At 70.2% G+C, this 53749-nt stretch carries 59 protein-coding genes and 1 pseudogene (1 of these 60 cut by a window edge); 30 read left to right on the top strand and 30 right to left on the bottom strand.

Going from position 1 to position 53749, the window contains the following annotated elements; genetic code table 11:
* From dnaB to BM355_RS14720, 3 genes and pseudogenes are all read left to right on the top strand, one after another.
* On the top strand, positions 1–139 hold the final stretch of the coding sequence (dnaB, locus tag BM355_RS12185) for a replicative DNA helicase (RefSeq protein ID WP_091699012.1). 1238 nt of this gene lie to the left of the window's left edge; only the last 139 of its 1377 coding nucleotides appear in the window; its start codon lies off the left edge, out of view; its stop codon occupies positions 137–139.
* A gap of 113 nt (positions 140–252) precedes the next feature.
* Positions 253–501 carry a ribbon-helix-helix protein, CopG family gene (locus tag BM355_RS12180; RefSeq protein ID WP_091699009.1) on the top strand — a complete coding sequence of 83 codons (249 nt, stop codon included), beginning with the start codon at positions 253–255 and terminating at the stop codon, positions 499–501.
* A pseudogene (locus tag BM355_RS14720) lies at positions 498–740 on the top strand (toxin). The gene BM355_RS12180 and the pseudogene BM355_RS14720 overlap by 4 nt, the downstream one beginning before the upstream one ends.
* A gap of 104 nt (positions 741–844) precedes the next feature.
* Here BM355_RS14720 and BM355_RS12170 read toward each other — a convergent pair.
* The 5 genes from BM355_RS12170 to BM355_RS12150 all read right to left on the bottom strand — a co-directional run bounded on the left by BM355_RS12170 (position 845) and on the right by BM355_RS12150 (position 5532).
* Positions 845–1324 carry a nucleoside deaminase gene (locus tag BM355_RS12170; protein ID WP_091699005.1) on the bottom strand — a complete coding sequence of 160 codons (480 nt, stop codon included), beginning with the start codon at positions 1322–1324 and terminating at the stop codon, positions 845–847.
* A gap of 26 nt (positions 1325–1350) precedes the next feature.
* Positions 1351–1713: a HepT-like ribonuclease domain-containing protein gene (locus tag BM355_RS12165; protein ID WP_091699003.1), complete on the bottom strand. Its 363-nt coding sequence runs from the start codon at positions 1711–1713 to the stop codon at positions 1351–1353.
* Positions 1710–2153 (bottom strand): helix-turn-helix domain-containing protein, encoded by a 444-nt coding sequence (locus BM355_RS12160; protein ID WP_091699001.1) that lies wholly within the window; start codon positions 2151–2153, stop codon positions 1710–1712. Before BM355_RS12160 ends, BM355_RS12165 begins: the two co-directional genes overlap by 4 nt.
* A 69-nt stretch (positions 2154–2222) precedes the next feature.
* Complete coding sequence (locus tag BM355_RS12155) at positions 2223–3413, bottom strand: YbfB/YjiJ family MFS transporter (RefSeq protein ID WP_091699000.1); 1191 nt, start codon at positions 3411–3413, stop codon at positions 2223–2225.
* 127 nt (positions 3414–3540) lie between these two features.
* Positions 3541–5532, bottom strand: a complete 1992-nt coding sequence (locus tag BM355_RS12150) for an N-6 DNA methylase (protein WP_091698997.1) — start codon at positions 5530–5532, stop codon at positions 3541–3543.
* Positions 5533–5714: 182 nt separating this feature from the next.
* On the opposite strand from BM355_RS12150, the gene BM355_RS12145 reads away from it, so the two are divergent.
* Positions 5715–7103: a DUF2254 domain-containing protein gene (locus BM355_RS12145; RefSeq protein WP_091698994.1), complete on the top strand. Its 1389-nt coding sequence runs from the start codon at positions 5715–5717 to the stop codon at positions 7101–7103.
* Positions 7104–7269: 166 nt separating this feature from the next.
* On the opposite strand, the gene BM355_RS14830 is transcribed toward BM355_RS12145, so the two are convergent.
* Entirely contained in the window at positions 7270–7401 is a 132-nt protein-coding gene (locus BM355_RS14830) for a hypothetical protein (RefSeq protein WP_281247580.1), read from the bottom strand.
* Between the two features lie 10 nt (positions 7402–7411).
* On the opposite strand from BM355_RS14830, the gene BM355_RS12140 reads away from it, so the two are divergent.
* From BM355_RS12140 to BM355_RS12130, 3 genes are all read left to right on the top strand, one after another.
* Entirely contained in the window at positions 7412–7879 is a 468-nt protein-coding gene (locus BM355_RS12140; RefSeq protein ID WP_091698991.1) for a hypothetical protein, read from the top strand.
* A 38-nt stretch (positions 7880–7917) separates the two neighbouring features.
* Entirely contained in the window at positions 7918–8331 is a 414-nt protein-coding gene (locus BM355_RS12135) for a DoxX family protein (protein ID WP_091698989.1), read from the top strand.
* 92 nt (positions 8332–8423) lie between these two features.
* The gene (locus tag BM355_RS12130) at positions 8424–9320 is read left to right on the top strand and encodes a MerR family transcriptional regulator (RefSeq protein ID WP_091698986.1); all 897 of its coding nucleotides are present in this window, start codon (positions 8424–8426) and stop codon (positions 9318–9320) included.
* Between the two features lies 1 nt (position 9321).
* Here BM355_RS12130 and BM355_RS12125 read toward each other — a convergent pair whose 3' ends face one another.
* Positions 9322–9681 (bottom strand): hypothetical protein, encoded by a 360-nt coding sequence (locus tag BM355_RS12125; protein ID WP_143109496.1) that lies wholly within the window; start codon positions 9679–9681, stop codon positions 9322–9324.
* Between the two features lie 101 nt (positions 9682–9782).
* Here BM355_RS12125 and BM355_RS12120 point away from each other — a divergent pair, with 101 nt between their 5' ends.
* From BM355_RS12120 to BM355_RS12110, 3 genes are all read left to right on the top strand, one after another.
* On the top strand, positions 9783–10184 hold the full coding sequence (locus BM355_RS12120) for a cupin domain-containing protein (RefSeq protein ID WP_091698982.1): 402 nt from the start codon (positions 9783–9785) through the stop codon (positions 10182–10184).
* Between the two features lie 122 nt (positions 10185–10306).
* Complete coding sequence (locus BM355_RS12115) at positions 10307–12109, top strand: ABC-F family ATP-binding cassette domain-containing protein (RefSeq protein ID WP_091698980.1); 1803 nt, start codon at positions 10307–10309, stop codon at positions 12107–12109.
* Positions 12110–12117: 8 nt separating this feature from the next.
* Complete coding sequence (locus tag BM355_RS12110; protein ID WP_245760801.1) at positions 12118–13059, top strand: NADP-dependent oxidoreductase; 942 nt, start codon at positions 12118–12120, stop codon at positions 13057–13059.
* A gap of 92 nt (positions 13060–13151) precedes the next feature.
* On the opposite strand, the gene BM355_RS12105 is transcribed toward BM355_RS12110, so the two are convergent.
* Positions 13152–14825 (bottom strand): FAD-binding dehydrogenase, encoded by a 1674-nt coding sequence (locus tag BM355_RS12105; protein ID WP_177227951.1) that lies wholly within the window; start codon positions 14823–14825, stop codon positions 13152–13154.
* A 353-nt stretch (positions 14826–15178) separates the two neighbouring features.
* Between BM355_RS12105 and BM355_RS12100 the strand changes: the two genes are divergently transcribed.
* Complete coding sequence (locus tag BM355_RS12100) at positions 15179–15952, top strand: C40 family peptidase (RefSeq protein ID WP_091698978.1); 774 nt, start codon at positions 15179–15181, stop codon at positions 15950–15952.
* A gap of 149 nt (positions 15953–16101) precedes the next feature.
* On the opposite strand, the gene BM355_RS12095 is transcribed toward BM355_RS12100, so the two are convergent.
* The 3 genes from BM355_RS12095 to BM355_RS12085 form a co-directional block, all read right to left on the bottom strand.
* A complete protein-coding gene (locus tag BM355_RS12095) occupies positions 16102–17373 on the bottom strand; it encodes an NAD(P)/FAD-dependent oxidoreductase (protein ID WP_091698976.1) in 1272 nt (423 codons plus the stop codon).
* 130 nt (positions 17374–17503) lie between these two features.
* On the bottom strand, positions 17504–18727 hold the full coding sequence (locus tag BM355_RS12090; protein WP_091698974.1) for an acyl-CoA dehydrogenase family protein: 1224 nt from the start codon (positions 18725–18727) through the stop codon (positions 17504–17506).
* Positions 18724–19986, bottom strand: coding sequence for a CaiB/BaiF CoA transferase family protein (locus BM355_RS12085; protein ID WP_091698972.1), 1263 nt, complete (start codon positions 19984–19986; stop codon positions 18724–18726). Before BM355_RS12085 ends, BM355_RS12090 begins: the two co-directional genes overlap by 4 nt.
* A gap of 113 nt (positions 19987–20099) precedes the next feature.
* On the opposite strand from BM355_RS12085, the gene BM355_RS12080 reads away from it, so the two are divergent.
* From BM355_RS12080 to BM355_RS12065, 4 genes are read left to right on the top strand one after another with little or no spacing between them, the layout of a single operon-like run.
* Positions 20100–21044, top strand: coding sequence for a LysR substrate-binding domain-containing protein (locus BM355_RS12080; protein WP_091698970.1), 945 nt, complete (start codon positions 20100–20102; stop codon positions 21042–21044).
* On the top strand, positions 21041–21763 hold the full coding sequence (locus BM355_RS12075; protein WP_091698968.1) for a lysoplasmalogenase family protein: 723 nt from the start codon (positions 21041–21043) through the stop codon (positions 21761–21763). The genes BM355_RS12080 and BM355_RS12075 overlap by 4 nt, the downstream gene beginning before the upstream one ends.
* Positions 21764–21799: 36 nt before the next feature.
* On the top strand, positions 21800–22363 hold the full coding sequence (locus BM355_RS12070) for a YbhB/YbcL family Raf kinase inhibitor-like protein (protein WP_218154343.1): 564 nt from the start codon (positions 21800–21802) through the stop codon (positions 22361–22363).
* On the top strand, positions 22360–23217 hold the full coding sequence (locus tag BM355_RS12065; RefSeq protein WP_245760800.1) for a mechanosensitive ion channel family protein: 858 nt from the start codon (positions 22360–22362) through the stop codon (positions 23215–23217). Before BM355_RS12070 ends, BM355_RS12065 begins: the two co-directional genes overlap by 4 nt.
* Here BM355_RS12065 and BM355_RS12060 read toward each other — a convergent pair.
* Entirely contained in the window at positions 23202–23495 is a 294-nt protein-coding gene (locus tag BM355_RS12060; protein ID WP_091698963.1) for a DUF3253 domain-containing protein, read from the bottom strand. The genes BM355_RS12065 and BM355_RS12060 overlap by 16 nt on opposite strands.
* 63 nt (positions 23496–23558) lie before the next feature.
* Here BM355_RS12060 and BM355_RS12055 point away from each other — a divergent pair, with 63 nt between their 5' ends.
* Entirely contained in the window at positions 23559–23933 is a 375-nt protein-coding gene (locus BM355_RS12055) for a TfoX/Sxy family protein (protein ID WP_218154342.1), read from the top strand.
* A gap of 34 nt (positions 23934–23967) precedes the next feature.
* Positions 23968–24528 carry a TIGR03086 family metal-binding protein gene (locus BM355_RS12050; RefSeq protein WP_091698961.1) on the top strand — a complete coding sequence of 187 codons (561 nt, stop codon included), beginning with the start codon at positions 23968–23970 and terminating at the stop codon, positions 24526–24528.
* A 21-nt stretch (positions 24529–24549) separates the two neighbouring features.
* Here the strand turns inward: BM355_RS12050 and BM355_RS12045 are convergent, their stop codons facing one another.
* The gene (locus BM355_RS12045; protein ID WP_245760799.1) at positions 24550–25164 is read right to left on the bottom strand and encodes a GNAT family N-acetyltransferase; all 615 of its coding nucleotides are present in this window, start codon (positions 25162–25164) and stop codon (positions 24550–24552) included.
* The gene (locus BM355_RS12040; protein ID WP_091698959.1) at positions 25161–25727 is read right to left on the bottom strand and encodes an NADPH-dependent FMN reductase; all 567 of its coding nucleotides are present in this window, start codon (positions 25725–25727) and stop codon (positions 25161–25163) included. Before BM355_RS12040 ends, BM355_RS12045 begins: the two co-directional genes overlap by 4 nt.
* An 83-nt stretch (positions 25728–25810) precedes the next feature.
* Between BM355_RS12040 and BM355_RS12035 the strand changes: the two genes are divergently transcribed.
* Positions 25811–26548, top strand: a complete 738-nt coding sequence (locus tag BM355_RS12035) for a Pr6Pr family membrane protein (RefSeq protein ID WP_091698957.1) — start codon at positions 25811–25813, stop codon at positions 26546–26548.
* A gap of 77 nt (positions 26549–26625) precedes the next feature.
* Here the strand turns inward: BM355_RS12035 and BM355_RS12030 are convergent, their stop codons facing one another.
* Entirely contained in the window at positions 26626–28017 is a 1392-nt protein-coding gene (locus BM355_RS12030) for a carboxylesterase family protein (RefSeq protein ID WP_245760798.1), read from the bottom strand.
* A 370-nt stretch (positions 28018–28387) separates the two neighbouring features.
* Between BM355_RS12030 and BM355_RS12025 the strand changes: the two genes are divergently transcribed.
* Entirely contained in the window at positions 28388–29575 is a 1188-nt protein-coding gene (locus tag BM355_RS12025; RefSeq protein ID WP_091698955.1) for a glycosyltransferase, read from the top strand.
* Positions 29572–30660, top strand: a complete 1089-nt coding sequence (locus tag BM355_RS12020; RefSeq protein WP_091698953.1) for a glycosyl transferase — start codon at positions 29572–29574, stop codon at positions 30658–30660. Before BM355_RS12025 ends, BM355_RS12020 begins: the two co-directional genes overlap by 4 nt.
* A gap of 8 nt (positions 30661–30668) precedes the next feature.
* On the opposite strand, the gene BM355_RS12015 is transcribed toward BM355_RS12020, so the two are convergent.
* Complete coding sequence (locus BM355_RS12015) at positions 30669–31265, bottom strand: TetR/AcrR family transcriptional regulator (protein WP_091698951.1); 597 nt, start codon at positions 31263–31265, stop codon at positions 30669–30671.
* Between the two features lie 83 nt (positions 31266–31348).
* On the opposite strand from BM355_RS12015, the gene BM355_RS12010 reads away from it, so the two are divergent.
* Entirely contained in the window at positions 31349–31696 is a 348-nt protein-coding gene (locus BM355_RS12010) for a hypothetical protein (protein WP_091698949.1), read from the top strand.
* A 79-nt stretch (positions 31697–31775) separates the two neighbouring features.
* Here the strand turns inward: BM355_RS12010 and BM355_RS12005 are convergent, their stop codons facing one another.
* From BM355_RS12005 to BM355_RS14710, 5 genes are all read right to left on the bottom strand, one after another.
* Complete coding sequence (locus tag BM355_RS12005; protein ID WP_091698947.1) at positions 31776–32864, bottom strand: alcohol dehydrogenase; 1089 nt, start codon at positions 32862–32864, stop codon at positions 31776–31778.
* Between the two features lie 49 nt (positions 32865–32913).
* Positions 32914–34284: an NAD-dependent succinate-semialdehyde dehydrogenase gene (locus tag BM355_RS12000; RefSeq protein ID WP_091698944.1), complete on the bottom strand. Its 1371-nt coding sequence runs from the start codon at positions 34282–34284 to the stop codon at positions 32914–32916.
* Positions 34285–34318: 34 nt separating this feature from the next.
* On the bottom strand, positions 34319–35659 hold the full coding sequence (locus BM355_RS11995) for an MFS transporter (protein ID WP_091698942.1): 1341 nt from the start codon (positions 35657–35659) through the stop codon (positions 34319–34321).
* A 155-nt stretch (positions 35660–35814) separates the two neighbouring features.
* Entirely contained in the window at positions 35815–36663 is an 849-nt protein-coding gene (locus tag BM355_RS14715; RefSeq protein ID WP_245760797.1) for a glycosyltransferase family 2 protein, read from the bottom strand.
* 92 nt (positions 36664–36755) lie between these two features.
* A complete protein-coding gene (locus BM355_RS14710) occupies positions 36756–38054 on the bottom strand; it encodes a glycosyltransferase family protein (protein WP_245760796.1) in 1299 nt (432 codons plus the stop codon).
* A 45-nt stretch (positions 38055–38099) separates the two neighbouring features.
* On the opposite strand from BM355_RS14710, the gene BM355_RS11985 reads away from it, so the two are divergent.
* From BM355_RS11985 to BM355_RS11975, 3 genes are read left to right on the top strand one after another with little or no spacing between them, the layout of a single operon-like run.
* Complete coding sequence (locus BM355_RS11985) at positions 38100–39152, top strand: WcbI family polysaccharide biosynthesis putative acetyltransferase (RefSeq protein ID WP_091698939.1); 1053 nt, start codon at positions 38100–38102, stop codon at positions 39150–39152.
* Positions 39149–40357, top strand: coding sequence for a glycosyltransferase family protein (locus tag BM355_RS11980; RefSeq protein ID WP_245760795.1), 1209 nt, complete (start codon positions 39149–39151; stop codon positions 40355–40357). Before BM355_RS11985 ends, BM355_RS11980 begins: the two co-directional genes overlap by 4 nt.
* Positions 40354–41931 carry a glycosyltransferase gene (locus BM355_RS11975; RefSeq protein WP_091698937.1) on the top strand — a complete coding sequence of 526 codons (1578 nt, stop codon included), beginning with the start codon at positions 40354–40356 and terminating at the stop codon, positions 41929–41931. The genes BM355_RS11980 and BM355_RS11975 overlap by 4 nt, the downstream gene beginning before the upstream one ends.
* Positions 41932–42013: 82 nt before the next feature.
* On the opposite strand, the gene BM355_RS11970 is transcribed toward BM355_RS11975, so the two are convergent.
* From BM355_RS11970 to BM355_RS11950, 5 genes are all read right to left on the bottom strand, one after another.
* Positions 42014–42511: a PIN domain-containing protein gene (locus BM355_RS11970; RefSeq protein WP_245760794.1), complete on the bottom strand. Its 498-nt coding sequence runs from the start codon at positions 42509–42511 to the stop codon at positions 42014–42016.
* Between the two features lie 18 nt (positions 42512–42529).
* Positions 42530–43048: a helix-turn-helix domain-containing protein gene (locus BM355_RS11965; protein ID WP_091698934.1), complete on the bottom strand. Its 519-nt coding sequence runs from the start codon at positions 43046–43048 to the stop codon at positions 42530–42532.
* A gap of 190 nt (positions 43049–43238) precedes the next feature.
* Positions 43239–43781, bottom strand: coding sequence for a TenA family protein (locus tag BM355_RS11960; protein ID WP_245760793.1), 543 nt, complete (start codon positions 43779–43781; stop codon positions 43239–43241).
* A gap of 135 nt (positions 43782–43916) precedes the next feature.
* Positions 43917–44282, bottom strand: a complete 366-nt coding sequence (locus BM355_RS11955; RefSeq protein WP_091698932.1) for a YciI family protein — start codon at positions 44280–44282, stop codon at positions 43917–43919.
* Positions 44283–44323: 41 nt separating this feature from the next.
* Positions 44324–44992: an SDR family oxidoreductase gene (locus tag BM355_RS11950; RefSeq protein WP_091698930.1), complete on the bottom strand. Its 669-nt coding sequence runs from the start codon at positions 44990–44992 to the stop codon at positions 44324–44326.
* Between the two features lie 91 nt (positions 44993–45083).
* Here BM355_RS11950 and BM355_RS11945 point away from each other — a divergent pair, with 91 nt between their 5' ends.
* Positions 45084–45725, top strand: coding sequence for a CueP family metal-binding protein (locus tag BM355_RS11945; protein WP_177227950.1), 642 nt, complete (start codon positions 45084–45086; stop codon positions 45723–45725).
* Between the two features lie 794 nt (positions 45726–46519).
* Here BM355_RS11945 and BM355_RS11940 read toward each other — a convergent pair.
* The 3 genes from BM355_RS11940 to cmtR (BM355_RS11930) form a co-directional block, all read right to left on the bottom strand.
* Positions 46520–47125 (bottom strand): cadmium resistance transporter, encoded by a 606-nt coding sequence (locus BM355_RS11940; protein ID WP_068398372.1) that lies wholly within the window; start codon positions 47123–47125, stop codon positions 46520–46522.
* Positions 47126–47191: 66 nt separating this feature from the next.
* A complete protein-coding gene (locus BM355_RS11935) occupies positions 47192–49096 on the bottom strand; it encodes a heavy metal translocating P-type ATPase (protein ID WP_068398428.1) in 1905 nt (634 codons plus the stop codon).
* A complete protein-coding gene (gene cmtR, locus BM355_RS11930; protein ID WP_091699111.1) occupies positions 49093–49452 on the bottom strand; it encodes a Cd(II)/Pb(II)-sensing metalloregulatory transcriptional regulator CmtR in 360 nt (119 codons plus the stop codon). The genes BM355_RS11935 and cmtR (BM355_RS11930) overlap by 4 nt, the downstream gene beginning before the upstream one ends.
* A gap of 86 nt (positions 49453–49538) precedes the next feature.
* Here cmtR (BM355_RS11930) and BM355_RS11925 point away from each other — a divergent pair, with 86 nt between their 5' ends.
* The 3 genes from BM355_RS11925 (at position 49539) to BM355_RS14370 (ending at position 51029) form a co-directional block, all read left to right on the top strand.
* Complete coding sequence (locus BM355_RS11925; RefSeq protein ID WP_036334148.1) at positions 49539–49913, top strand: ArsR/SmtB family transcription factor; 375 nt, start codon at positions 49539–49541, stop codon at positions 49911–49913.
* Entirely contained in the window at positions 49913–50824 is a 912-nt protein-coding gene (locus tag BM355_RS11920; protein WP_002854089.1) for a cation diffusion facilitator family transporter, read from the top strand. The genes BM355_RS11925 and BM355_RS11920 overlap by 1 nt, the downstream gene beginning before the upstream one ends.
* A gap of 64 nt (positions 50825–50888) precedes the next feature.
* Positions 50889–51029, top strand: a complete 141-nt coding sequence (locus BM355_RS14370) for a hypothetical protein (protein ID WP_002854087.1) — start codon at positions 50889–50891, stop codon at positions 51027–51029.
* A 271-nt stretch (positions 51030–51300) separates the two neighbouring features.
* On the opposite strand, the gene merA is transcribed toward BM355_RS14370, so the two are convergent.
* Positions 51301–52749, bottom strand: coding sequence for a mercury(II) reductase (gene merA / locus BM355_RS11915; protein WP_041103924.1), 1449 nt, complete (start codon positions 52747–52749; stop codon positions 51301–51303).
* A 71-nt stretch (positions 52750–52820) separates the two neighbouring features.
* Here merA and BM355_RS11910 point away from each other — a divergent pair, with 71 nt between their 5' ends.
* The gene (locus BM355_RS11910) at positions 52821–53210 is read left to right on the top strand and encodes a heavy metal-responsive transcriptional regulator (RefSeq protein WP_036382791.1); all 390 of its coding nucleotides are present in this window, start codon (positions 52821–52823) and stop codon (positions 53208–53210) included.
* Positions 53211–53433: 223 nt separating this feature from the next.
* Positions 53434–53749, top strand: a 316-nt coding sequence (cmtR, locus tag BM355_RS11905) for a Cd(II)/Pb(II)-sensing metalloregulatory transcriptional regulator CmtR (RefSeq protein WP_091699109.1), incomplete at its 3' end; no start/stop codon positions are given.

Raw genomic sequence — 53749 nt, 5'->3', positions numbered from 1 at the left:
CAAGGAGTCACCGCGCGCCGGCGAGGCCGATCTGATCGTGGCCAAGCACCGTAACGGCCCCACCAAGACCATCGTGGTCGGCTTCCAGGGCCATTACTCGCGCTTCTCCAACATGGCCCCGGACTCCGGCGGGTTCTGACCTCTCGCTGTCCTGACGACGGCCGGTCACCAGGCGCACCATCCAGATCGCACGCCGAGTCGGTCGACGACTCCCTCTAGCCTCGCGCTATATTTTCGTCATACGCTTTCTTCATGCTGAGTGAGCAGGACGTGACTGAAGAGCAGATCCAGAAGTGGGCAGACGAGGCTGAGGCGGGATATGACGTCGAGATGCTCAAGCGCCGGGGCCGCGGCCGCCCCGGTCGCGGTTCTGCGCCCATGCAGGTGATCGCGGTCCGGTTGACGACTGAGGAGATCGCGGCGCTGGACGCCGTGGCCGCTGGAGAGCATATCTCCCGGTCTGAGGCGATCCGACGGGCGATCGCCTCCATGGCCGCATGAAGGTTCATCGAAGCGCGCTGAAGCACGGGGTACTCCCGGAAGATGCGATCCAAGCGGCCGATCTTTCCCTGTGGATCGAGCCCTTGGAAGAGCACGAATAGCCTCATCGGGAACTACGCCTGGGCTTCGATACTCAGGCCCGGTTGCTCGAGACCGTGGTCCTCGTCTTCCAGAGCGGTGATGAGATGGTCATCCACGCAATGCCCGCACGAAGGCAGTTCTGGGAACTTCTCCCCTGAGGTGAGGGAACACTGAGACTCACGCTGTCCGCAGCCTCCCGACGACGGCCGGTCATCTCGGCTCGAGGAGGAGTCACCCCGGCTGGTGGCTGGCAGGACGGAGCCTACCCCTGGGCTCGCTGGACATGCAGCGCCCTCACGCGGTCGATGAGGTCCGGGTCGGGGCCGTGCACCGTGGCTCCCGGCACCACCGTGCCGATGGGCAGGGAGGCGACGGGGCCGGCGTCGTGCCCCTGCTCTGTCATCCACTGGCTGAACTGCGCAGCTGAGGTGGCGTAGACGATCCGGCCCAAGCCCACCCAGCCGTGCGCGGCCGCGCACATGGGGCAGTGCTCGCCGGAGGTGTAGACGGTGTGGGCGGCACGAGCCTCCTGGGGCAGGTGCTGGCCGGCCCACCGGGCGACGGCGAACTCGGGGTGCTGGGTCTGGTCGCCACTGCTGACCCGGTTGCGGTCCTCGAACACGATGGTGCCCTCCGGATCGACCAGGATGGTGCCGAAGGGCTCGTCGCCGGCGTGGAGGGCCTCTTCGGCCAGGTCCACAGCGCGGGTGAGGAAACGGTGGTCGTCAGCGGTCAGGGCCATGGTCTGAAGCTAGCACCGGGGGCGCGTCAGGTGTTGGCGGACTCCAACGTCGGGATCATGATCGTCACCAGATACGTGCGCAGTTGAGGGATGTCCTGCTGCAGGGTGCGCCACACGCGAGAGGGTTCCAGGTCGTCGTACTGGTGGGCGGCGAAATTGCGCATGGCGACGATCTGGCGCCACGGTTGGCCGTCGAACTCACCAAGGATCTCCGACGGAATGCGGTTGATCGATTCGCCGATCCGAATGAGGCCCATCTCGATGGCCCACTGCGTACGGACGTCGGCCATGAAGGCGTCCCGCCCCTCGGCGACGAACTCAGCGAGCTGGTCGCAGACCGTGACGGTGCGTCGGGCGGCATCCACTGCGCGGCGGGACTGGTGGGTCACAGCTCGACGGCCTCCAGAAGGACGCGGTCTCGCAGAGATCCCCGCAGTGAGTCCAGTGACAGGACGTCGACGTCTGTCTGGAGCAGATCTTCCAGCGCGAGCCGTAGTCCGACTTCGTCCAGGAGCGTGGCCTCAGGCGTGAAGTCGACCAGGATGTCCACGTCTGATCCCGGACGGTCCTGCCCCCGTGCGACGGACCCGACCAGGCGGGGATCCGTAGCGTGGTGCTGCGCCACGATGGCGCGGATGGCATCCCGGTGCAGCCGGACCCGTTTGCCTGGACGGCCTGCGAGTGCAGATCTGATGCGTTCCAGAACATCGGGACTGGGTGCGCGGCGTCCGTTCTCGTAGGCGGAGAGGTTCGGCTGCGGGACGTGGGCGGCTGAGGCGAGCTCGGACTGGGTCATGCCCGCAGCCACTCGTTGCGCCCTGATGTCCATGGGTGGAGTATACGTCGGCGCATATCGGCGTCGATATGTCTGCCCAGCGGTGTGGTCACATCGGACGTGTCAGGTGTCTGCTGCTGTGGTCGGCACGTGGCGGCGTTGGCCCAGGAAGAGCACCGCGCCCACCAGGACCACCGCCACGGACAGGGCCAGGCCCGCGCGGACGCCGTCCGCGGAGTCGGCCAGGATGCCGGAGAGCAACGGCCCGATCGACTGTCCGATGGCGAAGCCCACCGTGAGGATGCCGATCCCGTCCGTCACCTGATGCGGATCCAGCACCCGGTGCGCCGCATGGGTGACCGAGCCGACCAGCGCCAGGAACGTGGCCCCGAACAGCACCGCCGAACCCAGTGCCAGGACCGGATGGGAGCCGAACAGCGGGAGGCCGGCGCCCAGGGCCACCACCACCATCAGCAGTGCCGGCGCGCGGCCACCGCTGAGCCGCCCGATCACCGGGGACCACGCGAAGCCGCCGCCGATCGCCGCCAGCCCCAGCACGATCCAGAACACCGAGACCTGCACGTCCGTGGCGCCATCCCCGCGCAGCAGCGCCACGATGAACGTCATGTAGGCGATGTAGCCGGCCCCGAACAGCGTGTAGCCGGAGAGCAGTGGGATCATCCCGCGCACGGGGGCCCGGGAGCCGGCGGGCCGCGGAGGCGGTTCCGGGACGCGGCGGGCCGCCGGTGCGGCCATCAGCCAGGCCAGGATCCCGACGACGCCCAGCACCGCCCAGCCGATCCTCCATCCCAGCTCGGCCGGGTACCAGGCCAGGGTGGCCGGCAGCAGCAGTCCGGTCACCACGATGCCCAGTCCGCCGCCGGCCACGTAGACCCCCATCAGCAGTGCTGAGCTGCGTCCGGGGTGGGCCGAGGCGAGAGAGGCGGTCAGTGCGGCGCCGAGGATGAAGGTCACCGCGCCGGTGGCACCGGCGATCAGTCTGAGTCCCAGCAGGACGGGCAGCAGGGTGCTCAGAGCCGAGGCGCCCAGGGCCACGGCGGTGGTCACCATGCTGAGCAGGAACGCCTGCCGCACGCCCAAACGACGTCCGACCCGGGCCGCCACCAGTGCGCCGATCAGGTATCCGGCGGCGTTGACGGTGTTCAGCAGTGCCGCCGTGGCGTAGGACCAGTCCAGGTCGGCCTGCATGGGCGGCAGCAGCACGGCGTAGGCGAACCGGGCCAGGCCGAACGCCGAGGCCGGACCGGCGGCCAGCAGCAGGGCGATCCACACGGCGCGGGTCGGCTGAGCCACGGGGCTGCTCCTGTCCCTGGGGTGGGTGGTGTGGTTCGAGGAGTCCGGCGGTCCACGTGACCGCCGTCACCCACACCGTACGTGGTGAGGGTGACAGCGGCACCAGATGGCAGGAGATGACTCGGTCTCAGAGGTCCTGAGCCTGGTCGAGGTCATGACGGAACCGCAGGTGCTGCGCCAGTCGAGTCTTCTGCTGGCGGGCCTGCTGCGCGAGATCGTCAGCAGCGACCGCGAGATCGTCCAGGGCGCGCAGTGCGGCGATCAGTTCACGCTGTTCGGCCAGGGGGAGCAGCGGAATGCTGTAGTCGGACCAGGGCCGGAGTGGGCTCTGCCGACGGGTGGAGCCGGTGGTGGGTCCGCGTGAGATGCCACCCACCTGAGCCCGGGAGGTCTCATCCCACGGCTGCCTCAGACAGAACAGCAGATAGTCCTGGCTCAGTCGGGTGGGGTCAACACGCAGCACGCGGTCCTGTGGACGGACCACCCACCGGGCGCCGCCGGCGGGTGCAGGACGGACGACGCCTGTGTCCTCCGGAGCGAACACGAGGTCACCGTCCTGCACCAGGTCCATGTCCGCGGGGACCGTCACGACCGGTGACTGGTCCAACCGGACGAGAGGTCTGAGCAGTCGCACCCGTTGTGTCTTCCCGTCTTCGGTCGCTGATACCGCCGCCTGCTCGTCATGTCCGGCCCGCACCTCTGTCACGGCGCCGGAGTCGATGAGCGACTGCAGGCTCACCATGGTCTGGGCACCGACGGCGACTTTGGCTCGGGCCCTCGCCGCGGTCATGCCCTTCCGGACGGCGGCCATGGCATCCTGCAGGCTCATCCGTCCGAGCAGCGGGCCCTCGTGGGCGTCATCCGGACGGAGGTAGGCGGGCAGCATCGTGGCCGGTCTGTGGAGGATCCCGCCGCGGATGAGCCGCCTCCGGTCCACCGTTCCGGCCCGCACGCCGAGAGGCCGCTGACCGGCGCGGAGCGAGTCCATCCAGGGGCCGATCTGCTCCACGATCTCATCCTCCTGAGAGGCGTCGATCAGCTGGACCGGTGTCTCTTCGGCCCCCTCGCCGGGTGCACGGAGCACGCAGAGGAGCAGTTCCTCCTCGGTGTAGGAGGCCACGGAACCACCGAGCTGCACCAGGGACTCCAGCGCCCCGGACTGGACCAGCCATTCCCGGTTCTGGCGGGCAGGATAATGCACCTGGGCGTCGAGGATGACCTGGGGCACGATCACATACGCCCTGCCGTGGGGGCTCAACGCGGCGGCTGCATGGCGGAGCACCTTCAGGCCGGCCGCCGCCTGGCCATGCAGAGCGATCGACCTGGCAGGGGTCTCGTCCTCGTGGACCTCCTCGTGACCGTCCAGGATCATCCGACCGGCCTCACAGACCACGACGTCGGCCTTCACCTGCGGCGTTGAGAGGTCGCGCACGATGTCCTGGGTGGACGACGAGAGTCGCACGCCCCGCAGCGCAGCTCGCAGGTGGGCGATGCGCAGGATGTCCGGATCCAGGTCATTGCCGATGAACTCAGGAGCAGCGGCATCCGTGGACAGGGCCCACAGCACCTCACCGGTTCCGCAGGCAGGGTCGTACACCACAGCGTGGTGGTGGACCGAGCCGGCTGCCGCGCGGGTCAGGATCCGTGAGGTGACGGAGCTGCGTGAGCCGTGGGAGAGCAGGGTCGCCTCACCGCGCAGCATCACCTCCACCGCAGTGTCCGCCAGGGTCCGGTGCCAGCTGCGGCCCGGCCCGGGAAAGGCCTCCAGCACGGGAGCCATGAGGTGGAGGGGGAAATCCTCAGCGAGGTCCACCCCACTCAGCGGCGCCGAACCGGCCGGCCAGTCGAGCACCTCGTCCAAGACCCGGAACTCGGAGGTCAGCTCCTGGACGGCCAAGACGTCCAGCGCCTGGGTCGGGGTCAGGTCGCCGGGGGCGGAGGCTGCCTGCGCGATGATCTGCGCGACAGACTCCCACGCCGCACTCGCGCGGATCTCCCGGTGGAGCAGCAGCAGCGAGAGGATCAGGTCGGTGGCCTCGATGGGATCGACCGTGGCGCGGGACAGCGGAGCCAAGGCCGTGGCGAAGTCCGGGCGACCCTGCGGGGAGGAAGGGGTCAAAAGGTCTCCTGACAGTCGGGAACAGGGGGTCGCAGCACCGCGGGAACGGTGCAGCGAGATCACCCTAGAGGCCGGGCCAGACAGGATAGGAGGGGAGCCGGAATCTGAGTTTTCCTGTGCGACAGAATGGACAGACCAGGTTTCGGCCGGAACCCGGACAGGACTCGAGGAGGACGACCCCCATGGCGCACGCAGCCGACCAGGCGAGGCCAGACGCAACCGCCGCCGAGCCGGAGGAGGCGAGGGGGCCGTCGTCGGGCCAGCGCAGCCGGGGAGAGATCCCGGACGTGCCCACCGTGACCCGCTGGAACCGGATGTGGAAGCCCTTCTGGGCGCTGCCCGCCGCCTGCGTGATCGGCGCCGTGGTGCTGGGGATCCTGCTGCCGCAGTGGGAGGAGGAGCTGGGCGTGACCCGGCTGCAGTACGTCTTCCAGGGCGGCCCGGATGGTGCGCGCGAGGTGCTGGGGACGATCGCCTCGGCCATGATCTCGGTGACCGGTCTGGTCTTCTCCATCACCATGGTGGTGCTGCAGCTGGCCTCCAGCCAGTTCACCCCGCGCGTGCTGGGCGGGTTCCTGCAGTACCGGGTGGTGCAGGGCACGCTGGGCATCTTCCTGTCCACGTTCGTGTTCGCGCTGACGGTGACGCGGTACGTGCGCGGGGACAACGAGGGCGAGCAGTTCGTCCCGCAGCTCTCCGTCACGCTCGCCTTCCTGATGACGCTGGCCTGCGTGGGCTTCTTCCTGGCGTTCATCCACCGGATCACCACCTCCATCCAGGTCTCGCATGTGATCTCCCGGATCGGGGACCGCACCCTGAAGCTGGCCGATGTGATGTACCCCGAGCTGGCGGCGGAGGAGCCGGCCGGGTTCGGGCCCACGTGGTCGCCGGAGCCCGGCACGGCGCGGGTGAGCCCGGGGGCGCTGCGGCACGGGGTGATCGTGCACGTGGACTACAAGGGTTTGGCTCGATGGGCCGCCGAGCACGACGCCGTGGTCACGGTGGACCGGCCGGTGGGACAGTTCATCACCGAGGGGCAGCAGGTGCTGGGCGTCTGGGGTGTGGAGGAGCTCTCCGAGGACGAGGTGCGCCGGCTCTACTCCTTCCTGGGGCTGAGCTCGCAGCGGGAGATGAAGCAGGACGTGGCGTTCGGGATCCGCCAGCTGGCGGACATCGCCGACCGTGCGCTCTCCTCCGGCATCAATGACCCGACGACGGCCGTCCAGTGCCTGGACGAGCTCCACCGGGTGCTGCGGAGACTGGTGCAGCGGGCCTCGCCGAGTCCGTACATCGCCGATGCGGACGGGCAGGTCAGGGTGGTGCACGACCCGCAGGCCATCAACGACCTGGTGGACCTGGCGGTGCTGGAGATCGCGCACTTCGGCACGGACACCATGCAGGTCCCGCAGCGACTGCGGATGATGCTCGAGGACCTGCTTCAGGTGTGCGCACCGCGGTACCGGGCGGGGGTGGAGCGGCTGCTGGAGGGCCTGCCGGATCCGGCCACCGAGGAGGAGGCGGCCGGCGGCACGTCAGGCGGGTCCTCCGGTCTGGCCGACAGCCTGCGGTGAGTCACCGCGGCCGGTAACGTCGGAGGGTCAGAGGAGCGGATGGACAGAAAGGCTGAGTGATGACGGGGACGAGGACGGCGGCAGGTGGACTCCTGCTGGGTGCCACGCTGCTGATGACGGCCTGTTCCGGCGGCGATGCTCCCGCGCCGGAGGGGTCGACCGCAGTTCAGTCGTCTGCCCCGAGCTCCCCTACGGCAGCCACCACGTCTGCGGCGCCCACGTCCACCACGCCGACTGACACCACGCCCACCGACTCTTCGTCGTCCGCGCCGACTTCGTCGGCAGAGGCGCCCACCACGGTCCCGTCCGTGTCCTCACCGACTTGGCAGGTCCCCACCGATGTCCCCGGGTGGGAGCCGGCGATCCTGGGCGAGAACGGCGTGGACCAGCTCGCCGACCAGGACGGGTGTCAGTACACGGCCACGCTGAACCCGGCCGAGCCCACGCCCGGCGTCACGGACGCGGAGGCCACCGAGCAGCTGGAGCAGGGGTACATCTGGAGCTTCGATCCGAGCCAGGAACCCCAGCATGAGCAGTCACGGGCCGCCGTGCGCACTCCGGAGGAGGGCACAGTCGAGGTCCGGCGCGTGGACACCGCCCATACCGATCCGGCCGGAGAGCAGTACCGGTCCGTCATGCTGCTGCGCGTCCTGAGCGCCGACTCCACTCAGCTCTCCCTGCTCTACACCTGTCCCGCGTCCACGTTCGACCAGGCCGAACTGGACCAGCTGCTCTCCCAGACCACGCTGCTTGGCGTGGAGCCTTCGGATCTGTGACCCAGGAACTCGTCAGTACCCGTCGGTAGGGTGAACGCATGACACCCCGACTGAGCAGTGACCGCCCCCGTCCGTCCCAGACTGCAACCCGGTTGGCACTGGGCGCCATGATGACCTTCGCTGGCATCACGCACCTCACCGTGGCCCGCGAGGAGTTCCAGGCCCAGGTGCCGGACTGGTTCCCCGTGGACAAGGACCTGGTGGTGCTCGGCTCCGGCGTGGCCGAGATCGGGCTCGGTGCCGCCATGGTGGCCCTGCCCCGCCACCGTCGTCTCACCGGCACCGCGCTCGCGGCGTTCTATACGCTGATCTTCCCCGGCAACATCGCCCAGTACGCCGAGCGCACGGATGCCTTCGGCTTGGACACAGACGGGAAGCGGCTGGCCCGGCTTTTCGGTCAGCCCGCGCTGATCGGGGCCGCCCTCTGGGCCGCTGGACTGCCGAAGAGGTGATCCTCCGGTGGCGGTCTTGACCCTCCTCCAGGGGGAGCGCCCACGCTGGAATCAGTCGGCATCACGGCCGTACTGACCCCCAGGAGGAACCCATGATCACCATCGGAGAATTCGCTCTCAGCACCGGCGTGAGCGTCAAGGCGCTGCGCTTCTACGACGACCGCGGACTGCTCACCCCCGCGGAGGTGGACCCGCACTCCGGGTACCGCCGGTACAGCGCCGCCCAGATGCGCACCGCCACCACCATTCGGATCCTGCGCACCGCAGGGTTCAGCGTGGAGGACGTCAAGAAAGCCCTGCAGGAGCCGGACCGGCTCGCCGACCTGCTCCAGGCCCACGCCGCCGAGCTCGACCGCCGGCGGGATCTGGAGGACCGGGCCATGACGCTCGGCCACAACCTGCTCCAAGACAGGAGCCATCCCGACGGCGGCCAGTCACCTCAGCAGGACATCGTCCGGTTCCGGACGGCGGAGGCGGTGCGATGGGTGGCAGTGGCGCACCGGCTGCACCTGGACGCCAACGATCTCTCCGAGGCGGAGGCGCAGACGGATGCCGCCGAGGAGCACTTGGAGGCTCTGGCCGCCGCACTGGTGGAGGCTGGCGTGCCGATCACCGGTCCGTCCTGGGCTGGCCTGGAACCGGCGGGAGGATCCTCCACGGTGATCGACATGAGACTGGCCCTGCCCGTGGGAGGTGAGGTGCCGCCGTCGTTCACTGTGGCGGGACTGAACATCGAGACCGGCGTCCTGCCGCTCCGTGAGGAGGCGTACGTGGAGATGACCATGGTGGGGGACGGGCCGGACCTGCTCGGGGACGCCCCTGGCGGGCCGCTGCCGCCCGATGAGCTGATCACCCTGGCCGAGGTGCTGGAGGAGCGCGGCATCGAGTACGGCGAGCTCAGGCAACGGGGCCTGACCCAGACCGAGGAGGGGGGGCAGGACCCGGTTTACACGATGGAGGCCGCCGTGACCGTCCGGGTGCTGAAGTGAGTCAGCCGTCCAGGGGACCCTCAACCGAGTCGGTGTCTGAGACCACGTAGACATCGATCTTCAGGGCCTGTCGCACCCACCGGGGGATGCGCAGAGCTGCTGTCCTTGCCGCCTCGGGAACAACGACTGCAAAAGCCGTGATCTCGGTGGGCTCCGGGGGCATGCGCCGGAGGATCTGGCCATACATGGTGTCGACATCGAGGCCGACCGCGGCGGTCCGGCCCTTCGCCTCGACCCACATCTCCTGCCCGTCCCTCGTCGCCACGATGTCGCAGAAGTTCTGCTCGAACGTCACGGTCCACCCTGCGCGCTCCAGGTACTCAGCGAATGCTGAGACCACGCGCTTCTCATCTCCTCGCATGACTGCAGACTATGCCGATGTGGTGCGGAGTTTCGAGGGAATGGGTGTGCGATCGGACATCAGGCCTGCCTCGGTGGCATCGGTCCTTGTAGGTTCGGGGCATGAGCGAGCAGCAGGCGCAGCACTTGCAGGACCCCGGCCGGCAGCACCCCGAGGACGCCCTCACGGTGCTGGACGTGTTGGGGGAGGACCGTGTGGCACCAGACCCGGGGAGGGACCGGGGGACGGTGAAGCGGCTGCTCACCGGTGACGGCGCCAACCTCATCACCTTCACCTTTGCGCCGGGCCAGTCCTGGCCGGACCACCAGGCGGCGCACCCCATCACGGTGCAGTGCCTGAACGGCACCCTGGACTTCACGGTGGGCGAGCGCACCGTCCGTCTGGCACCCGGTGTGGTGCTCCACCTGAGGGAACGGGTGGTGCACCGGGTGGACTGCCCCGCCGACGCCCCGGATCCGGCCAACGTCCTGCTGCTGACCATGCTCACCGGCGAACGGCACTGAGCCGCCCTGGCCTGTCCCGGCGCCATGGCCTACGCTCGACCCATGAGGTCCTGACCCTGTGCACCGTCCCGCGCCCGAGGCAACCGCCCGGCGGGTCCCTTCGCTGTTGCCACAGGACCACCATGCCCTCCTCCGCCCACCCCTCTGCTCCCCACCCCTCGTCTGCCGAGCCCCGCGGCACCGGACCCTCACACCTGAAGGTGGGGGCCGCCGTCGGGAAGGCCGACCACCTCCAGGTGGATGGCGTCTCTCGCTCCTACCCGGACCGGCGCGTGCTCACCGACATCACCTTCACCGTCTCGGCCGGCGAACGGGCCTGCCTGATCGGGGAGAATGGGACCGGTAAGTCCACACTGCTGCGGATCATCGCCGGCATGGACCAGGACCACGGCGGCACCGTCCGCGCCCCGGGCACCGTGGGGCTGTACCACCAGCAGCCGCCGTTCGACCCGCACCACACCGTGGCCCAGGTCCTGGCCTCCGCCGTGCAGGAGCAGCACCGCCTGGTGGAGCAGATCGAACGCCTCGGCAGCGATCTGGCCGAGCGCCCGGACTCCGCGGATCTGGCCGGCGCCTATGACGCCGCGCTCGCCGAGGCCGTCCGCACGGACGCCTGGTCCGCGGACCGGCACGCCGACCGCCTGGTCCAGGGGCTCGGCCTGGCCCACCTGGATCGCACCCGCACCGCGGCCGAGCTCTCCGGCGGCCAGCTCTCCCGGCTGTCCCTGGCCTGGCTGCTGCTGCGCCGCCCGGACACCCTGCTGCTGGACGAGCCCACCAACCACCTGGACTCCGCCGGGACCGCCCTGCTGGTGGATCTGCTGACCGGCTGGACCGGCCCGGTGCTGATCGCCAGCCACGACCGGGCCTTCCTGGACGAGGTCGCCACCACCCTGCTGGACCTGGACCCGGCGCCGCGGGAGCATCGGGCGGTGGAGGCGGCGCTCGCCGGAGACGGACCCACCTCCGGGCACGGACTGACCCGGTTCACCGGGCGCTACACCGACTACCTGCTGGAGCGGATCGCCGCACGGGAACGCTGGGAGAGGCGCCACCGGGACGAGCAGGCCGAGCTCAGACGCCTGCGCGCCGAGGTGGTGGCCAGCCACACCGTGGGCAACGCCTCCCGGGGCCCGCGCACCGAGGCCCGGTCCGCCCGCAAGTTCTACGCCGACCGCAACGCCAAGGTGGTCTCCCGCCGGGTGAACGACGCCGCCACAGCCTTGAACCGCCTCGAGGAGACCCAGGTCCGGCGCCCGCCGGAGGTGCTGCGCTTCTCCGGGCTGGATGCGGCGTCCCCAGGTCCGTCCGCGTCCGGATCCGCCGCCACCGGTCCGGTCCTGACCGCCACGGGGGTGCACCTGGACGGACGGCTGGCCCCCACGTCTCTGGCGATCGGGGCCCGGGACCGACTGCTCATCACCGGGCCCAACGGGGCCGGCAAGTCCACGCTCCTGGGCATCCTGGCAGGTCGGCTCCTTCCCGACGACGGCTCCCTCGCCTCATCCTCCAGCCTCACCGTGGGTCTGTTGGGCCAGGACGCCGAGGACGGACCGGAGCACGGCGCTGAGACCGTGGCGGAGGCCTACGCGCGGCGGGTGGGAGCGGACCGGGTCGAAAAGGTCCCGCTGAGCACCTTCGGACTGATCGCCGGCCGGGACCACACCCGCCGGGTGCGAGAGCTCTCCGTGGGGCAGCGCCGCCGTCTCGACCTGGCGGTCCTGCTGGCCGACCCTCCGCAGGTGCTGCTGCTGGACGAGCCCACCAACCACTTCTCCCTCCTGCTGGCCACCCAGCTGGAGGCGAGCATTCCGGACTACCCGGGGGCCGTCGTCGTGGCCAGCCATGACCGGTGGCTGCAGTCCGGCTGGCGCGGTCCGCGCAGGGAGCTGGCGCCCTGGTCCGGCCAGGACGTGGGTGCTTGACTGGACCTATGGACACCCAGCAGATGAGCCTGTTCGGCTTCCAGCGCTACGGCGGCCCCGAGGTCCTTGAGCACCTCACCGTCCCCACCCCGCGGCCCGGCCCCGGACAGGTGCTGATCCGGATGACCGCCGCCGGCGTGAACCCCGCGGACATCAAGGTGCGCAACGGGGACCGCCAGGGCAGCATCCCGGTGCAGTTCCCCATGGCCGTGGGGCGCGAGGCCGCCGGCGTGGTGGTGGAGCTCGGTGAGGGAGTGGGTCACGTCAGCGTGGGGGACCGGGTCTTCGGCCCGACGGCGGCCGGCACCGGGGCGCTGGCATCCCACGTCCTGCTGGACGCGGCAGGCACCACCAGGACGCCGGAGGGCGTGTCCGACGAGCAGGCCGCCTGCCTCCCCGTGGCCGGCGGCACGGCGTACGACGCCCTGGACGAGCTGGACCTCCCGGCCGGTGCCACGGTGCTGGTGCTCGGTGCCGGGGGCGGCGTGGGGACGTGCGTCCTCCAGATGGCCCGGGACCGGGGTCTGACCGTGCTGGGACTGGCCTCCGCGCAGAAGGCCGAGCTGATCGAGTCTCTCGGCGGCATCCCGGTGGACCGTCACCAGGACTGGGAGACCGCCGTGCGGCGCCAGGGTTCGCACGGATCCCATGGGGTGGACGCGGTCATCGACTCTGTGGGCGGGGAGACCCTGCGCTCGGCCGCCGCCCTGCTGCGCATCCCCGGTGCCATCCGCAGTGTGGCCGACCCCGCCCAGGCCGCACAGCTCGGCGGATCCGGGGTCATTCGCCGTCGCACCACGGAGGTCTACACCCAGGTCGCCCAGCTGGTGGCGGACGGGCGGTTCGCTCCCGTGATCACACAGCGATTCGCGCTCGACGACGCCGCCCAGGCGGTCGCCGCCGTGGAGAGCGGCCACGCCGCTGGCAAGGTCGTGGTCACCGCGGACTGACCCCGCCCGGCCGACCCCGCCGTTCTTCACCCCCGCCCCGGAACGTCACCGCGCCACGGGGCGGTGGGTTTCCGGGGCGGGGGTGCGTTTCGTCAGAGTGCCGCCGCAGCGCGCCCGGCCACCCGCCCGGAGAACAGGCAGCCGCCCAGGAACGTGCCCTCCAGCGCGTTGTAGCCCATCATCCCGCCACCGCCGAACCCCGCGACCTCGCCCGCGGCGTACAGTCCGGGCACCACGGCACCGTCCGGTCCCAGGCACCGCCCCTGCAGGTCGGTCTCCAGTCCGCCGAGGGTCTTGCGCGAGAGGATGTTCAGCCGCACCGCGATCAACGGCCCGGCCTTCGGATCCAGCAGTCGGTGCGGTGTGGCCACCCGGATCAGCCGGTCACCCAGGTAGGACCGTGCCCCGCGCAGGGCCGTGACCTGGGCGTCCTTGGTGAAGCGGTTGCCCATCTCCCGGTCGCGCGCCTCGATCAGCTCACGCACTGCTCCGACCTCCAGTCGCGGCGCATCAGCGTCGGCCACCTCGTTCATCCCGGCCACCAGCTGCTCCACGGTCTCGGCCACCACGAAGTCCTGCCCGTGCCGCTTGAAGGCCTCCACCGGACCCGGGGCGCCCTTCTTCAGCCGCTGCCCCAGCAGCTTCACGTCACGCCCGGTCAGATCTGGGTTCTGCTCGGACCCGGAGAGGGCGAACTCCTTCTCGATGATCTTCTGCGTCAGCACGAACCACGAGTAGTCGTAGCCCGTGCCGCGCAGGTGGCGCAGCGTACCCAGGGTGTCGAACCCGGGGTAGTACGGCGCGGGCAGTCGGTTCCCCGCCGCGTCCAGCCACAGCGACGACGGGCCCGGCAGGATCCGGATCCCGTGGTTCTCCCACACCGGATCCCAGTTGCGCAGACCCTCCACGTAGTGCCACATCCGATCCGGGTTGATCACCCTCGCCCCGGCCTCCACGCTGATCCCCAGCATCCGTCCGTCCACATGCGCCGGCACGCCCGCCACCATGGTCTGAGGCGGGGTCCCCAGCCGCTCCGGCCAGGCACGGCGCACCAGGTCCAGGTCGCCGCCGATCCCACCGCTCGTCACGATCACCGCCTGCCCGCGCGCCTCGAAGTCCCGCACGGCAGTCCGGTTGGTCGCCGTCCCGCGCGGTGCATCGTCGGGTGCCAGGACCGTCCCCGCCACCCCGACGACGGCCCCCTCCTCCCGGAGGAGGGCGTCCACCCGGTGCCGGAAGGCGAAGGTGACGCGGCCGTCGTCGTGGGCCTGCCGGAGACGGCGCTCGAAGGGCTCCACCACTCCAGGACCGGTGCCCCAGGTGATGTGGAAGCGCGGGACCGAGTTGCCGTGGCCGGTGGAGGTGCCGTCCCCGCGCTCGGCCCAGCCGACCACGGGGAAGATGCGATGGCCCATCTCGCGCAGCCATGCCCGCTTCTCGCCGGCGGCGAAGTCCAGGTAGGCCTCGGCCCAGGCGCGGGGCCAGTGGTCCTCGGGGCGGTCGAACTGGGCGCTGCCGAACCAGTCCTGGTGGGCCAACTCCAGGGAGTCCTTCACGCCGAGGCGGCGCTGCTCAGGGGTGTCCACCATGAACAGGCCGCCCAGGGACCAGTGCGCCTGTGCGCCCAGAGACTGCTCCCCTTCCTGGTCGATCAGGAGGACTGAGCGGCCGGCGTCGGCGGCCTCGGTGGCGGCGACGAGGCCCGCCAGACCGGCGCCGACCACGATCACGTCAGCGCGCAGGGTGGTGGGGGCAGTCTGTTCCATCTGCTCATCTGAGCAGGGGGTGCCGGAGTGCGCAATGGTCGTCCCGGGTACTGGTTTCGGCAGAGGGGACGAGCTGGCCGACGAACCATGACAAAGATCACGAAATGGTCACGCACGGGCTCGGCGTGTAGGGTCGGGCACCTCGATCCGTCGTGGAATCGCGGTTGTCAGGCGACACTCAGGGTTCCACCAGGCGTCGCCAAGTGTTGCGAATCGATAACAGACATGTCACCGTAGATCACGTTCTGGTAACGCGGAGTGGTACTGCCTCAGGGCGGACCCGACGACTGTCAGCACTGCGCCGTCAGGCCGCCCAGAACGACCATCCGTTGTCTATCAAGGTGATCATTCCCATGACTTACCCCACCCGTCGTGCACGCATCCAGGCCGAGGCCGCAGCCCAGTCTGCCGCCCGTTCCCGCCGTGGCCGTTCCCTGGCCGCCGGAGCCGCAGGCCTGGCCACGCTGGCCGGAGCAACGATCGCCGGCGTGGCACCGGCCGCCGCCAACGATGCCGCCGTCTCGAGCTCGAGCTACTCCCAGCAGAACACCTGGAGCTACAGCGGCGAGACCACCCGCAGCGCCTCCACCTCGACTGCAGCCTCCACCTCCACCGGAACCTCCGGCTCCACTTACGCCGGTTCCACGGGGACCACCGCGTCCACCAGCTACTCGGGCTCCACCGGTGGCGTCTCCCTGGGCACCGGTATCCAGCGTGCCTCCTACACCACGGCCTCCACCGCCACCGGTGCGAACGCCGTGGCCGCGAACTACGCCACCGCCAAGGCCACCGACCCGAACACCTACTACAGCTGGGGCGGCAACGGACCGTACGGCTTCGACTGCTCGGGCCTGACCCAGCAGGCGTTCGCCGCCGCCGGCAAGTCCATCCCGCGTGGCTCCGGCGCCCAGTACACCGGCGCCAGCCAGTACGTCTCCCTGGACAACCTGCAGGTGGGCGACCTGGTGTTCTGGTCCAACAACGGCTCGGCCTCCGGCATCTACCACGTGGCCATGTACGTGGGCGACGGCCAGATCGCCCACGCACGCAACCCCGTCACCGGCGTCTCCCTGACCGCGGTGGACTACAACCCCACCAACATGCTGGGCACCGCCGCCCGGTACTGATCCGGACGCACCGTCTCACGCCGTACAGCAGCCCCCGCCGAACAGCTCACACTGTTCCGCGGGGGCCGTTGCGCGTCTGGACCGTTCCGGCTCCGTTCATCCAGAAGCAGTGGCGGCCATCAGGCACCAAGGCCGCCACTTCTTCTGGCTTATTCAGCGGCCTCGCCCGCTCCGTCTCCGTCCGACTCCGGTCGGTCACCGGCGGCGGCCTCCGTCACGGTGGCTCCGGCCTCCAGCAGCGCCTGTCCACGCTCATAGTCGTCGTCCGCGTTGTAGGTCAGCATCCCCACCAGACGGCCCTCGGCATCGCCATACCAGGCGGTGAACCCGCCGGTGCGCTCCACCCACTCCACGCTCTCGAAGCCGTCGCCCCAGGCCGAGTGCTTGATGGTGTGCTCACCGATCGTGCTCCAGAAGCCGGGGATGGTCTCCCAGGCCCGGGCGCCGTCGTCGTGCCCCTGGGCGTCCTGCGCCGCATTGAAGCCGGCGATCTCGCCCATGGCCAGGGCATCTCCCCAATGCTCCACCGGCAGCGGCCGTCCGGCCAGGCCGTGATGGGCGCGGGCGGTGTCACCGGCCACCCAGACGCCGGGCACGGCGAGCAGGAACTCATCGGCCACCACGCGGCCCTCATGGACCATCACCTCGGTCCCCTCCAGCAGTCCACCGCCCGGGGTGACACCCACCGCGGCCAGGACCAGGTCCGGGGAGAGGGTGATGCCGTCGTCCAGGTGGACGGTGCGCGGAGCCTGCACGCCGGAGACGCGCACGCCGGTGCGCACCTCCACCCCCAGCCCCACCAGCCACTGGGTGATCTTCTCGGCGGCCTGGCGGCCCAGCCGCTTCAGCTGGGGCGCCTCCTCCGTGCTGACCAGGGTGGTCTGGATGCCGCGCCGGGCCAGTGAGGCGGCGGCCTCACAGCCGATGAAGCCGGAGCCGATCACGACGGCGGAGCGCGCGTGCTGCGCCGAGGTCACCAGGCGCTGGGCATGGTCGAGTGAGCGCAGCAGGTGGATCTCCGCGTCCGGCTCGGCGGTGGGCAGGGGGTGGGGTGAGGCCCCGGCGGCCACGATGAGCCGGTCGAAGCCCAGCCGATCCCCGCCGGCCTGCAGGGTGTGCGCCTGCAGGTCCACGTCCGTGACCGTGGTGTCGCGGCGCAGCTCCACACCGTCCGGCAGGCCCTTGCCCTGGATCGGCTGGCCCTCGGCGGGGGCGTGCCCGGCCAGCACCTCCTTGGACAGGGGCGGCCGCTCATAGGGCAGATCGGAGTCCGAGGTCAGCATCACCACGGGACCTGGGCCGCCGGCGTCCAGGTAGGCGCGGACGGCGCTGACCCCTGCTGGACCGCTGCCGATCACCGCCAGGGCCGCATGGTCGGTGCCGGCGGCGGGGGCGTTCGGGGTGTCCGGGAGCTCGCTCATCCCCCCAGCCTGCCGCCTCGGCCCGGGGCCTGGCGAGGGGTGTCGAGCCGGAAGCAGTGGCGGGCATCAGCCGCGATGGTCACCACTGCTTCTGGCTCGGCGGGACAGTCGGTCGGAACAGCCGGGCGGATCAGCGCCGGGAGCGGGTGAACGCGGAGATCCCGGTGATCTCACGTCCCACGATCAGCGCCTGCATGGAGTCGGTGCCCTCGTAGGTGGAGATGACCTCCATGTCCGTCAGATGTCGGCCGATGTGCCGCTCCAGCAGCATGCCGTTGCCGCCGAGCATGTCCCGGGCCTCACGGCACATGGCCAGCGCCTTGCGTGAGGTGGTCATCTTCACCAGGGAGGCCTGCGCGGCGGTCAGGGTGTCCGCCTCGGCCATCTCGGCCATCCGGTTGCACATCAGCTGCATGGTGGTCAGATCGGAGAGCATGGTCGCCAGCTTCTCCTGGACCAGCTGGTATCCGGCCAGCGGACCGCCGAACTGCTCCCTCTCCAGGGCGTAGCGGGAGGCGATCTCGAAGGCGGCCATGCCGTGGCCCAGCGCCTCCCAGGAGGCCCCGCCGCGAGTGGCCTTGAGCACCCGGTTCACCCCGGCGAAGCTCTCGCACTGCTCCAGGCGGTTCTCCTCCGGGATGCGCAGCCCCTCGATCACGATGTCGGCCTGCAGGATCGCGCGCTTGCCGAACTTCCCGGTGATCACCTCGGGGCGGTAGCCCTCCGGGTAGGTGCCGTCCTCGTTCTTCTCCAGCACGAACGCCTTCACCTGGGCGTCGGCCTCGTCCCGGGCATAGATCACGACGACGTCCGCCGCGTGGCCATTGCCGATCCACCTCTTGTGCCCGTTGAGGATCCAGTGCTCGCCATCGCGGCGGGCGGAGGTCTCCAGGGAGACCGAGTCCGAGCCGTGGTCCGGTTCGGTCAGGGCGAAGGCGCCGGTCTTCTCCAGGCGGGACATCGGCGGGAGCCAGCGCTGACGCTGCTCCTCGTTGCCCAGCATGTAGATGCTTCCCATGCACAGGTTGGAGTGCACACCCAGGAAGGTGTTCACCGAACCGTCGATCCGGCCCATCTCCCGGGCCACCATGCCCGCACCCTTGCGGGAGAGCCCGGGGCAGCCGTAGCCCGGGATGAAGGTGCCGATGATGCCCAGCTCGGCCAGACCGGGGATCAGCGGCGTGGGGAACTCGGCCTTTTCCCACCACTCGTTGATGATCGGCTCCACCTGCTGCTGTCCGAAGGCGCGGACCTTGTCCCGCAGGGCTCGCTCGTCCTCGGTCAGGGAGGAGTCCAGGTCGAAGAAGTCCGGGTGGTCGATCACCGCGGTGGTGGGCAGGGGCTGGGTGCTCATGGCGTCTCCTGGGTGGAACGGGTCGAACGGGGTGAGGCCGCCGCAGCGCTGCCGGCGGCGATGGGTGGTGTGGTCTGGATCCAGGCCAGCACGGACTGCTGGTCCGCACCGAGGGCGGGGGGACGCCGGGTGTAGGTGGCCGGCGTGCGGCTGTAGGTGACCGGATGCTTGATCAGGGGAACCGTGTCCTCTCCGGTGCCGACCTGGACGATCGGCTCCAGGCCGAGGGACTCGGCATAGCGGACCCCCTCGTCGATCCCCAGGATGGGCGCGCAGGGAACGCCCACGTCCTGCAGGCACTGATGCCAATGCTCGGCGGTCCCAGCGGACAGGGCCTGCACCAGCAGCGGGCGCAGTTCGTCGCGGTGCTCATTGCGGCCAGCCATGGTGGTGAACCGCGGGTCCTCCGCCAGCTCGGGCACGCCGAGGGTGGTGACCAGCCGGCGGAACTGGGAGTCGTTGCCCACGCAGACGATCAGGTCCTTGTCGGCGGCGGGGAAGGGTCCGTAGGGGAAGAGGCTGGGGTGGTCGTTGCCCATCCGCCGCGGGACGTTGCCGGCGGCGGCGTATCCGGCGGTCTGGTTGACCAGCCCGGACAGGGCGGAGGAGAACAGGTCCAGGGCCAGGTGCTGTCCGTGACCGGAGTCGCGCCGTTCCATCAGGGCGCCGAGGATGCCCACGGCGGTGTGCAGCCCGGTGACGACATCGAAGATCGCCACGCCCGCGCGCTGGGGATCTCGGTCGGGGTCGCCGGTGGTGGACATGAACCCGGAGACCGCCTGGGCCAGCAGATCGTAGCCGGGCAGGTTGGCTCCTCCTGCTGTGCCGAACCCGGTGATGGAGGCGTGGATCAGGTCTGGCCAACGGGCGGCCACGGACTCGGCGTCCAGGCCGAAGCGGCGCAGGCCGCCGGGCTTGAAGTTCTCCACGAACACGTCTGCCCGGTCGATGATGGCGTAGGCGGTCTCCAGGTCCTGCGGGTCGGCTAGATCCAGGACGACGGAGTGCTTGTTGCGGTTCACCGAGAGGTAGTAGGTGCTCACGCCGTCCCGGTGCGGGGGGATCCAGGTGCGCGTGTCATCTCCGGCGGGGCTCTCGACCTTGATCACCGTCGCCCCCATGTCAGCCAGCAGCATGGTGGCGTACGGTCCGGCCAGCACGCGGCTGAAGTCAGCGATCACGACTCCGGCGAGCGGTCCGGTCCCGCCGGTCAGGGCATCAGGGGGCGCCGAGCCGGACTGCGGTGAGGGTGCGGTCATGAGGAGTCCTTGCTCGTCAGGAAGAGGTGTGCCTCAGTTCACCCAATCACCAGCATTAGGTGTTGTCCAATACAAACTACTCGACTAACTGATACCTGTGGTGGAATGATCCCATGGACATCCATCAGGCCCAGGCCTTCCTCGTGGTGGCTGAGGAGCTGCACTTCGGTCGCGCCGCCGCCCGGCTGAACATGGCCCAGCCGCCGTTGAGCCGACTCATCAAGCAGCTGGAGCGCTCCCTGGGGGCCGAACTGTTCGAACGCAGCACGCGGCACGTGAGCATCACCGCGGCCGGACGAGCCCTGCTGGAACCTGCCCAGCGGCTGCTGGACGCCTCCCAGGAGGCCCGCGACGCGGTCCAGGATGCCGTGGCCGGACGGATCGGCCGCGTGCGGCTGGGCTTCGCCGGTGCCTCCATCAACCGCAAGGTCGGCGAGCTGGCCCGTCAGGTCCGAGCTCGCCGCCCCGGGGTGGTCCTGGAACTGCACAGCTCGCAGTTCTCCCACCTGGGTCTGGAGCGGGTGCTGGACGGGAGTCTGGACCTGGTGATCGGCCGGTGGGACTATCTGCCGGCGGAGATCGCCTCCCGGGTGATCGCTCGGGAACAGGTCATGGTGGCACTGCCCGCACAGCACCGACTGGCCCAGCGCAGCACCGTCAGCATGAAGGACCTGGCCGAGGAGCAGTGGATCGCCCTGCCGGGGGATTCCGGGTCAGCCCTCTCCAATAGGCTGCGCTCGCTGGCCATGCAGGCCGGATTCGTTCCCCGGGTCACCCAGACGACACCGGACTCCTGGACCCAGGTGGTGCTCGTCGGCGCCCAGATGGGATGCGCCCTGACCATGGACTCGGTGCGGGACAACGTCACCTCGGACGGCGTGGTGTTCCTGCCCATCCAGGGCGCTGACCAGCCCCTGGAGGTGCGGATGATCTGGCGGGCCGGGGAGGAGAATCCGGCCCTGCGGGACGTGGTCGGCATCGTCAGCGGTCTCTTCGCCCCGCTGGAAGGCGCGGCGGCCGCCCCGGAGGCGACGTCGTCGGGACGGATGCCCTCATGACCCCACGCCTCGCTGGACCCTCCGCGGCCCCCGTCCCCCCGCTTCCCCGCGCGTTCTGGATCTGCGCCGCCGTGTCCCTGGTGGCGATGGCGGTGAACATCCTTGGTGAGGCCACCGGCGCCGAGTGGATGCACACGGCCCGGTGGTTCTACACGCCTCCGCTGGTGGTGGGCCTGGTGCTCGCGGGGGGTCTGAGCAGCTGGCGCGGCTGGCTCTGGGCGGCTGGACTGCTGCTCTCCGCGGTGGGCGACACACAGGGTGGGCACGGCTTCCTGATCCTGCTGGGCTCCTTCCTAGTGGCGCACCTGGCGTACATCGCCGCGCTGTGGCCGGACCGCAGGGCCAGCTGGCTGGGGCGTCCGGGCGCACTGATCCACCTGGCGCTGCTGGTGGTGGGGCTGGCCGTGGTGGTGCCCGCCGCCGGTGCCGCGCTGACGGTCCCGGTGATCGTCTACGGCGTGGTGCTCGCGCTGATGGCGGTGCTGGCCACCTCGGGCGGACGGGTGGGCCTGGTGGGCGGGCTGGCGTTCATCGTCTCGGACATGACCCTGGCGATCGCCATGTTCGCCGCCGAGGTCCCCGAACCGGTGCGCACCCTGATCGTGATCGGCACCTATGTGCCCGCCCAGATCCTGCTGACGGTGGCAATGCTGCGGCTGATCCGCCGCCCCGAGGCCCCATTGACCGGCCGCACCCCGCTTTGCCAGGCTCATCAGTGAGCACCGCATCACCTGACCCCCGAGCAGAGGAGCAGCATGAGCAGCATCGATCCCACCGGCATCCAGGGCAACGATCCCTTCGCCCGCCTGAAGGACGTCCCCCAGTTCACCGTCACCTCCACCACCGTCCAGCACGGTCAGGAGTGGCCCGCCGCGCAGTACTCGGAGGGCTCCGGCCATGAGGGTGCCCAGGACGTCTCCCCGCAGCTGTCCTGGTCCGGCGCCCCGGAGGGCACCAAGTCCTACGCGGTGACCGTGGTGGACCCGGACGCCCCCACCATGACCGGTTTCCGCCACTGGTCCGTGGTCAACATCCCCGCGGACGTGACCGAGCTGGCCGAGGGGGCCGGTTCCGCTGACGGCTCGGCTCTGCCGGAGGGTGCCTTCCAGCTGGACCACGACGGCGGCGCCCCCGGCTTCATGGGCGCGGCACCTCCCGCTGGGCACGGGCCGCACCGCTACTTCATCGTGGTCTTCGCCCTGGACACCGAGGACCTGGGGATCGAGAAGGACGCCACGGGCACCTTCTTCGGCTTCAACGTCTTCGGGCACACCATCGGCCGGGCCAGCCTGGTGGTGACGGGCGAGACCAGCGAGTGACAGATGATCCTGGCCCGGTGATCAACCTGCCGCAGGTCACCTGGGCCGGCCTCGGGCTGGGGCTGGCGGCGATCGCCGTCGGCCTCGTCCTCGGCCTGCTCATACGCCTGGCAGTGCTGGGGGTCATGAGGTGGCGGGGCCGAGGCCAGGCTGCGGCAGCGGTCTTCTCCCGCCTGGGCTTCTGGCTGGGTCTCTCCCTGGGCCTGCTCGCGGCCTTGGCGATCGTGTTCCCCTCGGTGCGTCCGGTGGACATCCTGGGCGGAGTCGGAGTCGTGTCCATCGCGGCGGGCATCGCCTTCCAGACCGTGCTGGGGAACATGTTCGCCGGCATCGTGATGCTTGCGCGGGACAAGTTCCGGGTGGGGGACCAGATCCAGGTGGAGGATCATCGGGGGACCATCGTGGCGATGGGGCTGACCTCGACCTCGGTGCGGACGTTCGACGGTCGACTGGTCCTGATCCCGAACGCCGTGCTGCATTCCCAGGTGGTCACCGTCCAGACGGGGTTCGAGCAGGTGCGGACCACCGTGCGAGTGGATGTGGATGATGCCATGGATCTGCCGCGGGCGTGCCGGATCGCCGAGGCCGCGATGCTCGAGGTGGCGTCCGTCCTGCCCGAGCCCGCACCCCGGGCACTGCTGACCGACGTGGGCACCACGACGGTGGGCATCGACCTGCGGTTCTGGTCCGGAGCCACACAGTTGGAGACCAAGGCGGCCACCCATGCGGTCATCGCGGCGGTCTTGAGTGCGTTCCGCAGGAACGGTGTGGACACAGGGTCGGACGTCGTCGTCATTGAACCGGGCCCGCGCATGGTCCAGGTGCTGGAGGAGACCCCTCAGGACCGGGACTGAGTCGCCGTCCGCAGGCGGATGGGTCCACGGGCGGCGGCCGGGTCCACCGGCTGTCCGCCCTGGGTCACCTCGATCACGCCCTCGTCGGCCAGACGCCGGGCGGCGGCGCGCGCCAGGTCCATCAGCTCCCGCCAGGGGGTGCCGTCCTCGGAGGCGGCGGCCGCACGGCGGGCCGCCTCACTGGGGCAGATGCTCGCATCCTCGGCACGCTCCTCCAGCAGCTCCAGGATGGCCTGCTCCAGCTCCTCGATCCGTCCTGCCCAGCATGCCTCGGTCATCCCTCCAGTCTCCCTGCCCGCAGGCCCTTGTCCAGCCCCCGTCCGGGCGCACACCATGGAGGGGTGACCACGCGCGCCGACTGCCCCGACTCCACTGGCCTGCGTCCGTCCCAGGCCGAGTACCTGCTGCGGACCATGATCGCCGGGCGCACCGATGTGGCCGGAGACGTCCAGGAGAAGACCATGTTCGGCCAGCGGGCGTTCATGGTGCGCGGTGCCCTGGCGGTGACCATCGGGACGGACGGGCTGCTGGTCCGGGTGGATCCGGACCGTTCGGCGCTGCTGCAGGGCCGGCCCGGGGCCGAGCCCGCGCGGATGGGCCAGAAGAGCATGGGACCGAGCTGGATCCGGGTGGACACCGCTGTGCTGGACGCCGAGGCCCTGGCAGACTGGCTCTCGGAGGCGATCGACTACAACGACCTCCTCACCCTGCCCTGACGCAGCAGAGGCTGCCGACCCGCTGGAGGACGCCGTGAACGAACCCTCGGACCGCTCAGACCTCGCCGCCGCCTGGACCGCCGCCGCCGAGCCGTTCACCGCGGTCGTCGAGTCCGTCACCGACTGGTCCGCCGCCAGTCCGTGCGAGGGCTGGGGTGCCGCAGACGTGCTGGACCACGTGATGCAGACCCAGCGCGAGTTCGTGGAGCGCCACGGGCGGGAGGTCCCCCTGTGGGACGGCGAGCCGGAGCAGCCCGAGCAGCAGTGGATCAAGCACCAGGCCGCCATGGCCGCGCTGATCGGGGACGAGGACTTCGCCGCGCAGAGCATGGAGACCCCGTTCGGACCCTCCACCGTGGGCCGGACCCTGCTGGGCTTCTACGGCTTCGACCTGATCGTGCACCGCTGGGACATCGCCCGCTCGCAGGGGCGGGATGAGCAGCTGACCGAGGCCGAGCTGGATGCTGTGGAACAGGCGATCGAGGGCTTCGGAGAGCACGCCTACGCGCCGGGGATCTTCAACGACCCGGTCGAGGTACCGGTCGATGCAACGCGTCAGCAGAAGGTCCTGGCTCGGACCGGCCGTTCGGCCTGAGCCCTGGGTCCAGCGGACGACTCAGGTCTCGCCCGCCGCGAACTCCTCGGCCAGCAGCCCGTAGACCAGGGTGTCCGTCCATTCGCCCTTGATCAGCCAGTTCCGGCGCAGGTGAGCCTCCTGCTGCATGCCCAGGCGCTCGCAGAGCCGGGCTGAGGCCTGGTTGCGGGACTCCACCTGGGCCTGGATGCGGTGCATGCCGTAGTGCCTGAAGCCCAGATCCAGCACGGCCCGGGCCATCTCCGTGGCGTAGCCCTGACCGCCGAGCTCCGGGTCCATCACCCAGCTGGCCTCCCCGTGGGAGAGCGAGTCGTCCACCGCCCAGAGGCTGATGTCCCCCACGAGTCGACCGGCCTCGGCACCGTCAGCCAACTCGGCCACCAGCACCGTGGCGAACCCGGCCTGGGTGATGTGCTTCCGTCCGGATCGGTACCGGGCCTGGTCCACGGCGTGCTCGGCATCCCAGGGCCCGTCCAGCAGGTGCCGGGTCACATCCTCCCGGCCGTAGTACCGGCGCAGGCCCTCGGCGTCATCCTCCCGGACGTACCGCAGCACCAATCGCTCCGTGCGCAACGGGACCGGCGGCGGGGGAGCTGCGTGCCCCAGGTCCCCGGCACTGCCCGGCACGCCACTCACGCCGCACCCAGGGCCCGGGTCAGCTCCACCAGTCGGGTCAGCACCGTGCCCAGGGTGCGGTCGTGATGGTCGGTGCGCTCGAAGTGCCCGTCCGGGAAGTCCAGGCGACGGATCAGCGCCACCGAGGCGCCGACGTCGACCATCTCATACGCGGCCGCCACCACGCGCCAGGTCTCCTGGGCGCGCACCCCGCCCGCGCCGCCGTAGGAGACCAGCGCGAAGGGCTTGTGCCGCCACTCGGTGGAGAGCAGGTCGTAGGCGTTCTTGAACGCACCGGGGATGGTCCGGTTGTACTCCGGGGTGATGAAGACGAAGCCGTCGCACGCGGCCACGGCGTCCCGCCAGCGCACCACCTGCTCCGGGGCGTCCGGGCGCTCGGCCCAGTTCTCCACCCGCATGATCGGCAGGTTGAACTCCAGCACGTCCAGCAGCTCGAACTCCACGTCCTCCTGGCCCGCGCCCAGCTCGCCGGCCAGCGCGTCCGCCCGCTCCTTCACCCACGCGCCGATGCCCTCGCCGAAGCGCCCTTCGCGCACCGACCCGATCACGATCCCGATCCTCATGCTGCTCTCCTCATCTCGGCGGTCCCCTGCCCCAGCCTAGGAGCACGGCGCGCAGGACACTTGGCCGAGGTCATACTGGAGCCATGGACAGCAGGGTCACGACGACGGCCGGAGACGAGCGCTCGCACCTCGCCTCGCGCGTGGCGTTCGCGCTCGCCGCCCTGCTGTCCTTCGGCGGCAACGGACTCTCCTTCCACATCGGCTCCTGGAAGGACTCCGACCTGCCACCGAATGCCGGGTTCTCCGGGGTGTTCGAGGCCGGCTGGGAGCACATGGTCAATCAGCCCACTTACTTCACCTTCCTCTCCAACTTCCTGGTGGGGCTGACCTCGCTACTGCTGGCGATCAACCCGCGCCGCACCGCCACCTGGTTCCAGGCGCTGCGGATCGCCGGGGTGGTGTGCATCGTGATCACCGGCGTGGTCTTCAACCTGCTGCTGCGCGGAGAGGAGACGCTGGTGGGGATCGAGCGGTTCAACGACACCCTCCAGCACATCGTCACCCCGGTGCTCACGCCGCTGCTGTGGATCGTGTTCGGTCCGCGCGGTCAGGTCACCTGGCGGGCGATCGGACTCTCCATGGTCCTGCCGCTGGGCTGGCTCGGGTTCACGCTGCTGCGCGGTCCGTGGCTGGACTGGTATCCGTACAGCATCCTGGACGTGCCCCGCATGGGGTACGGCGGGGTGATGGTCTATGTGGGCGCGATCCTCGCGTTCTTCGTGGCCCTGGCCGCCCTGATGTGGTGCGCCGACCGCCTGCTGGACCGGGCCGGCGTCGGGCTCTTCTCTCAGGGTGTCCGGAGGCGGCGAATGATGCCGTGACGTCGCTACCGCGAGGATCAGCACCTGCTCAGCGACAGGACGGCATCACTCGAACACCGGGCAGTGGCTGGCGCTGATCAGCCCGCTCGCTCCACGGTCATCACACCCGGAATCGTCCCCGTGGGCAGGTGCCCGGTGCGTGCGAAGGTGGCCCAGGCGGCACGCATCTGCTGGGCGCGGGACTCGTAGTCGTCCCGGTCCACCTCGCTCAGCGACTCCGCCGCCCCCCAGACCGCCCGGTCCCAGAACAGCATCGGCAGCTCGGCGGCGTGGGAGGAGTCCAGCAGGTGGTCTGAGCCGGTGTCGAACAGGTACTGGTACCCGTTCCCGCGTGCCCGGGCATGCCGAGCCAGGAACGCGCGGACACCCCGGCCGTAGATCGACTCGGTCAGCAGCCGGACGAGCCCCTCATGAGCGGCCCGGCCCACCAGGGGCACGTCCGGCAGGACCTTCACGCCCTGCACGCCGGGGGTGAACAGGGAGGCCTCACGGGCGTTCCAGCCCACCAGCACGTCCACACGCCGGGCCGCCTGAGCCCAGGCCGCATCCAGGTCCGCCGCAGCAGGCAGCGGGTGGTGGCCGTACTCCGGGCCGAAGGGCATGGCCCCGCGCAGCCCGAACCGCAGTGCCGTGCGCTCGATCCGCTCCTGCACCGTGAGCAGCTCCTCCGGCGGGGCGTCGGCGGGGACCTCGGCGGCCACGGCACCCAGGGCGTTGGTCATCGCCTCCCGCCCGCGCATCAGCCCGAACGGCGCGGACTGGATGATCGCCCGGCGGAACAGCCCCTGCGCGCCCTCGGCGATCATCAGGTGCGACACCGCGTCCGCCCCGGCTGACTCGCCCCACGCCGTCACGTTCTGCGGGTCCCCGCCGAACGCCGCGATATTCTCCTGCACCCAGCGCAGCGCCTCGATCAGGTCCAGCAGTCCCAGGTTCGCCGGGATGCCTGCATCCGGCACGCCCAGGAACCCGAACATGCCCAGCCGGTAGGTCACGTTCACCGTGATCACGCGCTGCTCGGCCACCAGGGCGTGGGTGCCGTAGAGAGGCTGGTCCCCGGCGCCGGCCACATAGGACCCGCCGTGGATCCACACCATCACCGGCAGCCGTTCGCCCGGATCGGTGCCCGCCGGGACGGTGACCGAGAGGTGCTGGCAGTGCTCGTCCTGCGTCAGGTCCCCCAGCGGGTTCGCGGGCGCGGCGCCCTCGAGGATGGCCAGGTCACGCTGCGGGCAGGCGGGGGAGAGGGCGGTGGCCTTCAGGGTCCCGACGACGGCCGGTGCCGGTTCCGGAGGGCAGTACCGGTCCGCGTGGGCATAGGGGATCCCGGTGGCCCGCCAGACGGCCGCGGAACTGCTGGTGCGGTGGGAGGCCGAGCGGTCATCGATCCAGCCCTGGACCGTGGTGCCGGAGGGCAGAGTCCATCGTGGGGACGTCGAGGAGGGGGTGGGGGCGTCGGGGGAGGTCACGGTCTCCAGGCTAGAGGTCGGGGCGGTCACAGTTCCGACGCGGGCATCGGAGGGGGGCGACACCCGCGCCGTCACCGTGTAGACAGCCGTGACCGGCTGCCGGAGCGGCGCCGAAGGGGGTGTGCGCCGCTCGGTCCGTGGCCCCGGTGCAGATGGAGATTAGCAGTCTCACAGGGGGGCTTGTCATCTCCCGGTCTCACCATGTCGACACCGCAGGGCGCTCGGATTACTGTCAGAGGGTGTGTCACGGGCCGTGATGCACCGTCAGACACCCCCCGGGCCGCTGAACCACAGTGACTCGACTGATGCATCCAGCGCCCGCCCTGCCGCCTCATCCGGTGCTCAGGGTCGAGCGCAGAGAGGTCGTCCCGTGCGCATCGCCGTGCTCACCCACATGCTCCATCCGATCCGGTCGCCGTTCGCCGGCGGACTGGAGATGCACACCGCCATGACGGTGGAGCACCTGGTCCGGCGTGGACATGAGGTGACCGTCTACGCCCGGGAGGGGACCGAGGTCTCAGCCACGGTGATCCCGGTGCTGGAGGTGCATCCCGAGGGCAGGGAAGACGTCCTGCCGGGGCCGCTCGACGATGAGCTGGACCAGGGTGCCGAACGGGCCTGTCAGATGATCCTGGACAGCGACGCCCAGGTGGTGCTGAACAATTCCCTCTCGGCCGCTCCCTTGCGGCTGCTGCGAGGCCTGCCGATGGTCACCGTGCTGCACACTCCCGCCACCCTGGCCTCGGTGCTCAAGGTCCTGGACGATCCGCAGTGGACAGCCCCGCCCGGGCACCGGTGGCTCTCCGTGTCTGCCTCCAATGCGCTGGCCTGGCGGCATCGACTGCCTCGGATCGCCGTGGTCCCCAATGGCATCGAGCTCGCCCACTGGCACAGCACCGTCGCACCCGTCCCCGGGCGAGCCGTCTGGACCGGACGGATCACCGAGGAGAAAGGGCTGCACGTGGCGATCGAGGCGGCCCGCCTGGCCGGGATGGAGCTGCACTTCGCCGGTCCGGTCTCCGATCCGAGCTACCACCGGGAGCGGATCCAGCCCCTGCTGGGCCCGGACACCGTCTACTGGGGGCATCTGGACCACCAGGGGCTGCCGGACCTGCTGGCCTCCGGCGAGGTCTACCTCTCCACACCGTTGTGGGCCGAGCCGTTCGGGCTGGCCACCGTGGAGGCGATGGCCATGGGGACCCCCGTGGCCGCGCTGCTGGCCGGATCCATGGGAGAGATCGTGGCCCCGCAGGCCGGTGATCTCGCCGTGCACCACTCGGCACGCTCCCTGGCGGACTCGATTGAGGTCGCCCGAACTCGGGAGCGGGCTCAGGTGCGCGCCTGGTCCCGGCGGTTCAGCTCCGACCTGATGGTGGACACCTACCTCGGAGTGCTGCAGGAGGCCGGCGAGAGCGCGGGAATGCTGACCGGCCCCGGTCCCGGCCCGACCTCGTTCACCCAGCGCATGCTGATGGAGACCCGCGAGACGATCGAACCGCACCAGGGGCCCCGAGACGTGGATCCGCCGCGGTACAGCGCGATCCAGACCGCCCAATGACTCGCAGCGCCGTCACCGCCAGACGCCGTGTCCTCTACTACGCCCACCAGCACGGTGCCGGCCATGTCCACCATGCCCGTACCCTGATGGGCGCCGACGCCTTCGACGTCACCGTGGTGACGGCGCACCCACGTGCCGTGGCCATGCTCCCGGACGGGGCCGACGTCGTGCCCCTGCCCTCTGATCTGGTGGACGGCCATCGCCAGCCGGCGAGCTCCGCGCTGCACTGGACCCCGGTGGGACCGCAGATCCAGCAGAGATTCGGCACCCTGCTGGCGGCCTCGCAGCGCGTGCAGCCGGACGTGGTGGTGGTGGACGTGTCCGTGGAGGCCGCCCTGTTCCTGCGGCTGGCCGGCTACCCGGTGATCCACCGGAGGATGCACGGAGACCGCACCGATGCCGCGCACCGGCTGCTGTACGCCGAGGTGGACGCCCTGGTGGCCTACTACGGTGCGGGGCTGGAGGATCCGGGCTGGCTGGAGCAGTACGGCCAGAAGACCGTGAACCTGGGCACCCCGGATGTGACCGGCAGGCTGAGCGAGCGGGCGGGGACGGCGCAGCGGCTGGACTCGGCGGCGGTGCCGCGCATCGCCGTGGTGACCGGGACCGGGGGTGGGGGCGTGCGACTCACCGACCTGGCGCGCGCGGCCCAGCAGGTGCCGGCGGCGCAGTGGGAGGTGTACGGTCCGGTGGTCGAGCCGCAGACCGTAGCAACCCCGCCGAACCTGGCCCTGCACGGCTGGACCGACAGCGTGGCCGCCCGGCTCGCCGAGGCCGATCTGGTGGTGGTCTCCGCCGGGCACAACGCCAGCGTGGATGCGGTGCGCAGCGGCCGCCCCCTGGTGCTGGCCCCGGAGGTGCGGCCGTTCGATGAACAGCTCCGCTTCGCCCAGGCCGCCCAGGCCCAGGCCGGTGTGCCGTGGTGTGCCTGGGCGGACCCCGAGGCGGACTGGGCTGGTGCCGTCCGAACTGCGCTCGCCGACCCCGCTGCGGCAGACCGACTGGCCCACCAGCTGCTCACGGAGCCGGCCGAGCACCGACGCCGCTGGGAAGAGCTCGTGGACAGGGTGGCACGGCGCCGCTGACTGGCCCGTCAGACGGCTGCGCCGGTGCCCCCGTGCTCGCGAACGAGAGGTCCCAGGACCACGTGGAGGTGGGACAGGGCGGAGTCCACGCTCTGACCGGACTCGAGCAGCATCACGGTGCTGTGCACCACCGCGTTAATCAGCTCGGCCACCTGCTCGGGGCAGTCCACGTTCAGTGCGGTCAGGGTCTGGACCAGCGGCTCCTGGACCTCGCGGTGCATCCGGGTGGCCTGCTCGTCCAGCTCCTCGCCGGGTGCCAGCGCGGCCAGGGCGCTGCCCACGGCGTGGGCACCGTCGGCCACCAGCCGCACATTGGCCACGGCATAGGCCAGGATCCGGTCGGCCTCGGTGGGGGCGGCGGCCATGGCGGCGGTGATGCCTTCGGTCCACCGGGGGTAGATGTCCCGGACCATGGCCTGGAGCAGGTCCTGTTTGGAGGCGAAGTACTGGTACACGCTGGTCCGAGCCAGGCCGGCCCGCTGGGCCACCTGGGGCAGCCCGGGGGCCTCCCCGGTCTCGAGCAGGATCTCGTGGGCGGCGTCGAGCAGCGCCCGTTCGCGGGCTGCACGGTGCTCGGCCACGGTGGCCTCACTGATGCGGGGCATGGATCTCCTCCTGAGTCGGGGCCATCCTAACCCTGACTGCAGGTCTTTTCGACACGCTGTCGAGACGACGGTACGCTCGAAGGATGGACTTCGTGCACTCCCTTGTTCTCTTCCTCCACTTCGTGGGCACCGCCGCCCTGCTGGGCGGCTGGCTGGCCACTTTCCGCAACCCCACCGTGCTGCAGTGGCAGCACATCGGCGCCTGGATCCAGCTGGTCACCGGCGTCGCGCTGGTCGGCCTGCTGGAGATGGGCGACGGTCAGGTCAACCACATCAAGATCGCCGTCAAGCTCGTCGTGCTGATCGCCGTGCTGGTGGCCGCCATCATCGGTCGCCGCAAGATCGCCAAGGACCAGCCGGTCTCCACCGGCCTGGCCCACGCTGTGGGCGGTCTGACCCTGGTCAACGTCGCCCTCGCCGTCTTCTGGTGATCGACTGACCCCCTGAAGCGTCAACGGCTCGCCCCCACCTGGGGGCGAGCCGTTCTCGTCTGCGGAGCAGATCAGCAGATCACCTCGAGACGGTCAGCACCGTCCGTCCGCGGGAGCGGCCTGCCTCCAGGTCGTCCAGGGTCTGCTGCACGGAGTCCGCAGTCATCGGCGTCTCCTGGACGGGAATGCGAGGAAGACGTCCCTCGCGCGCCAGGGACAGCGCGGTGTGCAGGTGCTGCAGTCCGCCGACGTAGTTGCCGACGATCGACTTCTGAGTCAGCGTGAACAGCACCGTGGGCAGGACGATCTCCCCGCCGAACAGCCCCACGAGGATCACCCGTCCGCTCTTGCGCACGGTGTTGAACGCCAAGGTGGCGGTGGTCCCGGAGTTGACCACGTCGATCACCGCGACGGGGGTGTCTCCCAGCGCCGTCTTGACGTCGTCCGGTGTGGTCTCGTCCTGGACCAGCATCGTCTGACGGGCACCGAGCTCCTGGGCTCGTTCGAAGTTGGCGTCCGATCGGTCCAGCACGGCGATGTTCGTCAGACCCTGGGCGTGCAGGGCGGCGACGCACATCAGTCCCACGCCACCGGCACCGATCACGGCCACCGGCAGATCCTTCTCCAGGGCGGTCATGGACAGCACGTGGTCGGCAGAGGCCACGGCGGTCAGTCCCGAGCAGGCCAGGGTGGCACCCCAGGCCGGATCCACACCGTCCAGGGGTACGCAGTACTTCTCATGCGGGACCGAGACCTGCTCGGCATAACCGCCCGCGCGCATGATCCCGATGATGCGGGAGGCATGCATGCACAGGTTCTCGTGGCCGTCCGCACAGGTCGCGCACTCGCCACAGCCCAGCCAGGGGTAGACGGCGACCTGGTCACCGACCTTGCGGTCCGTGACATCGGGTCCGACGGCACTGATGGTCCCAGCGATCTCGTGGCCCATGACCAAGGGGTGCTTCACACCCCGGTCGGTCATCGACATCCAGCCGGCTGAACCGAGGTCATAGCCACCCTCTCGGACGTGGATGTCCGTGTGGCACACGCCGGCGTGGCTGATGTCCACGACGACCTCATGCCCCTGCGGCTCCGGCACCTCGAGCGAGTGCTCCTGGATGTGGGTGTCCTCAGCCGACAGCTGGGCGAAACTGCGTACGGTCGTCATCGACCGCTCCTCTCGGTGGGGCCAGTGGGGTCGGCGAGGTCGGTGGATGTCACGGGATGCGGATCAGCTTGCGGTTGGCGAACTCCTCGATGCCCAGCTGGCCCAGCTCGCGGCCGAAACCTGAGCGCTTGACGCCGCCGAAGGGCAGCTCCGCGGAGGACTTGGAGGTGCTGTTGACCCACACCATGCCGGTCTCCAGCTGGGCGCCGACCGCCTGGGCCCGTTCGATGTCCGTCGAGTACACGGAGGAGGACAGTCCGTAGGGGGAGTCATTGGCCAGACGGATCGCGGCCTCCTCATCCGGGACGCGGTAGACCACTCCTACGGGCCCGAAGAGCTCCTCCCGGTAGGCACGGGCCTTCTCGGTGACCTCGGAGAGGATGGTCGGCTGGTAGAACGAGCCGGGTCCGTCCACGGGCGCACCGCCGGTGAGCACGGTGGCGCCGTTCTGCACGGCGTCCTCGACCAGCTCGTGCAGCTCGTCCCGGGCGCGTGCGGAGGACAGCGGCCCCACCAGGGTGTCCTCCAGGGTGGGGTCAGCGGGCTGGACAGCGGACATCTTGGCCACGAACTGCTCCACGAAGGCGTCGTACACGGAGTCGACCACGATGAACCGCTTGGAGGAGGTGCAGGTCTGTCCGGTGTTGACCAGGCGGCCCATCACGGCGCCGGTGGTGGCCTCGTCCAGGTCGGCGTCCTCCAGGACGATGAATGGGTCGGATCCGCCCAGCTCCAGCACGGCCTTCTTCACGTGCTTGCCGGCCAGGGCACCGATCTTGGCACCGGCGCCGTCGGAGCCGGTCAGGGAGACGCCCTGGATGCGGTCGTCGGCGATGAGGCTCTCGACCTGGTCATGGGTGGCGAACAGGTTCGTGTACGCGCCCTCCGGCAGGCCGACATCGGCCATCAGCTGGTGGATCGCCTGGGCCGAGGCACCGCAGTTGGCGGCGTGCTTGATGGTGACCACATTGCCCAGCAGGAGGTTGGGCGCTGCGAAGCGAGCGACCTGATAGTGGGGGAAGTTCCAGGGCATGATGCCCAACAGGACGCCGATGGCCTCCCGGCGGATGTAGGCGGATCCGGACCCCTGGACATCGATCTTCTCGTCCTTCAGGAAGCCGGGACCCTGCTCGGCGTAGTAGCGGTAGATCCCGACAACGGTCTTGATCTCACCCCGGGCCGCGGTGATCGGCTTGCCCATCTCCCGCGTGATGGTCTGGGCCAGCTCCTCCGCGCGCTCTTCATACAGGTCGGCGATGCGGGTCAGTGCCTGGGAACGCTCGTCCAGGGGCACCTGACGCCAGGTCCGGCTGGTCTGCACGGCCTGGTCGATCAGTCGCTCGACCTGCTCGTCCGTCAGCGTGTCATAGGTGGCCAGCTGCTCGCCGGTGGCGGGGTTCAGGGTGTGATAGCTGCTCATCTGCTGTCCTTCGGGATGGTGGGTCGGGTCGGCATCAGGTGTGCACGGGCTCGCGCTGGGGCTGCTGGATGCGCTGTCCGGGAAGCGGTCGGCCCCCTGTCTCGTGATACCACACCAGGCAGACCACGAAGCTGAAACCGGTCATCGCGATGACGAAGAACGCCGGGGCCTCGGCGATCCCGGTGACCCCGATCAGCCACTGGGAGACGTAGGCGGCCGGACCCCCGGCGATGATCGAGGAGATGTTGTAGCCCATGGCGATCCCGGACACGCGCAGGGCCGGGGTGAACAGCTCGGTGTAGGCGGCCAGGTAGACGCCCAGGTACGCGGCCTCCAGGATGCCGAAGACCATGTGGCCGGCCATGGCGAAGACGAAGCCCTGCTTCATCAGCAGGAAGAGCGGGTAGGACAGCACCGTCAGCGACGCCGTGGCGAAGAGGAAGATCGGCTTGCGCCCGAAGCGGTCTGACATCCGGCCCCAGAACGGGATGAACACGCCGGCGACGACCAGGGAGGCCACGGAGGACCAGGAGGCCTGTGCGGCGGTCATGATCCCCTGGGTCTGGAAGCACGTGGACATATAGGTGAACACGATGTAGTACGCCGCGAAGGAGCCCAGGTTCAGTCCGGTGACCAGCATGACGCGGCCGGGTGCCTCGCTGAAGGCCTGGAGGATGGGGGCCTTCTTGACCTTGTTGTCCTTCTTGAGGGCATCGAACTCGGGGGACTCCTCCATGAACCTGCGGATGATCATGGCGGCGATGCCGAGCGGCACCGAGAGCAGGAAGGGCACGCGCCAGCCCCACTCGAGCATCTGCTCCTCGCTCAGGCCTGCGTACAGCAGGCCCACGACGACGGCGCCCAGGGCGGTGCCGATCACCAGGCCCAGGTTCACGAAGCTGACGTCGAAGGCGCGACGGCGGGTGTCCGAGGCCTCCGAGGCGTAGGTGGCCGCACTGGCCATCTCGCCGCCGGCGGCGATGCCCTGCAGGGCACGGAGCAGCACCAGCAGGATGGGTGCCACGATCCCGACCGCCAGGTAGGTGGGCAGCAGGCCGATCAGTGCGGAGGCGATGGCCATGCCGATCACCGAGATGGTCAGCGCGGGGCGGCGGCCGAACTTGTCCGCGATGTGGCCGAAGACCACTCCGCCGAGCGGGCGGAACAGGAAGGAGACGCCGAACACGGCCAGGGCCGAGAGCACTGCCGTGGCGGTGTCGGCTGCGGGGAAGAAGACCGCGGCGAGGGTGACGGCGACGAAGGCGTAGGCCATGTAGTCGTACCACTCGATCACCGTTCCCACGCTGGCGGCGAGGATGGTGGTCCGGCGCTGTTGGGGGGTGGGCTGGTTCACCACAGCAGGTGATGCGCTCATCAGGGCTCCTCGGTTCACGGTGCGGAAGACTCTGACGAACGTACAGTGACTCAGCTCACCATGTGTCACCTATGCGCAGATCGAAAGAATGCCCTGCAGCGGTGAGAACAATGCGCTCCGCAGGTTCCCCGAGCCGGTCTGTCGGGCGGTTCCGGTCAGTAGGCGCGCCGGTCATCCCGGGCGGCGGTCAGCTCGGCCTCGGTGGGGGCCCGCAGGAACTCCAGCACCTCACCCTCCCGGTCCCAGCGCACCAGGCCCAGGTCCTCGAACTGCTCCAGCCAGCCCTCCATGGGCCACACGCCGTGCACCTGGCGGAACCGCCGGGCGTTCACCACGATGTCCTGGACATGGTGCAGCGGTGGCCGGTAGACGCCGTGGTGCTGGTGGAAGACCTCTGCACCGCAGTGCCTCAGGGCCAGCCCGGCGTCCCGGGCTCGGAAGGAGTAGTCCGTGTCCTCGGCCCCGTAGCCGCTGAATCCGGTGTCGAATCCGCCCAGGCGTGCGTGGTCCGCCGCGCTGACCGCCAGCACGAGCGTCCAGACCAGGTGCCAGTCCTGCGTGGGACCTTCGGCCAGGTGGGCCCGTGCGGCATGCAGGACGGACAGCTCCCGCAGCAGTGGGTCCGGGTCAGCACCCGGGCCGCTTGCCCCGGACCCGGCACCGCCGACACTCGCCCCGCCGCGCGCCAGCCAGTCCGGCTCCAGGTACCGAGGCGTGCCCATCACCAGCGACCCCGGATGCTCCTGCACCGTCCGGCAGAGTCGCCCGACGGCGTCCTGCGCCGGTATGCAGTCCACGTCCAGGAACACCAGCACCGCCCGGGTGGCCAACTCGGCCGCAGCGTTCCTGGCCTCGGCCAGCGGAAGTCTCCCGCCGCCGTCTGGAGGGTTGACATGGCCGACCACCACGGGCAGGTCCGTCTCCGGGACCTGCCCGTCCGGCTGGTCCATGAACACGACGACGACCTCGGCCGGGCGCGGCACGGCCCGCTCCAGCCCGCGCACCACGCGCTCCAGGTGGGCGTCACGCCCCCCGGTGATGACCAGGACCGAACAGTCCGACCAGTCCGAACAGTCAGCCTCCCCGCCTGAGAGCCTCACCGGGCGGCGGCGCGGGAGCGGGCCACGGCCAGGGCGCGGTTGTAGACCTCGTCATGCACGGCGGCGATCTGCTCGCGCTGCTCGGCACGGGCCTCCCGGGTGGCGGGGTGGATCCGGCCGCGCTGATCCAGCAGTCGGTCGATCGCGGCGGCCATGGACTGCGGGTCCGCCGTGGTGAACACCCCGATCGGCGAGACGGCGTCTGCCGGGGCCCCGGGGGTGGGCGCGGCGGCCTGCTCGGCCACGAAGCCCACGTCATTGACCACCACGGGCACGCCGAGGTCGCGGCAGAGCTCCACCCAGCCGGAGTGGGTGCCGAAGCCGTAGGGCAGGACGGAGACGTCCAGGTTGAGCAGGTCGGCGGCGAGCTCGTCGTCCGAGAGGCGGTTGTGCTCCCAGACCTGGATGTCCCGGGCCGCGGCCTCCTTCTGCAGGATCTCCAGCATGCCGCGGCGCTGCACACCGCGGTGGACGTCGAACCGCACGGTGGCCTCGATCCCCTGGGCCTTCAGCAGGTCCCGGGTGGCCTGGAGTCCGTCCATCACGCTGATCGGATCCACATTGGCCCGCAGGTCCTTGGCATGCACGCCGATCGTGACCGTGTCACCGGAGGTGGGGGCCTGCCGCCGGGCACCCGCGGTGAGGGTGAACGGGAAACCGGACTGGCCGTCATCGTGCCCTTCATCCTCCGGGGTGGCGGCGCGGCGCCGGCCTGTGGACGGGGCGACGGGCAGCTGCTCCAGCGGCAGCACATGCGGGTGCGGGACCACGGTGGCGTGCCGGCCCCAGCGGCGCTGGATCTCCTGGGCGGCGCCCTCGGTCAGGGTGAGCACCTCGTCCGCGGCGGGCACCAGCACCTGCAGCCGGTCCAGGTGGGCCTTCTGCTCGGTCAGATGCGGGTTCTCGAGGTCGTGCACGGTGATCACCAGGGCGGAGCCGGCCTGGCGCAGCACCTCCACGAGACGGCGCAGCTGCAGGGGGGAGTAGTGCTCGAAGCCGAAGTGCACGTGCAGGATGTCCGGCAGGTGGGTGGGGTCCTCGAGCAGCCAGTCGGCGTCCAGCGCGCGCGGCGGCCACCACTGCCCCTCGGGCGCGTCCGGGACCTTCGGGTCCACCAGCACCGTGTAGGAGGGCTCCAGGTCCACCGGCAGGATGTGCTGCGCGTAGGGGTGCCCGGCCGGGACCGGCTGCACGGTGACCTGCGTGGGCAGCTGGGTCACCTGGCCGCCCAGGGCCGGGATGTTCGGATTCACCGGTGCATCCGGCGAGGGGGTGTTCGGGATGGCGGGGTTCATCGGGGCTCCTATCAGAACGCTGATCTCCAGCCTACTGTTGTGGACATGACCACCCACACCCCACCGGTGGACGAGGGCCGGCGACGCCACTACGGACACTTCTACGGGCTCGAGCCACTGCCTGCTGCCCAGTCCAGTGAGTCCGGCGCGTCCGGAGTGCTGATCGTGCTGGGCAACTGCCAGGCCGAGGCGCTGCGCCAGCTGATCACCTCTCGTCCTGATCTCGCCCTGCCCCCCAGCGTGCGCATCCCGCCCGTGTTCGAGATGACCCCGGAGGACCTGCCGCACCTGCAGCGGCTGCTCGCCCAGACCACGGTCCTGGTGGCCCAGCCCGTGGCGGACGACTACCGGGGCATGCCGCTGGGCACCGATCAGCTGGCCCAGCTCCTGCCGGAGGGCGCCCGCCAGGTGCGCATCCCGGTGCTCTACGACTCCGGCCTGTTCCCCTGGCAGGTCACGGTGCGCCACCCGGACCGTCCGGACGAGGATCCGCCCGTGGTGCCGTACCACGACCTGCGCACCCTGGCGCAGGCGGCGGCCGAACTGGGGATGGAGGGCGTGCACGGGTTCGGTGTGCATCAGGGACAGGCGGTTCCCGACGACGGCCCCGCACCTGACGAGGGCGAGGACACCTGGGGTGCCCCACGGCTTCCGCTCACGGCGGGCACCGTTCAGCGCCTGGCGGCCGACTCCCTGGACCGGCTGCGCGCCCGCGAGTCCGCGCACGGCACGTTGACCGTGACCGAGGAGCTGGCGCGTCTGGACGAGCCCGGGTTCCACACCATCAACCACCCGTCCAACACGGTGTTGGCGCTGCTCGCCGGGAAGGTGCGTGCTGAGCTGGGCGCGGACCCGTCCGTGGCGGTGCCGGACCGGGTGATGCTGGGCGATGTGCTGGCCCCGATCGAACAGCAGATCCTGGACGGACTGGGCCTGGAGGGTCCGGCGCGAGAGCACTGGGTGGTGGGCGGACGTGAGGTCCCGGACACCGAGGTCCGTCAGGCCCACCTGGGCTGGTACCGGGAGAACCCGGAGGCCGTGCGAACCGGTGTGCAGCGGCATGCCGAGCTGATGCGGCAGCTGGGACTGATGGCGTGAGCGGTGGGCTGGATGCCGACCCCGGACGAACCGGGCGGACCGATCTGACTGGCCTCGTCTATCTCGCGGTCGGGCCGGAGCGGCACGGCGTGGTGCGGCACGGGCTGGCCACCGCGCGGGAACTGATCCGGCAGGGTGGATCTGTGGACCTGGTCCACCTGCCGGACGCCGAGGGGCTGCGCGAGTGGTCCGCGGGGAACCGTGCAGGCGGTGTGGCGGTGCACCTGGATGTGACCGATTCCCTCTTCGGGGACACTCCCCGGGAGGCCGTCGCCCTGCTGACGGAGGCCCTGGAGGGGAACCGCACCACGCTCACCCTGCATGATGTCCCGCAGCCGGCCGAGGGTGCCGCCCGCTACGCCGCACGGGCAGCCGCCTATGCCGACCTGGCGCAGTGGGCCGCCGGGATCGTGGTCTCCAGCGCGCACGAACGGACCCTGTTGGAGCGGATCCTGACTGAGCACGGTGGCGGCTCGGGCACGGCGGCATCCGGCCCAGCAGCCTCATCGGAGTCGGCCCCGCGGATCACCGTGGTCCCGTTGCCCGTCCCGGACCGGCGTGACCCGGACGCCGTCCACCGAGCCCGCACCGACCCCGCCGCCTGGGCCAGGCAGCTGCCGGAGGAGCTGTCCGGACTGGACCAGGACGTGGTGGTGCTCGGCTTCCTCTACCCCGGCAAGGGCCACGCGGAGGCCCTGCAGGCGCTCGCCGCAGTCCGCTCGCAGCAGTCCCGTCCCGGCTCACCCGCCGAGCTGCCCTCCCGGGTGACCGCCCTGGGCCCGGTCGCCGCCGGTCACGACCACCTCGTGGGAGAGCTCACCGAGCAGGCGGAGGCCCTGGGGCTGTCCTTCCGCGCCACCGGGTTCGTGGCGGACGAGCACCTGGACGCCGCACTGCTGGCCGCCGGCATCCCCGTGGCCGCACACCGCAACGTCTCCGCGTCCGGCTCGCTGGCCAGCTGGATGTCCGTGGGCCGCCGGGCGATCGTCCCCGCCGGGACCTACACCCAGGAGATGGACCGCCTGCGTCCCGGGACGCTCGCCGTGCAGCCCACCGCGGACCCGCTGCCCGCCCTCACCGCTGGCATCGCCGCCGCCACCACCGACCCCGGCCTGACCTGGCTGGACAGCTCGGCCTCGCTCGCTCCCGGTCCGCAGGACTGCGCCGGCGCCCTGCTCCAGTTCCTGACGGAGACCCTGTCATGACCCTCCCGCCCGATTCCCCGTCCCTGCGCGGCCAGCCTGTCCCCGGCAACCGCTGGGACCAGCTCGCCCAGCCCACCCACCTGATCCCCGCGCCCGGTGAGGCACGCGCTCCGGCGATCTCCGTCGTCGTGCCCTTCTACCGGGACCAGGCCGGACTGGACCTGCTCCTCTCCGCCCTCGCCGCGCAGGACCACCCGGCCAGCCGGACGCAGCTGATCATCGCGGACGACGGCTCACCAGACCCGCCGCAGCTGCCCGCGGACCTGCCGTTCCACACGCGCGTGGTCCGTCAGGAGGATCGGGGCTTCCGGGCCTCGGCCGCGCGGGCCCTGGGTGCAGCTGCCGCAGAAGGCGAGGTGCTGGCGTTCCTGGACGGGGACATGATCCCGGCGCCGGACTACCTCACGGCTGCCGCCCGACTTCCCGCGCTCAGCCCGGAGGCGGTGGTGGTCGGCCGCCGTCGGCACCTGGATGAGAGCCTCCTGGACACCGGCTGGCGCCCGGGCGACCCCGTCCCGGACAGCCACGTCCTCACCGAGCCCGAGTGGCTGCGCGAGGCCTACGCGCATACGGGGAACCTGCTGCACGCGGACTCCACCGCCTACCGATTCGTCATCTCCGCGGTGCTGACCATGGCACGCGAGGTCTACGTGGACGCGGGCGGGTTCGACCCCGGGTTCGTGGGCTACGGCGGCGAGGACTGGGAGCTGGCGCATCGGCTATGGCGCGCGGGCGGACTGCTGGCACACGTGCCGGAGGCGGTCTGCTGGCACGTGGGTCCGGACTTCGCCGGCCGCGAGGACCCCGCCGAGGCCCGCCGCGTGAAGAACCGCGAGTCCATGGTCCTGGCCCCGCGCATCTCCGCCCCCACCGCGCGCGGTTCCGCTCTGGGTCTGACCGGTCACCTCAGCCCGGTGGGCGGTGGCATCCAGGGCCCGACGACGGCCCGCGGCCCCCGCGTGGAGGTCACGGTCCCGCTGGGGGAGGGGAGTCAGGCGGCCGGGGTGCTGTGCGTGGACGCGGTGCTGCAGGCGGTGCCCAACGCGGTGGTGTCCGTCCGGAACGCCGATGCTCCGGGTGAGCCGCTCCCGGAGCCGGCCCGCTCCTGCCTGACCGACCCCCGGATCCAGTGGTCCGTGCAGAGGCCACGGACCCTGCGCCCGGACGATGTTGACGATGCGCAGACGCGTCCGGTCGGATCTGTTCCACTGGTCACCGCGGCCGAGCTGGCGCGCGCCGCCGACTGGACCGTGGACCTGCAGGTTCCCGTCCGCCCCGCCGGATCAGGTGTGCGGCCGAATCCTGCTGAGGTCAGCTCGTGGCTGCTCGAGCTGGAGCGCGAGGGCGTGGACCGGGTGGAGGTCGTGGACGGAACGGAGTGTGTAGACGGTTCGGACGGTGCCGACGGCACTGAACCGGTCGCCACCCTGACCAGCTCCCGCGCCTGCTGGCGCCAGGCCCGCTGGGCCACCGCCGACCCCACCCTCACCCGGCACATCGACCTCGCCGAGCTGGGCTGGCAGACCCTGCGCAACGAGCCGGACCTCGAGGCGTGGTGGGGTGGCTGGGGCTGATCAGACCAGATGATCTCGGATGATCTGTGTCGTGTCGTGGAGACCGTAGAGCGAATCGAGTGAATCCAGGATCTCGTGAGGGTCAGCGGTGCATGATTCCGACCGGACCTTGCTGACATGGCTTTGACGGCCGCCAGCCCAAGGTCTGGACGAAGTGAGACTGTCTCGTAGGCGAACTTGGCTGGAGTGACGATCTCAATACCCTGCGGAACCAGGATCGGGGGGAATCTCGAAGATTCTCCGTGACGATGCAGCCAGCCCCTCCGACCACGGCCGCTGCCAGCACGTGCTCGTCGTCTTCGTCGGGAAGGCTGAAGGTTCCCTCCAGGCCTTCCCATCCGGTCACGATCGAGTCCCCGAAGTGCAGACGCATCTGCGGCGCAAGATGTGTGGCACGACTCCGAGACTCTTCTCGTGGACTGCCTCGGTCCATGAGTTTCAGCTCTTCGTTGACCTCCACTTCCAGGAGGATCGCTTCGCTGAACACGAAGCGGTAGGAGCCCTCGAATGCCAAAGACAGAAGGGAGTCTCGCAGAGTGCTCGGCCAGAGGACACAGCTGTCGAGGAGCGCAGTGAACATTGCTGTGTCCGACGCCCGTCAGGCAGAGCGGCGTCGGCGGGCAGCTTCAGCGCGGGCTCTTCTCGTGCGCTCGGTCGCTAGGTGGCGATCCTCATCATCTATCGTGCCGAGCGCGTCGAGGGCACTGTACTGAGCGGCTCGGCGCTTCTCCTTGTACTCCACCACGTCCTCCAACTTGATCCGTCGATGAGTTCCCGGCTTCTCGAAAGGAATGCAGCCTTCATCCAACAGGCGCACCACGGTGGGTCGAGTGACACCCAGGAGTTCTGCCGCCTGCTGGGTGGTGAGTGTCATCGAACTCGGTGTGATGGTGACAGCCATCCCTTTGCGCATGGCGCCCACGGCCTTGACCAGGACCTCGCAGATCTCGGGAGGGAGCTGGACCTGGTCCCCCGGTTCCGGACCCGACAGGAAGAACTGCGGTGCAGGGCGTTCCCCGGTCTTCGCTGCGTGCGCTTCCATGAAGTCGAAGACCTGCCCGGTCTCGGGACTTTCCGGAGCGAAGAACGTCTCCTGAGCGGCCGTGCTGGGGCGCATCGTGGATCCTGCTTTCGGGCTCGAGGGACACCGTAGGGTTTTCGTTTTTTTCGTTTACGTAGTCTAGTGGGGGTTACGGTTCCAGTCCAGGTGCTCAAGGATCTCAGGTGTAGGCGACCTCGAGGAAGGACAGCTCCAGTCCCACCACGTGGCACCACACCTGGGTGAGACGGTCCTGTGCGGCGGGGTCCTACGGGAAGACGCGCTCCAGCTCGTCCACCAGGAACTGCACCCAGGCCCGGAAGTCCTGGCCCCGATGCAGCTCGATCCACTCGGTGTGCACGTACCGCCGGGGCATCTTCACCTCCCGCTCGCCCCAGTCCAGATAGAGCCACTCGGCGATCACCAGCAGCACCAGCAGGTGCGGATAGGACTGGGAGGCGGTGGCCTCGGACATCGCCTGACGGAACGCAGCCGTGGTGTCCGTGAGCTCGGGATTGGTGCGATCGGACTTGGGTACGCCCAGCTCATCGAAAGAATGTTGGAAGTATCCGTCCTCATCAGCGGCGAGCATGCCCAGCTGGCGGGCGAAGCGCAGCTTGGCGGGCACCTGGTCGGCGTGGGCCATACAGCCGCCGAGCATGGAGAGGAAGGTGTCGAAGAACTGGTAGTCCTGCACCAGGTAACCGCGCAGCACCTCGTCCTCCACGGTCCCGGCGAACAGTTCCTGCACGAACCGGTGGTCCACGGCGGCGTCCCAGTCCTGCGCGGCGGACTCCCGCAGCCGGGCCACGTGCCCGCCCGGACGGACGCGGATGCTGGTGGAGGCTGCGGACGTTCAAGGGTCTGCTCGCGCACTCTCAGCCCCCGTTCATGGGGCTCCCCTGTCGTCACGGCCGAGTGTACCCGGCCCCTCCCGGGGCGAGGCTCAGCCCTGCAGGGCGCGGACCTCCACCGGGCTGCCGCACGCCGAGGACGCGGCAGCCGCCAGGTTCACCGCCTCGTCCTGGTCGGCGGCCTCGATGATCCAGAACCCGCCCAGGTGATGGGAGGCCTCGGCGAGGGGACCCTCGGTGGTGACGGGGCCGGCGTCGGGCTGGGTGCCGTCCACCACGGTGGCCTCCTCCGGGGGCGTCAGCCCACCGGCGGTCACCCACGCACCACGGTCCTGGAGCATCTGGTTGAACTGCCCCACCGCGGCGAAGGCGGCCATCATCTCCTCCTCGGAGGCGTAGGCGGTGCCGGCGGCGTGGACACCGGGCTCGTGCCAGACGGTGAGCAGGAACTGGGCCATGGTGGGCTCCTCAGTGCGTGAGAGCGGCGACCCGGGGCGGATCAGGCCGAGCGGAAGGCGTCCGCCAGGGGAGTGTCCCCGTCCACGAACTCGATCTGCTGACCCACAGTCTCCGGCATGGCCAGGGCGGTGACAATGGCCTGGGCGACGTTCCCGCGCGAGGTGTCCCGGGCCTCCTCGCCGCTCTCCGCCTCATTGTCCGAGACCCGGCGGACCTGGGCGGTGGGCTCGTCCAGGGTGAGCTTGCCCGGACCCAGGATGGTCCAGTCCAGGTCCGTGCCGCGCAGGTGCTCGTCGGCGGCGGCCTTGGCCTCGGCGTAGGCGAAGAACGGGTTATCCTCCGGGACCCCGTGGTCCGTGCGCGCGCCCTGGTAGGACACCATGATGTACCGCTTCACCCCGGCCTGGGCGGCGGCGTCCATGGAGCGGATGGCCGCGTCCCGGTCCACTGCGTAGGTGCGCTGCGGGTTGCCTCCGCCGGCGCCGGCCGACCAGACGATCGCGTCCTTGCCCTGGAACGCCGCGGCGAGCTCGTCCTGGGTGGCGGTCTCCACGTCCAGCACCAGTGCGGTGGCACCGGCCTGGGCGACTTCGGCCGTGTGGTCCGGGTTGCGGATGACGGAGGTGACCGTGTGTCCCTGTTCTGCCAGGACGGGGGTGGCCAGCAGGGCGACATTGCCGTGTCCGCCGATGATCAGGATCTCAGCCATGGGGTGCTCCTTCGGGTTGAGGTTGATGGTCTGTCTCCACCTTGGCAGGCGCGGCTGGACGGTGACTGGACGCGGGGGCGAGAATGGAGTCATGACCGTCTCCGCCGCACCACTGACGCCCCGCGCTCGTGGCACCGGACGCGCCCGGCGAACTCCTCTGGCCGCACTCGCTGCCACGGCTGCCCTCACCCTGGCGGCCTGCGCGCCAGCGGAGCAGCCAGCATCCGAACCCTCCGCCGGCCAGGCTGTGACCACCCCAGAACAGGCGCTGACCGAGCTGGGCCTGTCTGCAGACCAGCCGGTGGAGGAGCTGGTCTCCGCACTGGAGGACACCCACCGTGATCGTGAGTTGGGGCTGATGGGCTCGGTCACGCCGGAGTCCGTGCAGCTGACTGTGGGCCAGGAGCAGCTCGCCGTGCCGTTGGCGGAGGACCGCTTCTACCTCTCCGTCGCGCCCTTCGAGACCACCACCCACGAGTGCTTCCTGCACAGCTTGGCCGGCTGCCAGGGGGAACTGGTGGACCAGGAGATGACGGTGACGTTCACCGACGCGCGCGGTGAGGTGCTGGTGGATGAGCAGCGCACCTCCTACACCAACGGCTTCGTGGGCCTCTGGCTGCCGGCGGACACCACCGGCACGCTCACCGTGGAGGTGGACGGACGCTCGGGCAGTCAGCAGGTCTCCACCGGGGCCGAGGACCCCACCTGCCTCACCACTCTGCAGGTGAGCTGATGGGACATCCCGACGGCGGCCACGCACCTTCACCCGACCTACAGATGTGTTCGATGACATGGTGTGGAGTGGACAGAAATGCCCGGAGCCCCCACCCGCTTGGCGCCAACCGGGGGTACAGCTCGCACGGCGGAGGTACCTCTCCAGGGTGCTTCGTATGACGCCCCGTCATCGGGACGGACCACCGGACGGGTCTCATGCCGAGCAGCTGGTTATGCCGAGTGGCGGTCCGGCGGCTCGTCTTGTTGCTGGTCAGAGCGGTGTTCGGGGTGAGCCGCTCGGCATAACGGTCGACTTCGTCGGTGCCTGTTGGTCCGTTTCGTTGATCTCGTCGGGAAGATCGATCAGGGACAAGGGTGAGTGCGCATGGGGATCCCGCGGATTGACGCGCACCGCCTGCGAGAGATGGCGCGCGGGATGATCCCCAGACCGCCTCCTCGCTTTCTCCGGGGCGCCTGGATTATGCCGAGCAGCCCAACACCAAGAACGCCTCTGAGCAGGCACGATGCATCTACTTGTCACCGATCTCGGCATAATCTGCTGCTCGGCATGAGACCGGTTATGCCGAACTCGGCATAACGGGGCCTACGGGACGCTGTCCAAGGCGTGCCGAGGTCGATCAACGTCAACCGACTGAGCGTCCGGTGGGGGTTCCACTTACGGGACGGTCAATGCTCATGCCGCAGACCTCCCCCTCCCGCCGCAGAAGAGGTAACAGCGTTTGCTCCCGAGGACCGCGACGTTCTGTCAGTCGTCGTTGAATTTCCAGTGATGTCGGGCGCCGCGGGCGTGAGCTACAAGCCGAAGGCGCCGCCCTCGAGGAGGATGACGATGCCGAGGCCGATGAGGACCAGCGGGAAGAGGATGTGTTCCCAGCGTTCGAGGATCTCGGCGATGGGCCGGCGGGTGGCGACGTACTTGGCTGCGAGGACGAGGAGGCCGACCAGGGCGAGGAAGACGAGGCAGTAGGCGATGATCGCGGTGGTGGACGCGGTGGCGAAGACGGGGACGTAGACCCCGATGTTGTCTCCGCCATTGGCGAACGTCACGGCGGCCACGGTCAGGACTCCGACCTGCTTGTCGGCGACCTTGGCCTCGTCATCGTCGTCGTCACCGCGGTTGCGCCACGCTCGCCATGCCGCGTAGAGGCCCAGGGCGAGGGGGATGAGCCCGAAGTAGGGCAGGGCGTCCTCGGGCAGGAAGCTGCGGGCCCCGAGGGAGATCACCACGGCGGCGAGCAGGATGCCCCCGAAGCCGAGGTACTGGCCGAGCAGGATCTTGCGGGTGGTGCCCCGCTGGCCGGCGCCGCGGGCGTAGAAGAGGGACAGGACGATGATGTCGTCGATGTTCGTGGCCACGAACAGGCCGATCGCCTGCAGGATCGGGGTGAGCAGTTCCATCGGTGCCTTTCAGGGCGCGCCGGACCGCCGGCGGTGGGTCAGTGGGGCCGCGTTGGTCCGCGGGGGTCAGTGTCCGCGCGTGGGCTGGTGGGTGCGTGCGGCGCGCAGGCCGTTGAGGATGACCAGGACCTCGGCGACTTCGTGGATGAGTACGACGGCGGCCAGGCCCAGGACGCCGGTGATGGCCAGGGGTGGCAGCGCGGCGATGATGAGCAGTGACAGGACGATGTTCTGGTTGACGATGCGCCGTCCGCGTCGGGCGTGGGCGATGGCCTGGGGCAGCAGGCGCAGGTCCTGGCCGGTGAAGGCGATGTCGGCGGACTCGATCGCGGCGTCGGAGCCGGTGGCTCCCATCGCGATCCCGACGTCGGCCGCGGCCAGGGCGGGGGCGTCGTTGATGCCGTCACCGATCATCGCGGTGGGCCGGCGCACGCTGAGCTCGCCCACGGCGGCGGACTTGCCTTCGGGGCGCAGCTCGGCGCGCACGTCGCTGATGCCGGCCTGGGCCGCGAGGGCGCGGGCGGTGCGCTCGTTGTCTCCGGTCAGCATCGTGACGTCGATGCCCTGGCCCGCCAGGGTCGTGATGACCTCGGGGACCTCGGGACGGAGCTCGTCACGCACCCCGATCGCCCCGGCGACCGCGCCGTCGCGGTGGACGACGACGACCGTCATCCCCTGGGCCTCCAGGTCACGGACCCGGTAGGTGAGGTCGCCGGGGTCGACCCAGCGGGGGCTGCCGACCAGCACTACGGCGCCGTCGACGGTGCCGTGGATTCCGTGGCCGGCTTCCTCGGTGGTGCCCTGGGCGGCGGGGATTGTGGGGGCGGCGTGGGTGATGGCGGTGGCGAGGGGGTGGGTGCTGTGCTGCTCGAGCGCGGCGGCCCAGGCCAGGACCTGTTGCTCGGTGACGTCGGCGGCGGGGACGACGGCGGTGACGGTGGGCTGGTTGCGGGTCAGGGTCCCGGTCTTGTCGAAGGCGACGTGCCCGATGTCCCCGAATCGTTCGAAGATGGCACCGCTCTTGATGATGACGCCGAACTTGCTGGCCGAGCCGACCGCGGAGACCACGGTGATCGGCACCGCGATCGCCAGCGCACACGGGGAGGCGGCCACGAGCACCACCAGGGCGCGGGTGATCCAGGTCTGCGGGTCACCGGCGAGTGAGCCGATGAGCGCGACCAGCACGGCCAGGACCAGGACGCCGGGCACGAGCGGACGGGCGATGCGGTCGGCCAGCCGGGCGCGTTGCCCCTTCTCGGCCTGGGCGCGTTCGACCAGGCTCACGATCGTGGTCAGGGAGTTGTCGGTGCCGGGCGCGGTCGCCTCGACCTGCAGGGCTCCGGCGGCGTTGATCGCCCCGGCAGACACCTCATCACCGGGGCCGACCTCGACGGGGATGGACTCACCGGTGATCGCCGAGGTGTCCACGCTGCTGTGCCCGCTGCGGACGATGCCGTCGGTGGCGATGCGCTCACCGGGCCTGATCAGCATGACCTGCCCCGCGGCCAGGTCACGGGCCGGGACGCTCGCGCTATGGCCGTCGGTGAGGACGGTGGCGCTCTGGGGCACGAGCTTGAGCAGCGCGCGCAGCCCGGCACGCGCCCGGTCCATCGCCCGGTCCTCCAAGGCCTCGGCGATGGAGTAGAGGAAGGCCAGGGCCGCGGCCTCCTCCACGTGGCCGAGGATGACCGCGCCGGTGGCGCTCATCGTCATGAGGAGCGCGATGCCGAGCTTGCCCGTGGCGAGCTTGCGCAGCGCACCGGGGACGAACGTGGAGGCCCCGAGCAGCAGACCGACCCAGAACAGCACCAGCGCCGCGCTCTGGGCGCCGGACCACTCACAGGCCAGCCCGGCGACGAACGCGACCCCCGAGGCGATGGGGATCAGGACGGCGCGGTCAGCCCACCACGGGGTCTCGTGCTCGTCGTCGGTCTCGAGCTCCTCGACGGGGGTGTGGGTGGTCGCCCTCATGCCACGGTCCCGCTCGGGCAGCAGCCGGGCACCGTGCAGGTGGCATCCACGCACGGGGCGTTCTCATCGACGGCCAGCGTCACCTCGACCAGCGCGGTCATCGCCGCCCCCAGGTGGGGGTCGGCGATCTCGTACCGCGTCTGGCGCCCCTCGGGCTCGGCCACGACGATGCCGCAGTCCCGCAGGCAGGTGAGGTGGTTCGACACGTTCGACCGGGTCAGGCCTAGGTCGCGGGCGAGTACCGCCGGGTAGCTCGGGCCCTCGAGGAGTGTCATGAAGATGCGGGAGCGGGTCGGGTCGGCCATCGCCCGGCCCAGCCGGTTCATCACGTCCAGCCGCGAAGCAATAGTCAGCATGCGCTGACCATACAGAACCTGCTGACCTCTCGTGTGTGGCTCCCGCTGCTGATATCTGCACATCTGCATTGGTGTATGGTCGTGGCATGAGTGTGACGCCGTTGGATTCGTGTCAGGTCACCGCCGTCCATCCGGAGAAGGTGGCGCTGACCCGGGAGAGGATCCCCGACGAGCGCGAGGCCGGCAGGTTGGCCGGGCTGTTCAAGCTCCTGGGGGACCCGCGCCGTGCCCGGGTGCTGTATGCGTTGCTGGAGGCCGGCGAGCTGTGCGTGTGTGACCTGGCGGCGTCGGTCGATGTCGCGGAGGCGTCGGTGTCCCAGGTGCTGCGGGTGCTGCGTACCGCTGGGGTGGTCGAGAACCGCCGGGAGGGGCGGATGGTGTACTACCGCCTCGCTGACGGGCATGTGCGGATGCTGCTGGACGTCTCCCGTGAGCACGCCCGCCACGAGGGGCAGGGCTGATGGGGGCGGGACACAGCCATGCCCCGGCGACCGGGCATGCCGGTGGCCGCTACCGTCGGCGGCTGGCGGGGGCGTTCGCCCTGACGGCGGGCTTCTTCCTGATCGAGCTGGTCGCGGGGCTGGTGTCGGGGTCGTTGGCGCTGCTGTCGGATGCCGGGCACATGGCTGCCGATGTGGTGGTGCTGGGTGCGGCGCTGCTGGCGACGCGCATCGCGAGCCGGCCGGACTCCACAGGGCGACGCACCTATGGCTCCTACCGGGCCGAGGTGTTCGCCTCGGCGTTGGCGGTGCTGGCGATGCTCGCGGTCGGGGTGTACGTGGTGGTCGAGGCCATCAGCCGGCTGGGCGACGCGCCGGAGGTGGCCTCCGGCGCTATGCTCGCGGTCGGCTTCGCCGGCCTGGTGATCAACATCATCTCCATGCTGCTGCTGCGCAGCGGGGCCAAGGACAGCCTGAACGTCAAGGGCGCCTACTACGAGGTGATCGCCGACGCCGCCGGGTCGGTGGGTGTCATGGTCGCCGGCGTGCTGATCATCCTCACCGGCCAGCCGATCTGGGACGTCGTGGTCGCGGCGCTCATCGCGGTCTTCGTCATCATCCGGGCAGTGGTTCTGGGCAGGCAGGTGATCGCGGTGCTGGGCCAGCACGCCCCGGAAGGGGTGGACCCGGAGGACGTCGCCGGTGACCTGGACGCGGTCGAGGGGGTGGAGGAGGTCCACGACCTGCACCTGTGGACCCTGACGTCGGGGATGAACGTGGCCACGGCCCACCTGGTCGCTGACCAGGGCGCGGACCACGGCGCCGTGCTTGCCGGCGCGCGCCGGGTGCTGCGCGACCGTTACGGTATCGCCCATGCCACCTTGCAGGTGGAGGGCGCCGGCAGCGACGGCTGTCACGACCTGAGCTGGTAGCACTCGGCACGGAAGCCCGCTCGCGAGAGCCGCACATGCTTGAGCAACGTCTTAGGAGCGCGCGATGACCGCGAAGCACGGCAAGGGCCCCGGGCCGGACGAGGGCCAGCGGCCGGCCCGGCGCGGGGTGGTGCTCACCCTGCTGGGGATCGGTCTGGTCGCCGCGGCTTACGTGGTGACGATCGTGGTCATGGTGGTGCGGTGACGCGGCCCAAACGGACCGCGGCCTCATGGCGGCGCCGCAAGGCGGTCATCGCGTCGTCCAGTGCTGTCCTCGTCGGGTCGAGCACGTAGAGGTCGTGAAGACGTCCAGATATAGGCCTGGGACGGGAGTTCTTGCATCGACTGAACTCCCCGGTGGTTGCAGGTCCGATACGCAGGGGTGCCAGTAAGTAGGGCTGATCGGCGCCCATTTTCTTGTCTCGCGCCCCGGGGCGAGGCGGTCCCCTATCGGTGTCCCTGTGTGCGGGGCAGGTTCACGCCGCGCAGCAGGAGAGCTTGGCGATGTCGGTGGTGAAGGCCTGCGCGGTGAGCTTGAGGCCTTCGGCCATGGTCAGGTAGGGGCTCCAGAGGTTGGCGACCTGGCTGGTGGTCATGCCGGCCTCGAGCATGTAGACCCCGGCGGCGGCGAGGTCGCCGGCGTCCTGGGCCAAGGCGGTAATGCCGATGATGCGGCCGGTGTCGGCGTCGGTGACCATCTTGATGAACCCGCGGGTGTCGCGGTTGACGATCGCGCGTGGGACGTGCGCGAGTGACAGGACACGGCTGTCGTAGCGGATCCCGGCAGCGGAGGCCTGCCGTTCGGTCATCCCGACGGCGGCCAGGGCGGGGCTGGTGAACACGACCCGGGGCAGGTGGCGGTAGTCGACCTCGAGGCCGGCGCCGGTGAGGGCGTTGTCGGCGACGAGGGCGCCGTGGGCCGCGGCGACGTACACGAACTGACGGTGGGCGGTGACGTCACCGGCAGCCCAGACGCGCGGGTTGGTGCTGCGCAGATGGCTGTCGACGACCACCTCGCCGTGGTCGCCGGTGCGCACGTCGACGGTGTCGAGACCGAGCGTGGCGGTGACCGGGCGGCGCCCGGTGGCGACGAGTACCTCGGCCGCCCGGAGTTCCTGTGAGCCGTCAGTGGTGGTGGCAGTGACCGTGACCTCGCCGGTGGCCGGGTCGCGGCGGACCGCGCTGGGCACCGCGCCGCGGATGATCTGGATGCCTTCGTCCGTGAAGATCTCATCCAGGGCGGTGGACGCCTCGGGTTCTTCCTGGGACGCCAGCCGTGAGCGGACCAGCATGGTGACCCGGACGCCGAGCCGAGCGAAGAGCTGGGCCTGCTCCATCGCGACGTAGCCGCCGCCGATGACCAGCAGCGACTCCGGGACGTGGTCCAGTTCCATCGCGGTGGTCGAGGTCAGGTAACCGGCCTCCTGCAGGCCGGGGACCGGCGGCGCCCAGGGCCTGGAGCCGGTGGCGATGAGGTAGTGCGCGGCCCGGACCGTCTCCACCGTGCCGTCAGGGCCGGTGACGCGCAGTGCCGGCTCGCTGGGTGTGCCGACGAACGTGGCGTCCCCGGGGTGGAGATCCCATCCGTACTCGGTGGCCAGGTCCAGGTACTTCTCGCCACGCAGTGACCCGACGAGCCGATCCTTGCCGGCGATCAAGGCGGGCATGTCGACCGGCCGGACTTCGGGGAGCGGCAGGCCGGGGAACCGGGAGGCGTCGAGTGTGACGTGGCGGGCCTCGGCGGTCGCGAGCAAGGCCTTAGAGGGCACGCACCCGGTGTTCACGCAGGTACCGCCGACGGTGCCACGCTCGATCATCACCACCCGTCTGCCGAGGTTGGTGGCGCGGATCGCGGCCGCGAACGCCGCCCCACCGGACCCGATCATTGCCAGGTCATACGACCTGCTGTTAGCCGTTGCCGTCATGAACTCCTCCTTCATCGCCCTCAGGATCGACCTTCCAGTGCACTGGAAGGTCAAGGGGGAGAATGAGTGGCATGCGGATCGGTGAGGTGGCTCGGGCGTCGGGCACGACGAGCAAGACCCTGCGGTACTACGAGGAGGTCGGGCTGCTACCCGCCGCGGACCGCACCCCGGCGGGCTACCGGGACTACGGCGCCGAGGTGCTCGACCGGCTGGACTTCATCCGCCGGGGGCAAGCGGCCGGGCTGACCCTGGCCCAGATCGGTCAGGTGCTGGACATCCGCGACCGGGGGCAGGCCCCCTGCCGGCACGTCACCGACCTGCTCGACACCCGCCTTGATGTGATCGACCGGCAACTCGCCGAGCTCGCGCAGCTACGCACCACGATCGCCGACCTGCGCGAGGACGCCGCCGCCGGCGACCCGGCCACGTGCTCCCCCGAGGATGTCTGCCGCTACCTGTGACACCGAAGTTCACGGGCCCGTGGCAGCGCATGGCGGCCCACTCTGTTGCGTTGGGGTGTTAGACCTTTCGCAACGGTTCTGTTGCGCGGGGTGCACCCTATCGCGACGCCTATTCCTCCGGCCTGCCGTCGGCCGCTGTCCCGGTGAAGGATCCCCTTGCGGGCATGCGATCTGGGCTGACGCCTGTGACCGAGTGTTCAGTTCGCGCTGTATAGTTCAGTCCATGCTGACTATTGCTTCGCGTCTCGACGTGATGAACCGCCTGGGTCGTGCACTGGCCGACCCCACTCGATCCCGGATCATCTTGACCCTGCTCGACCATCCCGCTTACCCGGCGGAACTGGCCCGAGATCTGGACCTGACACGCCCGAACGTGTCCAACCACCTGGCATGCCTGCGCGATTGCGGGATCGTCGTCTTCGAGCCCGAGGGTCGTCGGACACGATATGAGATCGCCGATTCGCACCTGGCGCAGGCGCTGACGGCACTGGTCGATGCCACCCTGGCAGTGGACGAAGACGCCCCGTGCATCGATCCCG

The organism is Micrococcus terreus, assembly GCF_900116905.1.
Taxonomy (GTDB): domain Bacteria; phylum Actinomycetota; class Actinomycetes; order Actinomycetales; family Micrococcaceae; genus Citricoccus; species Citricoccus terreus.
This window is presented reverse-complemented; position numbering and strand designations above follow the sequence as displayed.

What these genes read in the sequence shown, in the direction of transcription:
- BM355_RS12180 (WP_091699009.1), top strand. Translation starts at nt 253, where the DNA reads ATGCTGAGTGAGCAGGACGTGACTGAAGAGCAGATCCAGAAGTGGGCA.
- BM355_RS12170 (WP_091699005.1), bottom strand. Translation starts at nt 1,324, where the DNA reads ATGGCCCTGACCGCTGACGACCACCGTTTCCTCACCCGCGCTGTGGAC.
- BM355_RS12160 (WP_091699001.1), bottom strand. Translation starts at nt 2,153, where the DNA reads ATGGACATCAGGGCGCAACGAGTGGCTGCGGGCATGACCCAGTCCGAG.
- BM355_RS12145 (WP_091698994.1), top strand. Translation starts at nt 5,715, where the DNA reads ATGGCGCACGCAGCCGACCAGGCGAGGCCAGACGCAACCGCCGCCGAG.
- BM355_RS12135 (WP_091698989.1), top strand. Translation starts at nt 7,918, where the DNA reads ATGACACCCCGACTGAGCAGTGACCGCCCCCGTCCGTCCCAGACTGCA.
- BM355_RS12130 (WP_091698986.1), top strand. Translation starts at nt 8,424, where the DNA reads ATGATCACCATCGGAGAATTCGCTCTCAGCACCGGCGTGAGCGTCAAG.
- BM355_RS12125 (WP_143109496.1), bottom strand. Translation starts at nt 9,681, where the DNA reads ATGCGAGGAGATGAGAAGCGCGTGGTCTCAGCATTCGCTGAGTACCTG.
- BM355_RS12120 (WP_091698982.1), top strand. Translation starts at nt 9,783, where the DNA reads ATGAGCGAGCAGCAGGCGCAGCACTTGCAGGACCCCGGCCGGCAGCAC.
- BM355_RS12115 (WP_091698980.1), top strand. Translation starts at nt 10,307, where the DNA reads ATGCCCTCCTCCGCCCACCCCTCTGCTCCCCACCCCTCGTCTGCCGAG.
- BM355_RS12110 (WP_245760801.1), top strand. Translation starts at nt 12,118, where the DNA reads ATGGACACCCAGCAGATGAGCCTGTTCGGCTTCCAGCGCTACGGCGGC.
- BM355_RS12105 (WP_177227951.1), bottom strand. Translation starts at nt 14,825, where the DNA reads ATGGAACAGACTGCCCCCACCACCCTGCGCGCTGACGTGATCGTGGTC.
- BM355_RS12100 (WP_091698978.1), top strand. Translation starts at nt 15,179, where the DNA reads ATGACTTACCCCACCCGTCGTGCACGCATCCAGGCCGAGGCCGCAGCC.
- BM355_RS12095 (WP_091698976.1), bottom strand. Translation starts at nt 17,373, where the DNA reads ATGAGCGAGCTCCCGGACACCCCGAACGCCCCCGCCGCCGGCACCGAC.
- BM355_RS12090 (WP_091698974.1), bottom strand. Translation starts at nt 18,727, where the DNA reads ATGAGCACCCAGCCCCTGCCCACCACCGCGGTGATCGACCACCCGGAC.
- BM355_RS12085 (WP_091698972.1), bottom strand. Translation starts at nt 19,986, where the DNA reads ATGACCGCACCCTCACCGCAGTCCGGCTCGGCGCCCCCTGATGCCCTG.
- BM355_RS12080 (WP_091698970.1), top strand. Translation starts at nt 20,100, where the DNA reads ATGGACATCCATCAGGCCCAGGCCTTCCTCGTGGTGGCTGAGGAGCTG.
- BM355_RS12075 (WP_091698968.1), top strand. Translation starts at nt 21,041, where the DNA reads ATGACCCCACGCCTCGCTGGACCCTCCGCGGCCCCCGTCCCCCCGCTT.
- BM355_RS12070 (WP_218154343.1), top strand. Translation starts at nt 21,800, where the DNA reads ATGAGCAGCATCGATCCCACCGGCATCCAGGGCAACGATCCCTTCGCC.
- BM355_RS12060 (WP_091698963.1), bottom strand. Translation starts at nt 23,495, where the DNA reads ATGACCGAGGCATGCTGGGCAGGACGGATCGAGGAGCTGGAGCAGGCC.
- BM355_RS12040 (WP_091698959.1), bottom strand. Translation starts at nt 25,727, where the DNA reads ATGAGGATCGGGATCGTGATCGGGTCGGTGCGCGAAGGGCGCTTCGGC.
- BM355_RS12035 (WP_091698957.1), top strand. Translation starts at nt 25,811, where the DNA reads ATGGACAGCAGGGTCACGACGACGGCCGGAGACGAGCGCTCGCACCTC.
- BM355_RS12020 (WP_091698953.1), top strand. Translation starts at nt 29,572, where the DNA reads ATGACTCGCAGCGCCGTCACCGCCAGACGCCGTGTCCTCTACTACGCC.
- BM355_RS12015 (WP_091698951.1), bottom strand. Translation starts at nt 31,265, where the DNA reads ATGCCCCGCATCAGTGAGGCCACCGTGGCCGAGCACCGTGCAGCCCGC.
- BM355_RS12010 (WP_091698949.1), top strand. Translation starts at nt 31,349, where the DNA reads ATGGACTTCGTGCACTCCCTTGTTCTCTTCCTCCACTTCGTGGGCACC.
- BM355_RS12005 (WP_091698947.1), bottom strand. Translation starts at nt 32,864, where the DNA reads ATGACGACCGTACGCAGTTTCGCCCAGCTGTCGGCTGAGGACACCCAC.
- BM355_RS12000 (WP_091698944.1), bottom strand. Translation starts at nt 34,284, where the DNA reads ATGAGCAGCTATCACACCCTGAACCCCGCCACCGGCGAGCAGCTGGCC.
- BM355_RS11995 (WP_091698942.1), bottom strand. Translation starts at nt 35,659, where the DNA reads ATGAGCGCATCACCTGCTGTGGTGAACCAGCCCACCCCCCAACAGCGC.
- BM355_RS14710 (WP_245760796.1), bottom strand. Translation starts at nt 38,054, where the DNA reads ATGAACCCCGCCATCCCGAACACCCCCTCGCCGGATGCACCGGTGAAT.
- BM355_RS11985 (WP_091698939.1), top strand. Translation starts at nt 38,100, where the DNA reads ATGACCACCCACACCCCACCGGTGGACGAGGGCCGGCGACGCCACTAC.
- BM355_RS11975 (WP_091698937.1), top strand. Translation starts at nt 40,354, where the DNA reads ATGACCCTCCCGCCCGATTCCCCGTCCCTGCGCGGCCAGCCTGTCCCC.
- BM355_RS11970 (WP_245760794.1), bottom strand. Translation starts at nt 42,511, where the DNA reads ATGTTCACTGCGCTCCTCGACAGCTGTGTCCTCTGGCCGAGCACTCTG.
- BM355_RS11965 (WP_091698934.1), bottom strand. Translation starts at nt 43,048, where the DNA reads ATGCGCCCCAGCACGGCCGCTCAGGAGACGTTCTTCGCTCCGGAAAGT.
- BM355_RS11955 (WP_091698932.1), bottom strand. Translation starts at nt 44,282, where the DNA reads ATGGCCCAGTTCCTGCTCACCGTCTGGCACGAGCCCGGTGTCCACGCC.
- BM355_RS11950 (WP_091698930.1), bottom strand. Translation starts at nt 44,992, where the DNA reads ATGGCTGAGATCCTGATCATCGGCGGACACGGCAATGTCGCCCTGCTG.
- BM355_RS11945 (WP_177227950.1), top strand. Translation starts at nt 45,084, where the DNA reads ATGACCGTCTCCGCCGCACCACTGACGCCCCGCGCTCGTGGCACCGGA.
- BM355_RS11940 (WP_068398372.1), bottom strand. Translation starts at nt 47,125, where the DNA reads ATGGAACTGCTCACCCCGATCCTGCAGGCGATCGGCCTGTTCGTGGCC.
- BM355_RS11935 (WP_068398428.1), bottom strand. Translation starts at nt 49,096, where the DNA reads ATGAGGGCGACCACCCACACCCCCGTCGAGGAGCTCGAGACCGACGAC.
- cmtR (WP_091699111.1), bottom strand. Translation starts at nt 49,452, where the DNA reads ATGCTGACTATTGCTTCGCGGCTGGACGTGATGAACCGGCTGGGCCGG.
- BM355_RS11925 (WP_036334148.1), top strand. Translation starts at nt 49,539, where the DNA reads ATGAGTGTGACGCCGTTGGATTCGTGTCAGGTCACCGCCGTCCATCCG.
- BM355_RS11920 (WP_002854089.1), top strand. Translation starts at nt 49,913, where the DNA reads ATGGGGGCGGGACACAGCCATGCCCCGGCGACCGGGCATGCCGGTGGC.
- BM355_RS14370 (WP_002854087.1), top strand. Translation starts at nt 50,889, where the DNA reads ATGACCGCGAAGCACGGCAAGGGCCCCGGGCCGGACGAGGGCCAGCGG.
- merA (WP_041103924.1), bottom strand. Translation starts at nt 52,749, where the DNA reads ATGACGGCAACGGCTAACAGCAGGTCGTATGACCTGGCAATGATCGGG.
- BM355_RS11910 (WP_036382791.1), top strand. Translation starts at nt 52,821, where the DNA reads ATGCGGATCGGTGAGGTGGCTCGGGCGTCGGGCACGACGAGCAAGACC.